This window comes from Bacillus sp. N1(2025) (assembly GCF_053470005.1).
On record NZ_JBLTJB010000004.1, the window covers coordinates 56,712 to 111,980 of the forward strand.

Consider the following 55,269-nt stretch of genomic DNA (forward strand, 5'->3'; position numbering starts at 1 on the left):
AGGTATTTTGACGCTTGCCGGCGGCTTGACCGTTGCGGAAATCGGCACTCAGATTCCGAAAACGGGCGGACTTTATACATATCTCGAAGAAGTGTACGGCGAATTTTGGGGCTTTTTGTGCGGATGGGTTCAAATTATCATTTACGGCCCCGCCATTATCGGAGCAATCGGCTTGTATTTCGGCTCTTTGATGGCGCACTTGTTCAATTGGGATTCCGGCTGGTCTAAATTGATCGGGATTTCAGCCGTTTTGTTTTTAAGCATCATTAATATTATCGGAACGAAATATGGCGGCATCGTCCAGGGAATTACGACTGTCGGCAAATTGATTCCGATTATCTGCATGATCGTGTTCGGCCTTTGGAAAGGCGATCAGCATATTTTTACAGCCGTTACAAGCAGCATGTCGGACATGAATTTCGGCGCTGCCATACTGGCCACCTTGTTTGCTTATGACGGCTGGATTCTGCTTGCGGCACTCGGCGGCGAGATGAAAAATCCGGAAAAGCTGCTCCCGAGAGCGATGACGGGCGGACTGCTGGTCGTCACCGCCATTTATCTTTTCATTAACTTTGCGCTGCTGCACATTCTTCCTGCGACCGACATCGTCAAACTCGGTGAAAATGCGACCGGCACCGCTGCCGGAATGCTGTTTGGCGACATCGGAGGAAAATTGATCAGCGTCGGAATCATCGTCAGCATCTTCGGCTGTTTAAACGGAAAGATTCTCGCTTTTCCGCGTGTCTCGTTTGCGATGGCGGAACGGAAACAGCTGCCGTTTGCCGGACAGATTTCGCGGGTGCATCCGACGTTCCGCACCCCGTGGATTGCCGTATCATTTCAGATCGCGCTGGCCATTATTTTTATGATCGCCAGCAATCCCGATAAGCTGTCTGAAATCTCTATTTTCATGATTTATATTTTTTACGTCATGGCCTTTTTCGCCGTGTTTATCCTCAGAAAAAAAAGCGGCGGAAAACCGCGCGCCTACAGCGTGCCTTTGTATCCGATCATTCCTGTTTTGGCCATCGCGGGTTCACTGTTTGTGCTGATCAGCACGGTCATTACAGATACACTGAGCTGCGCGCTGTCCCTCTTGATCGGCCTCGCCGGGCTGCCGCTTTATTTTTGGCTGAAAAACGGCAGAAAAAACTGATAAAAACGGTTCCTTTTACGGGAGCCGTTTTTTTTCTGGCAAAATCACGTGCAAAAGTTGACAGCAAATTCACATCTTTTGTTATACTTTTTAAGCAAGATGTCTGAATTCGAAGTATGTTACGTTTTTTTGGCGAAGTGGGTAACATAAGAAAAACAGGATGAGACACGTTTTTACGAAAAAATCAAGAGGCGTTTTTTTCGACTTTATCTGTTTTTTTTCGACAAAAGGCTATATAATAATTTGATGTGTGCATTGTCTCATTCAAACAATGGAGGGTTTTTAATGATAAAAAGAAAAAAAGATAAGTTCTCACTCCTTTTAACAGAAATCGCAAAAAACATAGACGAAACCGCAGAATACTTTGTCAACTTTAAAGTGACGAACCAGACGACTTTAAAGGAATTTGCCGATACGTTAAAAGAGTTTGAAACAAAAGGAGATAATCATGTTCATGTCATGATTAAAGAGCTGAACAAAGCTTTTATCACTCCCATTGAACGTGAAGACATCCTTGAGCTGACAAACAGCCTCGATGACGTGCTTGACGGAATCGAACATTTTTCAGCAATGATGGAGATTTTCTCGATCACTTCTTCCGATGAGCATATCGATAAGTTCAGCGGATACATCAGAGAGTGCGCGAAGGAAATTTTAATCACGATTGAGCTGCTTGCAGAAAACCGATTGAAGGACATTCACCCTCACGCCATTAAAATTAAGGAATACGAGCACAGCTGTGATAACCTGCACCGTAAATCATTAAAAAATCTGTTCGGCACAGAAACCGATCCGATTAAAGTGATTCAGTACCGCGAGATTTACGAAACGCTTGAGGAAATTGCCGACTCTTGCCAAAGCGTTGCCAATAACCTTGAAACCATTATTATGAAAAACGCGTAACGAGGGGTTATAATGGATACTCTATTACTTTTAACGATATTAATTGTCATATGCGCTTTGGTATTTGACTTCATTAACGGATTTCACGATACCGCAAACGCAATCGCCACCTCAGTTTCGACAAAAGCTCTGAAGCCGCGGCACGCAATCGTCATGGCCGCCATCATGAACTTTCTCGGAGCGATGACATTTACCGGTGTGGCGAAAACCATTACAAAGGACATTGTGAATCCTTATACATTAGACAACGGGTCAGTTGTCATTCTGGCGGCTCTACTCGCCGCAATCGCCTGGAACTTGATCACATGGTATTTCGGCATTCCGAGCAGCTCTTCACATGCGATTATCGGAGCGATCGCCGGTGCGGCCATTGCAGCGTCAGGTTTTGCGACGCTTAATTATAAAGGGTTCATTAAAATTATCGAAGCACTTATTTTATCACCGATCATCGCCTTTGTTCTCGGCTTTATCGTATATTCGATCGTGAAGCTGATTTTTAAAGACAGCAATCTGGCGAAAACAAATAAACGCTTCCGCAGAGTGCAGATTTTGACGGCTGCCATTCAGTCCTATACACACGGAACGAACGACGCGCAAAAAGCGATGGGTATCATTACGATGGCGCTTATGACTGCCAATTTACATAAAAGTGATGCCATTCCTTTTTGGGTGCAGCTCTCTTGTGCCCTGGCAATGGGTCTCGGCACATCCATCGGCGGCTGGAAAATCATTAAAACCGTCGGCGGGAAAATTATGAAAATCCGTCCGGTAAACGGCGTATCTGCCGACTTAACCGGCGCAGCCATTATTTTCGGGGCCACGTTTATTCATCTCCCTGTCAGCACGACACACGTCATTTCGTCTTCCATTCTCGGTGTGGGCGCTTCCCACCGCGTAAAAGGCGTAAACTGGGGAACGGCTAAACGGATGCTCATTACATGGGTCATCACCCTGCCGATTGCAGGTACACTCGGCGCCATCGCCTTTTTCATCTTAGATCTGTTTTTCTGATGACATCCGCTTCTTTACAGAAGCGGTTTTTTTGTGACAGGAAAATGATGTCATGACATAGAATGAACATAGCAGACCATTTTTCAAATTGTGAGGGATGCTCATGCTTTTGTTTTTTCAGATTATGGTGTGGACGATGGCGGCCGCACTCATTTTATATGTGTACGCATCCTGGCGGTATGAGGCAAAGGTAAAAGAAAAAATGTTTGCCATCCGTAAAACGTGGTATTTACTATTTGTACTGGGCTCCATGGTCTATTGGACATATGATCCCGAATCGCTCTTTGCCGCATGGAGACAATATTTGATTGTTGCCGTCTGCTTTGCCCTTATTGATGCGTTTATCTTTTTGAGCGCGTATATCAAAAAGCTCGCCGGCAATGAATTAGAGACGGATACGCGGGAAATTTTAGAAGAAAATAACGAAATGCTTCACTCCTATCTTGAAAAACTGAAAACCTATCAATATCTGTTGAAAAATGAACCGATCCATGTATATTATGGAAGTACAGAAGCTTATGCGGAAGGCATCAGCAGACTGCTGGCCGCTTATGCCGAAAAAATGAATGTCACGGCTTCCTTGTGCGACTATTCCGCACAATCGGATAAGGACCGCTTGACGGAGCATATGCCTGATGCGGCAGACGTTCAGTCCCGTCTTAACCGTAAAGACGTCTACTATGATCAAAAAGGCAGGCTTGTGCTTATTCCGTTTACAGTCCAAAACCGCCATTACGTGATCAAACTCACGTCGGAAAACCTGTTGACGGAATTCGATTATTTGCTTTTCACATCGCTAACGAGCATTTATGATTTAATGCTGCCAATAGAAGAGGAAGGTGACGGTTAAATGGAGCAGGCATTTCAAAACGGGCAGCCGGAACAAAGAGCGAAACCGTTCAAAATGTTTAAAAAACGTTCAATGACAAGTATCGCAAGTTACCAGGTCAGCCCTCATACCGCCAGAATTTTCAAAGAAAACGAGCGGCTGATTGACAAGTATAAACAAAAAAAAGCTTGATTACACTAAGGACAGGAGACACGGCTCTTGTCCTTATTCCTTTTTTCCTTATCTTTCATATAATAAAACTAACAAAGAGATGCGACAGGTGATGATGTGAAGAAAATTGTCAGGCGCGTAAAGTTTGTGGATTACGGACGCTTCGGGCTTTCCGCTTATTCGCTGAGGATGCGGGCGAGGAATCTCGGGCTATTGAACCGGTTAAAAAAGAAAAAAGGCTGAATCCCGCAATGTGAACGGGACTCAGCCTTTTTTGTTAAAGCTGCATCAGAATTTTCGCTTTTACAGCGGGACCGTAGACGCCGTCAGACGTCAGTCCGTTTACAGATTGGAAGCGGGCCACGGCATCTGCGGTTTTCGGACCGTAGATACCGTCAATGCCGTTATTGACAGCTCCTTTTTCAGGATAGAAATAAAGTGCGGCGAGCGCGTTTTGCACCTGGTATACCTTTTCACCGGACGTGTACGGCTCTGTCAGCTGAATCACCTCGTCCGGAAGAGAATACAGTGCTTCAACCGGCGGGCTGACGATCAGTACTTGTCCGACTTTAATCAGGTTCGGGTCAGCGATGTTATTCCATTTCTGCAGATCGGCCACGCTGACGCCGAATTTCCGCGCGATCGCTGACAGCGTATCTCCTTTTTGGACGGTATACGTCTGTCTTTCCCCAGAACCGATTCCCGCTTTAAACTCATCCCATGTATCCAACAGTCTTCTCGGACAAAGCTTTCCTGACCAATGCTTGTGCGCAACGACATTCGCAAGCGGGATGCCGTGCGACGTCATTAATGTGCGGATGAGCCATTGGGCGTTTGCCACGGCCTGTGAAAAGTTGCCGTCTGCGTTTTCACAAATTTCAATACCGATGGATTTACGGTTGCCGTCCCCGTTTCCGTCACCGGCATGCCAGCCGTTTTCGTTCAGCGGAAGATGCTGATAAATTTCCGTATCATCGACTGTGAAATGCCAGCTTGTCGGTGTATCGGGATTTTTCACATAGCTTGCGTGACTTTTGGCGTTAGCTCCGACTGCGGTATTGGCTGTATTGTGCACCGTAATGTAAATCGGTGTCATTGCATAGCCTGGGCGGTTATTGTTTCCTGCCGGGATAAAATCCTGTGTAATTTTTACCATATTCTCATCTCTCCTATTTCGATAAATTGTTTATTTTTAATAAAGCCTGCTGTTTTTTCCCTTTTGCTGTAACGTAATTGTTTTTAAACCAGGCGGCGGCAGTCGTTATGATTGTAAAAACGGCCGACCCGGCGGCATACAGCGTATCTGCAAGCTGGCTGACCTGGTCCTCCTGAATATTCAGCGGCGATTTGCCGAACATCAGCAAAGTTTGATTCAATAAAGCAAGCAAAAGAAGCACCGTCCTGACGACCGTGCCTTTGTCCGCGAATTTCATATCGGTTTCCCCCCTACTTTTGCAGCAGATTGTACATGATGGCGATGGCTCCGCCAATGACGCCCGTGCAGATTGCTGTCACGATCGCTCCTGTAATGGTCCGCTTAATCCATGTTGTGTTTTCGTCAATTTTATTCAGTTTTTCATTCAGCGTCATGATTTGCTGATCGTGCCGGTCGGATACCCGCTCTAATACGGCCACCCGCTGTTCAAGCACCTTTTGTTCACCTTTGATTCCTGCGAATTCTTTTTGCACCGCTTGTTCATCCAGAAGCACTTCCGCTCCCCCCTCTTACATTGTTCTCACCTCCCTTCGGAAGTTTCATTCTTACGAAAATGCCGTGCCTTTGACAGAAAGGCTCCCGCCGGAAATGCTTTTGATTTCCATGACGATTTCCTTAAAGCCGGCAATATCAAATGACCACACTTCGTCTGTGCCTGATGTACCGGCGGCTGATGTTCCGTCTTCAGACCTGATTCCTCTGATCGGCACATTTCTTCCCGAGATGGATCTCCCCCAAAACGCGATATGGCCCGACTCAGCCGTGCCGGTGATTTCGACGAGAAGTTTTTTCCAAGCGCCCGCTGAGAAGATGCTTCCCTCGCCCGCCTCTGCTGCATTTTCATGAAAAATCACGTCTGTATATGAAAACGCCATATCACCGCCCGTACCGACAGATTGGTATAAAACAAATTCGGACTGCTTTTGATTTCCATTTTCAAAACGGAACCGGTAATATCGTTTTGTCAGACTGACCCACCCCGAAGCGGTCAGCACTCCGCCTTTGACTGCGACAGAATGTGAAGCCGTCCACGAATTGTTATCCTCGCTCTCTTCGATAAAAAGAGTTCCGCTGCGGTCCGAATAAGCCCACCCCTGTGCTCTGTCTATTAAGACGGCTCCTAAACGGTCTTGTCCGAATTGGCTGTATACTTCAATCGCTTCTAGCGGCGTATTGGTAAGAAGCTCTCCCATTCCGGACAAATCAGCAACCGGTGTGACATAATCGTTTTTGTTACCGCGATAAGCTTTTACGGCGCCGGGCCTGCCAAGTTGATCGGCGGGAAATTCAAATGAATGCTTTTTCATCGGCCGTCCTCCTTTTCTGATTTATTAAAAATGACAAATAAAAAAAGCCGTTCGGCTTATGACACAGCATTTTTATAGTTTTCGTATGTTTCACCCGTTATTTCTTGAAATTCCTCAGGCGTGATATACTTCGCGGCCACACCTTCCGCCAGATCTTCGGCAGAACAGTCATCATAGCCCATAGCCTGTTTTACCATTTCTATTGAGGCCCACTTATAAAACAAAGCGTAAACCCAAAAGTTAAGTCTCTTCATTTTTTCATTCTCCTTTTATGTTTAATAATTCTAATTTTAAAGACGCTAATTGCCTGCCGAGTGACTGCTGCGCTTGTTCGGCTGCTTTTCTGGCCAATTTCTCATTCGCCAGCTGTCTCCCGAGGCCTGCAAGCTGGTTTGAATCGGGAGCCGTATCTTTTTTTAAGCTGTCTTTATATGCTTCGTCAGCCGTTTCCACCCATTCTTGTTTCTCTTCATCAAAAAATGGGCGCCACATGCCTTCGCCGTTTATTTCCGGCGGAAAGTCCGCAGCGTTAGCCGGCATCAAATAATCTCCTGTCTCAGAATCCGGATAAAGCTCAACCGGAGTGCCTGTATAAATGTTGTCATTGTCATACGGAAATATTAATTTCATATTCTCGCTCCTTTACGTGAGTGCCAAAACAAGGTCAATATAATAGCCGTTCACGTTATTTTCTATATTGGCCATAATTCCCGTCAGCTTCATATCTCCATTAGAATAAATAATAAACTTGCTGTAACCGGTGGTGCCGCTGGCTGCAACCATCGTTACAACGCCTTTGGCCGGCGCACAAGAGGATGGCACACTCCCAAATACCACTTCTCTGTCCGTAAGAACGTGTCCGTTCAGGTGAAGGGTGTTTCCCACTTTGCGGTATTGAAGCGGCCTGTCTCCTGATTTAGCGCCATTTTTATAAGGAACATTTATCCAAGGTACATTCTCAGTATCAAGTTCAGTAACGAGGCGACGCCAGCCCTGCCAGCCCAAGTTCAAATCCAAATAGTTCGTGAACATATTATTTTTATAATCGATGGCAATGACATACCCAAACGTTCCCTTTCCCTCACTGTCAAGAGAGGTAAAATGAAACATGCCGCGGGTCGAAGCGTTGCTCGGACTGTTTGCCGCTTTGCCGGTTGAATAAAAGGTGCCGAACGCCCTTCCGTTTGTAACGATTTTTTCAAGAAAGTTATCATCATCACCAATTGTAAGAAGATAGCCGCCATTATCGTTTGTGATTTTCGAAAGCTGTGCCCCGTTCCACATATTTTTATCCGCCTGTGTGACATGGATGTCTTTTTTATTGGCGTGAGCGTCTACTAGTTTTTGCACAGCTTCTGTGTTGTCCAATTCAACCCAATCACTCCAAACATTATTTGCCAAAGACTTGCGGAATGTTCTGTTGTCATTTGTCATGGCAAGAACATGACCATATGACTTTCCGACGCTGCAGGTCCAAAACCCGCGTCCGCCTGCAGGAGGGGTATTCGCCGCAGTTTTTTCATATGAGAAATAGGTCAATGAAGGATAATTTAACAATTCAGCATGAAGATCAGTTGTGACATTAAATAACGGCTGGCCGTCATCATTCGAAATTTTATTTAACTGCGCATTGTTCCATTTGTCCTTATCAGATTTTGTTACGTGAATATCTGTTTTATCAGCATGTGCGTTGACCTTTGACTGCGACCCTTCCACTGACTCCAACTCACGCCATGACGTCCAAGAATCCGAGCCTGAGACTTTATTACGCATAAACTTTCGTCGGCCTGACGACGTTGAGTCGCTGCTGCTATAGGACGTATATTCCTGATAAGCATACGTTCCGTAGTTGTGAACAAACAAATACCCGTTATTATTCACTGGCGCGTTTAATGCACTCGTGACACTGCTCATATAATATAAACCTGTATCCGTTACCGTATTAAAGTCAGCACCGCTTCGATACTTTGCCAGCCCATTATCTTCCGTTAATTTAAACAGCTGTCCTGCATTCCATTTATCCTTATCAGCTTTCGTCACATGCCGGTCCAGATCTTGATTGTGCCGGTCGAAATCTTTTTTTGCTGCCTGCTGGACGTTGTCTACATTTCCGAGACCGATTTGCGCCTTTGTCGTTTTGTGCGGGTTGTTCATGTCGTTTTTATGGGCCGCCAGATCCGTGTGGGCGTCTTTTATGCCTTTTTCCCAGCGGTTGACGTCATCTTCGTTAATCGGATCGTCCGGAAGCCAGTCTGTTTTTTCTTCGTAAGCCATCGTTACACCACCTCAAAGGTAAATCTTAAATCAAGCGTTCTGTTATTGCTGAGATCTAAATTTGTTTTTCGTTCTGTGATGACGCTTCCTGTTTCGTCAAGCATCTGCACGGTTTCAATGTGTTTGACGTCTTCTTCCCTGCGTGTGAGAACGGTGACTGCGGCATCTTTTACGGAAATATCCGCAATCGGAGTTTCTTTGCCGTTTAACAGCACTTTTGTGATCCTGTTTTTCAGATCGGCTGCGGCACGCTGTCTGTAAGCGGCTGATATCATGGTAAGACCACCTCGTTATTGTTGAGTGTGACGGAATAACCGACCTTCAGTTCACTGACTTTTCGGTATCTCCGATTGTTGAGAATGACCCGGTCTTTGATTTCCAGTGTTTCGTTTAATGCGGCTCTCAGTGTATACGCCAAATGAGCGGGTTTGATTTTTTCAAGCGTTTCAATCAGCTCGTTCATGTGCTGCAGGTCATCAAGCCCGATATCGGCATAAAAACGATACTGCCCCGGAAACATCCGAACGTAAGCTGACGGATGTTTTAAAAAACGGTTTAGCGCCTGCTCGATCGCTTGATGTGTGATGGGCGGAATATTCGACATCTTCGAAATCAGCCTGAGCCGTCTCATATCCTCCGTGTCACCTGATTCCCGCGGTATTTTTAATATTTTTTCCCAGCGGTCAAGCCCCCATGTCGCCGTCGTGATAAAGAGCTGATCTGTCAAATCGAAAATATCGTTATTCTGCCGCTCAAACTCAGGAGCTTCCGCCTCAAGCAGTTGTGCCATCTCTTTTAATCGGGTTAAAAACGGCGGGAGGTACGCCGTCATCTCATCGAGTCTGCTCAAGGATTGTCACCTCTTTGAGTTTAGGAATTTCCACGTCACTGAGCACGAGGTTTTCCGCCGCACCGTTCATTTTGATATCGGCGTAGTCACTGACGGATGCCGAGTTATAAACGATGTTGTTTATTTGTGATAAACGGACGGTGTTTTCTTCGAAGGCCATTTTCTTAAATAAATTCAGGACGCCTTTTTCAATCTCCGCTTTTACGTCATCGATCGAGCTGTTCAGCTCAGGCAGCACGGAAGCGGAGATTTCGATTTCCTTCCATACGGCGCTTTCCACCGTTACTGCCGCTCCGATCGGCGCCTGTCCTTCTCCCTGCTCTTCGTCCGGATCAATATAATCCTTTACTTTCTTGATCAGAATATCTGATGCCGGTTCCAAATTCGCATTTGTGATGACAACCTTCACCGTTCCGGCTCCGTTCCAAAGCGGGAAGATTTTCGCCCTGCCGACGCCGTCAACCTCTTCGGCCCATTGTTTATAATGCTGTTTATTTGCGCTGACTGCCTCCCGGCGGACACGGGTAAAATAGCGCGCCCTTAAGCTGTTGTCGTCTTCTTCCTCACGGCCGGGAATTAATATATCGCGCATGACTGCTTTCTCAAGCCCGGGTATCGTATCAAGCGGCAGCAGGTTCTGCCCTGAAATGCCGGCATTGCCCGCTTCACCGGCTGTTTCACATTCAAGCGTTCCATCCCCCGTATATTGAAAATACAGGTTATCAACGAAGAAACGGGAGCCTGGCGGAATGGTGATGCCCGCTGTGAATTCTCCGGCTCTGACCGCTTTTGTGGCAGGTGTTCGTTCAATTCCCGCTTCAGCAGCACGCCTGTCCAGAAATTCTCCCTGAGCCGTATCGGAAAACACGAGCTCCAGCACGGTATCAAGCCAAATATAAGACTTTGCGAGCTCAGCGGCCGCAGGCGCGAGCGCATTGTAAATGACGCTGCCTTCTCTCGTATCAATATCTGCCGTAATGCGCGCCAGCATTCTGTCCATAATGTCGTCAAACGTCTGAGCTTCAAACATCCTCACCCAGCACCTCCTCTATCTCAAGCATGCCCTCATCAGTTTCAACGGTAAAAGAGACGGTGAAGGCATCATCTTTTTTCTCAATCTCAAAATTGGTAACGGCCAAAATACGGTCATCATACAGCAAGGCTTCTTCTATCAGTCTTGGAATCTCCATTTTTTTATAAGCATCCGTCGTGTTCTGATCTGAAAGCACTTCCTGAAGTTCGTTTCCGATATCATGACTGAAAACCGAATATGAATACCGTTCTGTGTGAAGAGCGATATAGACGAATTGTCTGATTGCGTCCAGTCCGTTTATCAGTTCATTGGTAATCCGGTTGTTTTCAAAATCAATTCGGTAGGTTTGTGAAGTTTCAACGGCCTCACTCGCATCCTCCAAATCTTCAAATTCGATTTCCGGTGTCAGGGCCATTGCACCCGCTCCTTTTAGATTTGATCATGTAAAAAAGCCCTCTTCGGATGATGAAGCGGCTTTAATAGGCTGATATTCTGGTACATTTCCGTCCGGATGCCGGTTAAATTTTGTCCAGTACAAAGAAAGACTGTCCTCCTGTTAAAGCGGCGGTCATCACCCGATCTCCCGCTTGGAGCTGATCATCTTCTCCGGATCTCAGCCGCTTCGGCAAAATGAGTGCATCAGACGGAATCAAAAGTTTGTCGTGATCTTTCAGTTTCAGCTCGAGCGGCGAAACGGAGGTCACTTCGGCCGGCATCAGCTCTACCGGCGCTTCGGCGTCAACCGCTCCGACGGCTAAATGTTTAATGGCATCACTTAATCTCATCAGGATGTCCCCTCCGGAAGTGAATTTTTCTCCGTGACGTCAATCGTCATGGTATGTTTTGTTCCTTGGAATTCATGGCGGTCCGTATCTACATAATAGGTTTTCTTCAGCCCGATTTCCGGAATTGAGATATAGACCGGCAATCCGCTTTCCAACCCGGGAATACCGATCGCCTGTATATTTTTCAGCTCTTTCTTAACGCCTTTTTTCTCAGCCTGCTTCACTTTTGCGCGCTGTTTCAGCTGGGCTTCATTAATGTCGTCAGAAACCGTTTCGGTATACTGCAAAACGCCGAATGTTTTCATGCCCGCGCTGTCTGAGGCGGAAGCCTTCACGGTTTTATCGTCTTTTTGCAGCCGCATGACGACACGGGTTGCGGTGTCATCAATTGAGGTGTTGTATTGATACCCTGTGATATTAACTCCTGTTTCCAGCACCCATATGTCAGACGGCTCCGGCCATTCACGCAAGCCGAGCCTGCCTTTTTCTGAATAGAGCTGATAATTGCGCCCCGTCTGGCTTTTTGTCTGCTTTAAAGCTTTTAGCATCATATCGTAAAGGCTTGTATCATTTTTAAAAACGAGTGATTTAATGGTATGGCCTGTGTTGGCAATGGATGTGACGGGAATTTGAAAATCGCTGGCGATCCTTTTTAATATTTGATCGGCGCGCTTGTTGGAAAACACGTAAACGTCCTGGTTTTTCACAAGGTATTGAAGCATATCGTATGCGGTGAAGGCGACGGTATGCTCATCGGGCGTTCTTGCAAAAACAATGCCGCGGAACAGTTCTTTTCCGTTCCATTTGAACAAAACCGTATCCCCTTCTGTTACGCCGTAATACGTCTGGCTGCCCTGCTTTACGACAATCGTCGCTTCGATAGAGCGGGGCGCCTGATATCTGTGTCCTTCCAGCGTTACGCTTTCTGTGACAAGCTCGAGCCACTCCGTTTCTTTTATGACAAATAGTTCAATCATCTTTTCACCCGTTTCATTGCGGTATCTTCAGCTTCTGCCCCGGGAAGATCCAATGCCCCGGCTGCCGGATATTCCGTTTGCTGCGCTTAATCATGGCGGTTTTATTCGCGTTCCAGATTTTCCGCCACTCCGTGTGTTTTCCGTAAAACTTGCCGGCGATGTCCCAAAGCGTATCCCCTTTTTTGACGGTATATGTTTTGGGTGAAGCTTTGGACGGGCGCTTCGCTTTCGTTTTTTTCTTTTGTTTGATTTTTCTTGGCGAAGCGGTTTTATATTCTTTCAGTACGATATCAAAATTCCGGTCGCCGATTTCATTGTCACCTTCGCTGTAATTAAAGCTTTCAATGCTGCATGTGACATTGATTTTTGTCCCTGTAATCAAAAACTGAACGGGTTTTTTCGCTTTCATCCATGCTTCAATGGCTGAAATGGCTTTTTCCGGCGAAGGGATGCTTTGATATTCAACAATCGGGCTGTACCGTTTCGGAAAAAAAGAAGAGAACGAAATTTCTTTCGCTCCCGGTTCTTCGATAAACGTCACCTCTCCAAGTCCGGTGACTTTCACGGAATCATTCTGCACGCTGTTTGCGATATCAATCGCTTCAGGGAGAACGGGAAGCCGGAGCTTGTCCTTTCCCTGAGACAGCCAAAATTCGTAAACAGATTTAGTCAAAAGCAACGGCCCCCTTTGCTCCGGTATACATGTCTTTTTGCAGTTCATCAATCAGCGCCTGTTTGATTTTGGCGGCGAGGCTGTCGGCGTCCTGTCCGTTATGGAAATGCTGATCGCCGCTGAATTCGATTTTAATCTCTTTTGTTCCCGTTTTTTGAACGGTTTGTCCGCCGCCTTTAACGGCTGCGGAAACCGTGCCGGCTGAAAGCGCCGCCGGTTCCGTCTGTGACGGGTCGGACACTTCCATGCCGAGCGCTTGAGCCGCTTTTTGCAGCAGATAACGGCCGCGGATGCCCCGCTCTTCAGGGATGATCCACTCCCGTTTGTTCCCTTCCCCGACACGGGCGATCTGCTCCTTGGTAATCAGACCCCCATTGGCATAACCGACGTAAGGGCCTCCATGAGCCATACTTTTAATCCCGGGGACATTGCTGATCGAGCCGTATCGGCTTTTAATATAGCCGATAGCGGCAGCGGCGTTGTGAATTGGATTTCTGATATCATTCATGCCCGGCGCTTTGTGATCTTCAAAGGTGCTCGGAATCGTCTGCATAAGCCCCTGTGACGGGTGTCCGGCTTTGGCGTTGCTGTCCCATAGATTAATGGAATTAGGGTTGCCGCCTGACTCATGCTGTGCGATCGTCATTAATCCCGGAAGCCAGCTGATCGGCGTATTGGTTGCTTTCATTGCGGCCAAAAGCCACTCTTTGACGCTTCCTCCCGCTGCACCCATGCCGGAAAAGGCTGCTGCAAGCGAGCCTGCCTGTTTTTCGGCGTATTTTTTCACGTCAACTGAGCCGAGACCTTTGACGACGCCGACTGAAGCAAAGCGTCCGAGACTCATCATGACACGGGAAGGAGAGTGAATATCAAGCTCTTCCCTGAATGCGTCCTCGACTTTTTTGGCCATATCTTTGGCAGCCTGTTTGACTTCGCTTCCTTTTGCAGTCATCCCTGATACGAAGTGTCCGATCAGGCCTGACCCCCAGCCGTTCGCGGAATCTCTTGATTGCACAAACGGTTTATTGATATGTGTGCTTACGTATTGCGACGTTCCCGTATCTTTTGCATTCTGTCCGGCCGAATATCCTTTCACCGTTGCGGCGCCCCATGATGACGATTGATTAACCGCCGATTGATAAGGTGTTTTCACCTTTGTTTTTAAAAATGAATCGGTGCCCGTCAGCGAAGTATTCTGACCTTTCACATAGCCCGCAACGACTTGCTTTCCGTAACCGGATGAAGACGAAATGAGGGCATTGAACGGCGTTCCGATGTTTTTTTCCTTCCAGCCGTCCATATCCACCGCTTTTTTGCTGATTCCGCTGTCAAAGCCTTCAGTAAACTGTTTGCCGAGTGATGAAGCCGTCCCGCCAAGTCCGGATGCCTCTACAGACGCTGCGGCCGATACAGATGCAGAAGAAGAAACACCTCCCGCTCCCGCCGGCACAGCAGAAGACTGAGCCGAAGCCGCGCCCATATCATCGACAACACGCATACCGAGCCTAGACGCAGCTTGTGAAAGCAGCATCTTCCCGCGGCCGCGATTGTTGTCGACGGGGATGACAAATTCTTTACCGGCTTCACCGATCCAGGAAATGGTCGGCTTTGTAATGTAGCCGCCCGTGGCGTTTTTGTCCGTTTTTTTCTTTTTATCTCCGCCGCCTCCTGTGACAAAGTTCATTATGCCTGAAATCATTTTGCCGCCGGTTTTATCCCAAATCTTTTTCACCCAGTCGAATGCTGCAGAAAAAGCATCTGATATGGCCGTTCCCACTTTTACAAGAGGTTCTTTTATATGTTTCTCAAACCAGCCGCTTAACCCTTTCCATATATTCTTTACCGTATCTAAAGCAGACTGGAAAGCATCTGATATTCCTTTACCGACATTTTTCACCATGTCTTTCACCGGATTCCAGACAGTATCCATGAACCAGCCGGAAACCGTACTGAAAACGGATTTAATTTTATCCCAAGCTCCTGTGATTTTACTCCAAATGGACGTCGCCACTCCGACGACAGCCGATTTTACGGGCCCCCACACCGTGCTCATAAACCAGCCGGATACTGTGCTGAAGACACCTTGAATCGTCGTCCACGCATTCACGATATTTGACCAGATGCTGGTTGCCACTCCGACGACAGCCGATGAAACCGGCGTCCATACATTTTCCATGAACCAGGATGACACCGTGCTGAAAATCCCTTGAATCGTCGTCCACGCATTCACGATATTTGACCAAATGCTTGTCGCCACTCCGACGACAGCCGTTGAAACCGGCGTCCATACATTTTCCATGAACCAGGATGAAACGCTTCCCCAAGTATCTTGTATTGTTGTCCAAGCACTTTGCGCCGCTTTGGAAATATCATTCCACGTGTCTTTCAAAGCCCCTGAATCAAAGGCCTCTCCCAAGCTGGAACCGCCTAAACTGCCGGCGATGCCGCCTACCGCGCCGCCGATTAATGTGCCCACTCCGGGAACAACGCTGCCGATTGCCGCTCCGGCCGCAGCTCCGGCAAGACCGCCGCCTGCTGAGCCGACCTTCTCTCCTGCATTATCTTTATTGATGCCGGCTAAATCAGTAAGTGATAACAATTCACCTATGCCGGGAATTCCTTTAGCGGCACCTTTTAACCCTTTCAAACCGCCTTTTAGCGCCTTTGAATCTCCTAAGCCTTTCAAAAGCGTGCCGATGCCTTTACCTGCCCCTTTTGTTTTCGGCGTGTTTACGGATGCCTGTTTGCTTCCCTTTACGGAGGAACCTCTTTTCGAGGATTTATTTCGCCCTTCGACTTTACTGCTTTTGCCCCTCGTCACTCCGGTACAGCAGCAGCAGCCCCCCAAAGCCCCGCCGGTTTTTTTGGCTGACTTTCCTGAAGATTTTGGCGCTGTTACCGTGCGCTGCGGACCCTTTGTCAGATCAGGACGCTTCGGGCTGTTGGTGCCGCCGGCAGAAAGGCCGCCCTTACTCTTTTCTTTTTTCGTGCCGCCGCCTAATAATCCGCCGATATTGAGTTTGCCTAATTTTTCAGCGATTCCTGAAAATATTTTTTCTATTAATTCCCCGGCTTTTTCGATGATTTTGTCCGGGCTGAATTTCTCAAATTTCTTTGCAATCTTGCTGACAATTTTATCAACAAATGCCTCGGCTTTTTCGATGATCGCATCAGGACTGAATTTGCCGAACTTTTTATCAATGCCTCCGAACAGTGAGGATGTAAACTGCTCCACTTTTTCCAAAATCTTATCCGGATTGAGAAAATCGAATTTCTCAGAAATTCGGTCAATCGTGTCATTTACAAATTGTTCGGCGCGGTCGATTAGCTTATCAGGACTGAATTTACCGACAACGTCGTCGACTTTCTTCATAAACGAATCAGTAAAATGATCCAGCTCTTTCAATATGGTCTCCGGACTGAATTTGCTGACAACGTCATCAACCTTTTTCATAAATGAATCAGTGAATTTATCCAGTTCTTTCAATATGGCTTCCGGACTGAATTTACTCACGACCCCGTCTACCTTTTTCATAAACGAATCAGCGAATTTGTCCAGCTCTGCTAAGATTGTTGCCGGACTGAATTTGCTTGCGATTTCGTCCACTTTCCCCATGAATGAAGTCGTGAACTTGTCCAGTTCGGCTAATATCGTTGCCGGGCTGAATTTGCTTGCGATTTCATCTACTTTCCCCATGAATGAGGTCGTGAACTTGTCCAGTTCGGCTAATATCGTTGCCGGGCTGAATTTGCTTGCGATTTCGTCCACTTTCCCCATGAATGACGTTGTGAACTTATCCAGCTCTGCTAATATCGTTGCCGGGCTGAATTTGCTCGCGATTTCGTCCACTTTTCCCATGAATGACGTTGTGAACTTATCCAGTTCGGCTAATATCGTTGCCGGGCTGAATTTGCTCGCGATTTCGTCCACTTTCCCCATGAATGAGGTCGTGAACTTATCCAGTTCGGTTAATATCGTTGCCGGGCTGAATTTGCTCGCGATTTCGTCTACTTTCCCCATGAATGAGGTTGTGAACTTATCCAGCTCTGCTAAAATCGTCTCAGGGCTGAATTTGCTTGCGATTTCATCCACTTTCCCCATGAATGAGGTCGTGAACTTATCCAGTTCGGCTAATATCGTCTCAGGGCTGAATTTGCTCGCGATTTCATCCGCTTTTCCCATGAATGAGGTTGTGAACTTGTCCAGTTCAGCTAATATCGTTGCCGGGCTGAATTTGCTTGCGATTTCGTCTACTTTTCCCATGAAGGAGGTCGTGAACTTGTCCAGCTCTGCTAAAATCGTCTCAGGGCTGAATTTGCTTGCGATTTCGTCCACTTTTCCCATGAATGACGTTGTGAACTTGTCCAGTTCGGTTAATATCGTCTCAGGGCTGAATTTGCTCGCGATTTCGTCTACTTTCCCCATGAATGACGTTGTGAACTTGTCCAGTTCGGCTAAAATCGTCTCAGGGCTGAATTTGCTCGCGATTTCGTCCGCTTTCCCCATGAATGAGGTCGTGAACTTGTCCAGCTCTGCTAAAATCGTCTCAGGGCTGAATTTGCTTGCGATTTCATCCGCTTTCTTCATAAAGTTTGCAGCGAATTTATCCAGTTCCGCTATGATTGTTTCCGGATAAAATTTGGATGCGATGTCATTGACTTTTTTCATGAAGGTGTCTGCAATGGAGTCAAGTATTGAAAAATCGTTTTTCGGCGAAGCAGGAGCAGCAGAAGCAGAAGCTTTTCCGACGTCCGGCATATTCTTTTGCATTGCAGCCAGCTGTGCTGTCACCTTTTCGTTTAACGATAATTGAATGACATTGTTTTTTCCCGTCAGCGAATCAATGCCCGCTGAAATTCGGCCGACTGTTTTCATGACGTGATCTATGACGCGTATAGTGACAGAGTACCCGTTCTTTAACGCAGATTGCATATAGCGTTTGATGCGTTCCATGGCAGGGGTCACTTCGTCTGACGCATACAGTGAAACGGTAAATCCTTTAAAACCGGCAGCCAGATCCCGCAATCTCTCTAATGCCGCTGTCGCGCTGTCTTTTGCTCCTATTTTAATGGTTAAAGACGCAGGCAGACCCGCTAATTGGGCTTGCACCTTTTGAATGACGGCACTGGCTCCGTCTTCAGCTGAAATAGAGATCATTTGTGCGCCCAGCTTTCTTTTCATAGAGCGCTGAATGCGGTCAATTGTTCTTAAAACAGATTTACTCTCTTTGCGTATATCAATTTCACTTTGGCGTTTTGTCATTTTCCTGTATTTCTCAAGCGCTCTGAAGCCATTTTGGATTTTCCTTATTTTCTTTGAAACCCGATCTTCCAATTCAAAACGGGCGGTCAGCTTTGCCATGATGTCGCTCCCCCTTTCTTCGCTTGTTTTTCAAGAATGTCCAGCTTGTAACCGATTAAACCGTACAACAGCGCCTTAAAATGTCTCGGTGCTTCATATAACTCTTTCAGTTCTGATGGAGAATAATGAAGCTCATGCATCGCGTAATAGAGATACACGGCTTCCTTATTCCCATCTTTTATCAGTTTTTTGCTTCTTGCTCCAGATCTTCTAATTCATCTTCAAAACCGTTGATCTCAATCGCTTTATTCAGCCAATTTGCATACTCACCGCCGACTGAAAGAACGCGTTTTGCCACCTCGACCGGATCTGCCGTTTTGTAAGCGTCGCGGAGCTCCTTAGAACGGAAATCAGGGTAAATCGTAGATTCAACCGCGATCCGCGCATAAAAGCGCTGGCTGTCTAAGTCTTTTACGCGGCCTCTGCCCTTCACATTTTTATATGTCGTGCTTTCCTTCTCCAGTTCGTCAATGCGCTCAGTCGTAATGGCTTTAAAAATAAAAGGCACGATGTTTCCTTTTTTATCGACAAAACGCTTTGAAAGCGGAACCCGAATCTCCTCAGCCTCGACTGTTTTACCCGGCATAAAGAATGACAGATCATATACTTGTTCGTTTTTTTCGCTCATGATGAAAACTCCCTTACTTTTTTTATAAAAAACAGGCCTGTAAAAAGGCCTGTTTCACTCATACCGATCTTAATTAAAACGTTTCAGAAAGCTTTTCCGGCACATCGAAATCTTCAAAGGTAAACGGCACTTCTTCTTCGAGTGCTTCTGAGTCTACGTCCAGTCCGGCGATTTTTGCAGAATCAAAGTTGACGTCATACAGAGTGACGCGTTCTGTTCCGCGGCCCGATGATTTGTCATCAAGAACGGCTTGCAGCGTAAAATACGGGTCGCTGCCTTTTTTGACGTAATCCATCATAAGGACGGCGAATTTGGATGTGACCTTATAGAATGTTGCCGTGCCCGTTCCGTTGGCGCCTGTTGTTTTATGTCCCGTCATGCGGCGGCCCATGATGTTTACTTCTGATTTGTTTTTTTCCACGTTTGCTTCAAACGTTTTAATATGCGCCATCTCTTCTCCGTCGAGAAATAAACGGCCTTCTTTTCCTGAAATCGTGTTTTGCGCTTTTAATGCCATCTTAGTTTACCTCCACGTTAAAGTAGAATTTTTCTGCCGCATCCACAGGCTGTACGGCGAGATCGATTAAAAAGCCGTCGCGGTCTTCATTCAGCCCGATTGTAATGTCTTTGTCTGAATCAAAATTTGCGATGCCGCCCGCATCCTGAAGCGTAGTCAAATATTGAATGATCATCGTTTTGACGAATTGAAGGCCGTCATTTGTCGCAGGAAGATCGCTGCCCGTGCCTTTTTTCGATTTAATTAAGGCTTTCAGTTCTCTTGTCAAATCGTTATTCACCGCATCAAGCACACGGACGATTTTGTTTTTCGCGAACTTTTTGTTTTTCTCTGCCGTAAATGTCACCAATGAGTTGATATCTTTTTCAACGCTGACTGACTTATCACGGGCATCATAAGAGAAAAGGAATTCACCTTTGGAAAGACGTTCGATCACTTCATCATGAGTCAGGCGGTGCAGCACATCGACGGCGCCTTCGTATTCAACGAATGTTAAGGATTGATTAAATGCGGCGCTGGCACTTGCGCCTGCCACCCAGGCGGTCGCATCTTCAGCTTTAATCTCGGTTCCGTCTTCCAGCAGCACACCTTCAGTAACATTGATAATGCCTTCATAATCCCCGCTGTAATGGGCGGTCACCCCTTGCACTTTCTGTCCCTGCGCATCGCGAAGGCGTTTAATGAATGCGGCAAATGTCGCTTTCAGCTGATCGTTTTCCGCTACAGGAAGAGCGATGACATCGAAATTCTCCGTTTCAGCCGCAGCTAAAAAATCCGTATAGTCTGAGTTGACCGGTGCTTTATCAGTTCCGCCCGCAAGACGGATGCCTGCCTGCGGGTTTAACGTTTCCCCGGATTCTTCTTCAGTGCCTGTCAGCGGGATGGAAGCCGACAGTTCGCCCGTTCCCGTGAATGTGACATAGCCGTTTGCTTTTAATTCTTCGGCTTTTTTCACCGTTTGTTTGTCAACTTCCGCTTCATCCATGTAAGTGGTCACATCGAAAGCGGTCTGATCAAGGACGTTTTCACTGATGCGTATGATGATGTCATTTCCTTTTGACCCGCCGTACAAAGCGGTTGCTTTAACACCTTGCGAAAGATCGGCGCTCGCTCTGATTCCCTCTGTCAGACGGTACATCAAAACGGTTTTTGCTTTCTTTTTCGCCTCACGAAGCAGAATCAGTGACGGATCTTCAATACTGAGCCCCACTTTTTTATTCAAATCTTCAATGCTTGAAATGGAAACGAATGTTTTCGCTTCCCCCCAGCCGGATGCGACGGGGAGGGCGACAATCCCGCGTTCACCGATCGATACCCGCTCCTGGGCGGTTGTTTTAAAGTTAAAATAGATTCCGGCACGTTCTTTTTCTTTTCCTTGCGTAAATGTTCCGCCGTTCATTATTGCATGACCTCCTTGGTTAAAAATGCTTCAATGTAAGACTTGGCTTGCGCTTTTGTCATTTGTTTTTGCTTCACGCCGAATAAAGCCCCCTGGAGAATCTCAGGTTTTACGCCGAAAAGCTCCTTCGCGTGCTTTGTTAAATCCGCCGTGTCATAAAGAACCGCTCGTTCCGCCGCTGCGGCGTTTTTCTTTTTATGTTGTCTCACTTTTGTTTCACCCCGCTGTTAATGTCCACATCCCGCAGTGCGGGAGATGTTTGTTTCTGATAGTAGTAGCGGCTCGTCCAGCGGATTGTGATCACTGCCTCGCCTTTGTCTCCGACTCTTGTTTCGATACGGCTGATGCGGACGAAATCACCGGTATCCTCCCCTGATTCCGTTAGCAGCGGAATCAGCTGTCTTGATTCTCTCACCGCATCGGCGATCCGGTCGGCTGCATAGAGCGCCTGCACCGAGTCGGCATGGAACAGCTTCACATTCAGACTGTACGTTTTCCTGTAAGTGGAGACTGTGTCATTTTCGTCAAAAACAAATGGGGGCGGAATGTATAGTGACGGCACCTGAAATTGTTCAGGCAGTTCATTTTCATATACGGGCACGCCGCACTGCTGATACAAAAAAGCGGCGATTGAACCGGTTTCGCGATTCATCCGATATCTCCCCCCAACGTGTTAAGCCACTGATTGAAACGCTTGTCCAGCGATTCGGCGAAGAGTGTTTCATACAAAAGAAGGGCTTTGTCCCAAAACCCATTCCCGCTGATCCACTGTTTTTTGAGCGCCATTCCCGTTGAAGCTGACGGATCATAGATGAACCGGGAGCCTTGAAAATACCCGGGCACCCATCTGACATTTTCATCTGAGACGGTCCAATGTCCGTCATTTATGAATAAGGCGTACTCTGCATTGGTGCCGATTTCAAGGGTCAGTCCCCCGTTTTCAATGATCCATATATGATCCTGCGCTCCTTTTCGGAAAGAAGACAGCAGGCTTTCTGTATCAATCCCTCCCGAATGAATAAGCTCCTCCCGTACCAAGTCGAGAAAATCCTCTCCTGACTGTTCCAGCCATTCGCCTGCCTGACGGGCAAATTCTCCGGATGATGCCTTTTGCAGCGACCGATTCCATTGTTCAAGGTTTTTTATGCTCATAGTCTGTCATCTCTCACAGCGATAACCTCCCAATGGTGCTGTCTTGCTTTCTTCGGCATTTCCAGAATATACGCCTGTCCTTCCCAAATGATTTTGTCATTGACACGCACAACGGCCTCTTTCGGAAAATGAACGAGAAACCGCTGATATACCTTATGATCAGGATCAAGCTGAATAAGCTGCTGCTGTTTTTCAACAAACAGACACGGCACGTCTTCAGCATCGGGAACTTCCCGATAAGAAAAGACAGGCTGGAGCTTTTCGGCGGGAATCCCGAAGCGTCCGGCCTTCGGAACTGACACCGTCTCATGATAAATATCGCATCTGTCAGTGAGCAGCCGTTCGTAGCTCATAACGGTCTCACCTTTGCGTTTGCAGAAACCGGGGAATAACCCGGCGCGATATATTCACAGAGAAGATGGCGCACAGCCGGTTTTCTGATCCCGCCTTCACCTGCCACCGTATAGGAATAGTCACCTATCTTTTCAGATTGATAGGCGGAAGCGGCTGCTTCATTCTGGTTGATCAGCGCAAAATATTGAGAAAGCTTTAATAACGCAAGCTTAATCTTTTCGGGAAGCGGTGAGTAAATAGGGTCAGTGAACGAATGCCCCGCCATTCTGGCCGCTTCCGCCTCCGCCTCCAGAATGTCCTGTATAAGAAGCGGCTCCGGCCTGTTTTTGACTTGATCATAAACTGAATATGAAACAACGTCAGACGGCTGAATTAACATAACTGCCACCCCCGTCTTATTCTTTAACGTTTACGATTTTGGCACTTGCATCTTCTTCTTCAAATTTGCTGTCAAGTTTAGCCGTCAGTACGATAATAAATTTGCGGCTGCGAATATCTTTATCTACTTCGATTCGGATATTCCGTGAAAAACCGAGAATGATATTTTTCGGGTGAGTCAAAATGATGTCAGACGCATCGTACTGGGAGTCACCTTCTCCGACCGAGTACGGCTGCAGATTGGACACTCCTTTGACCGGAACGCCGAATGCTGAAGACAAACCGCCCTGCACCGCAAGATCCCCCAGATTGGTCTGACGGTCAGCCACACGGTCTTTCCATTCAATCTCCATGCCTTGAGATGTGTAAAATCTGAATTCCTGAGGCAGGCGCAAATATTTTGCCGGAATGGCTTTTAAGCCCTTTTTAAATGTGGCTCTGGACAGCTCTTCCCCGTTTCCGTCAATGACGTGAGATACAGTCTGCTTACGGATTCCGTCAAGCTGTGCCAAGTACGGATCAGAAGAAGATGTATCGCCGTTTACGACAAGCTCCTCAATATCGACTGCCGCCCGCTCCGCCAAAATCTGCATGATCGTCTGCTGCAGGCCATCTTTTTCAATATTGTTTTCAAGCGTGTCATAGGTGATATTAATTTCCGCAATGACTTCTTTCGTATTTAGCTGCACCGTACTTGTTGCCGGGACGGTCAGCTGATCGTCAGTTAAGGCTTTTCCTTCCTCAGCGGCACGCAGAATCCGCTGGCCGAAACCGATTTTTTCAAATTTCTGCGAGTCATTTTCCATTTGAATCACACGCGATTCGCTGAAAATGGTCGGCGTGTTCTGCACCATGCGGATAAATGCTGAAGCTTGTGCGGGGTTCATTAAACCGCCGCTTTTTAAAGCGGAAAGTGACATTTCCGCCTTTCTGATGATATCTTGATTTCTCACTCTACAGTTCCTCCTTCTGACTGGGCTTAAAGCAGTCCGCTCCAAATGGATTTTTTAACAGACTCTTGGCCGCCCGTCTCTTCTTCCGGCTGCTTTGATGCGCCTCTTACTTTTTCAAGCGCTTCAATGCGTTTAATAATCGGCGCAAGCATGTCCTCAACAAGCGTTTTCAGCTTTTCTTCATCAGACGGCGCAGCCGCCCCGTCTTTGTCTTCCGTGTTTTGGTCCAAGCTGTCAAGCCGCTTTAAAAGCGGGTGCAGCGCGTGTTCAATCGATTCTCTTACGTCTTCTTTTCTCATCTTGTTCAAGTCCTCTCCCTTGCGGTTTCTTGATTTGCGGTCACGGTCGAGAAATTGCTTGACCGCGCCGAATAAGCCGGCTTGCTTTTCTGCCGGCTCTTCGTAAACGTCAGCGGTTCCCGCCATGCTGTAGCCCGTAATGATACCGGCTTTAATCTGATCCCATACTTCATCGGAAGCTTTGGTGACAAGCACCCAAGATCCTTTCCGGATCACAGCATTCCCGATTTCAAAGTCATCCGGGGCAACGTACGACTCCACCACCTCGCCGGTCCCGCCTTCAAAATTATGATTTGTATCGATGTTGCGGGCGTCCGCCAAAAAACCGTGAGCGGCCTTTTCAATTTCTTCAGCCGTCATATAATCGCCATGGGCATCCGGGACATCCGGCTCGTAAACGATGCCGTAAACAAGCTTCTGCTCATCCGATTCGCTTTTTGTAAACACCTGCACCTTTTTTTCAAATGACGGAAGGCCTCCGGCTGATTTTGTAAAAAAGAATTCCGTTTGGTTCGCCGCCTTATCGACATAGCTCACAAAACTGATGACGGCATTTCTCAATTCTCTCGGCACGAGATGTTTTCACCCCCTTTCAGGATTGCTCCTTTTTCCCTTTCAGCACCGGCCGGCTGTAGTACTCTTCAGGCCATTCCTCAAGCGTCTTCCCGAGCACTCTTCCGGCCAGATCACGGAGGTCATTAGGAGAGACCGCACCGGCGGAAATAAATGGCGTAAGCACCTTCGCAATTTCAAGCGGATCGCGAAAATCAGGCCCTTTTAATGTGAGCTGTACATCGTGGAGACCCAGTTCAGGCAAAAATAACGTGTTGAGCTTATTAATCAGCGTTTTCCGCTCCGGCTGAAACACCTGCTCCTCCGTTATTTTCCGTGCCGTATCGGCGGTGGCTTTGTTGTATTCCTGCGCCTCGCCCGTGTAAAGCGGCGGGAGACGGAAAGCGGAACGGAGTTTATTTCTGCTTTTGTCGTCATATTCAAGAAACAGCGCATCATCCTGCAGAATTTCCGCAAGTGATTTAATTTCCACAGACACGGGCGTAATGTCTTCGCCTCCGTGAAGGTCTTTTTCCTTCGCAATGCCTTCCGCCTCAATCAGCAGAAACTTGTGGGCGTTTTCCACCCCTTCCAGGTCATTCATATAATCCTGGAGCTCTTTGTACGAGGTTTCTGACAGCATGCCGTTTTCAACCGTAATGGCGGCCGGCACGTGACGGCCCTGCTTGAAATACATAAAATTCAGTTCTTCCGCTTTCCGGGCGCCGTACAGGTTGACGATATTGCCGACCCAGCGCGGAATTCCGTAAGTGCCGCTGCCGATTTTTAAGTGAATGGCTTCATTTGCCCGATATTCTTCAGACAGGGTCTTTACGTATTCGCCGGTTCTCATGTCCATCATGCGGGGATCGCCGTATTCTTTAAAAAACACTTTCCGACCGTTCAGCATCTGAACATATTTACGAAACCGTTTTTGCCTTTTAATCGTTTTGGATGCGCCGTTTTCTTCATATGAAAATGTAACTTCAACGGGATCAGTCACACCGCAGACGCGCATATGTTTCACATCCAGATATTCAATCCCCGCCGGTTTTCCCGCCCCGTCCCGAAGCACTTCGAGAAAACCGTTGCCCGTTTTTTCACGGTCTTCTATCGCATATCCGAGGATCGTCTCGGCCGATTCATCAAAATGAAGACATTTGTAAAAGCTCTCCAGCTTCATCCAGTTTTTTTCGGCCCGCGCCTTTTTTGTCGGAGAGCAATCTGAGCTATTTACATCAAAGGTATATTCCACATCAAACCCAAAACCCGTAATATTGACCCGATACGCGTCAATGCACTGCTGAAGAATCGTCGAATATTCGGCGATTGTTTTCAGTTCAATGAGATTATAGGGCGGTGAAATGATGTCTTCGCCGTACAGATCGGCAAATTGATCTTCATTCATCTGCCTTGCCTGCGGCGCGGCCATTTTTGATTTAAAGACGGTGGCTCTAACGTTTTGATAGTTCGGCAACACCTACCTCCTCCTTTCCCGATTCGGACGTCTCCGTTTTTGTGATGCATCTTTCAGATCCGCCGCGTCATAGTCATCCAGCGCATACCAAATGGCTGAAAGTGTGTGGGGATCAATTGAAAACTCATCTTCCGACAGAACGCCGTTTTTGTTTTTTGCGTACGTTAAGTTCTGCAATTCGCGGATCGTATGTTGACAGCTGTCTGAGCAATAGATATGTTTGAACCGTTTCAGCTTTTTTGTATACTGAAGTCTTGAGCCCGGAAACTTTTTGGCCGCAACCATGCAAAAGCCCTGCCTGCGAAAATATTGGATGCTTTTCGGCTCAGCCGAATCCGCTTTGATCAGCTCTTTTTGATCCGCCAATTCCTGAAGCTCCTCAGCTGTCTGATCATCGGTCATTTTGTTTTTGTAATACTCCCAGAAAATATAAAGCTCTTTTTGATCCGGATCGACGGCAAGCCGGATGACCGCATTGTATGACTCTTCAAAACCGAAATCCATGCCCGTCCGAAACAGGGGGCGTCTGATGGAAGCAATCCGCTCCGTTACTTCGTTGTGCTCCATGACCTGAAACTGCGGAAACACGCGAATGCCGTTAACGCCGAACTGTCCTTTGCGGGCGATCCGGTATAAATCGGGATCGTAATGCCGTAAGCTGTCCAGCTGCTTAATATAGCTTTTCGGCAAAAACAGATTATCGCAGGCTGTGGAATGGTGGTAATACGTATCTCCCTTAACGACGGTGCCTTTTTCATACAGCGTCTGATCATCCAATACGAGCCGTTTTTTTTGGTCATCACGGAAAAAATGCCGGTACGTCCAATTGGAGGTGCCGACGGGATTTGTGGTGCATATCATATGAAGCGAAAGCTCGGGATGGCGCAGACGGCCGATCAGCTCCTTAAAGCCTTCATACTTCACTTCAGAGCATTCTTCAATCCAAATCAGTGAAATATGATGAATGGATTTCAATTTGGCCGGGTTGTCCATCCCTTTAAACATAATCCGGCTTCCGTTTGAAAATCTCAGCTGCATCGGTGAAGACACGGCCTTTACGGCATGTCCCAGCTCAAGCTCCCCGATAATATCTTCAAACAAGGCAAAAGTAGAATCTCTGTGCGTATCGAAAACTTCCCGCACGACAAGCGCCGTCCGCTTTTCACGAAGCAGCTTCAAGATGATTTTCAGCGCGGTATGATAGCTTTTTGACGAGCCGTAGCCTCCGACGAGAAATTGGTACGTTTCATTCCAATTGAACAAATAATCTTCAAAGCGCGGGTTGACCGCTTTTTCAATCATGACCGTTCCTCTTTCCGCGTAATGACAATGTCAATCGGCTTTTGGCTGTCTTCTGTTTTTTCCATCTTCTGCTGTGCTAGCTTTAATTTTTCATTTTCGATTTTTTGTTTAAATTGATCGGGGAAAAGGTCAAAGTACAAGGACAGCTTTTCAAGAGCCTTCATCTTGTCGGCAAGCTTTATTGCAATGCCCTCTTTTCCGAGTTTTGCTTCTGTGACGATGGTTCCGTCCAGAAGGTGCGAATCTTTAACGTCAACGTAGCTGATTTCCTGCATAATCGGATTATCATTTTCGTCAAAGAGCGGCCCTGATTTTCCGAAGGCCTGAACCTCTTTTTTTCCGAAGGTTACATAATCGGTAATGTCGGCGAAAGCGATTTTCACATAGACTTGAAGAACGTCCATCGCTTCGACAAACACTTTATTGACCATTTCCTTTTTCATGCGGCTGATTTCTTTGGCGACTTTTCCGTTTTTTAACAGCCTGCTTCCCGTCACATGCGCGCTTTCCGGTGAATACCCGGCTTTTATCGCAGATTGGGTGGCGTTAAAGCTTTTCACATAATAAAGACAAAACAGCCGCTGGCGTTCGTTTAACTCATCACCTTCGCCCGGGTTGTTTTTTCCGCCGCTTTCCGCGTTCTTATGGAGCGCCTCGTCCCAGCGCCCTTCTTTTTTCCATCTGCCGATCGTTCTTGCGGATACGCCTGATTTGCCGGCAAGGGCGCGATTTGTGATGCGGCCTTGATGAGACTGATAGATTGTAAATGCCTGTTCTCTTTTTGCGTTTTTCATGCTACGGCATCACCGCCACCTCCGACATGATTGTCTATAATAAAAAGCGGCTTCTAATCGGGCCGCTTTTTGTGATCGTCTGTTCACTTCTAGGTGGCAAACGTATGACAACTTATGAAGCAGGCGATTGATTTCTTTGTTCTTGCTGTTTTTGAATTTTTAGAAGCGCCCGTTTGACCGTCGTCTGTACGGTTGATTTCTTTACATTCAGCAAGGCGGCGATCCGTTCATATGAAAAGCATTCCGCTTTGTGGAGCAGCAGCATTTCTTTTTCTCTATCCGTTAAAACGGCTAATGCGTCCCGCAGTCTGATTCTGTCTTCTTCAGTCACATTCCCGGAAGGTTCAAACATCAGCGCCTGTGAATAGGTTTCTATAATTCTCGGATCTTTAATCAGCATTCTCTGATAAGCGTCTCTGCGGTCTATCGCTCTTCTTATGCCGGGCTGCCGGCCTTTTTCAAGCCATTCGATGACATATTCCACATCTGTAATGATCGTTCTGATGATTTTTTTATCTTTCAGTTCTTCTGAAGTAAGCACCGTTTCATCGGTTTCCTCCAGCTGCTTGTACCACTTTTTCGTCTCTTTCAGCGTGCGTTTATATTCAAATAGTAAGTCTTCCATGTAGATCCTCCTCTTTTTCGGAACAAAAAAGGACACCAACCAATGCGCAGCATGTGCGCGATTGATCAGTGTCCGCAGGCTTTCCGTCTTGGACGTATTCTGTTTTTAATTCAATTTAAAGCCGATTTCATATTCGATCCGGGCCAGATCCCCTTTTCGCGTTTCGACAAGCGTTTTGCCGTGCTCCGGCGCTTCGGCGAGCCATGCTTCCTTCTTCAGTCCGTCTACAATAATCACCCGAACCTTGCCTTCTTCCAGCTGGCTTTTTAATGTTGTATGTTCAATGTCAGTCAGTTTTTTAGGATTCATGTTTTACGTCCTCCGTCTTTTTCAGGATGTTTACTTCATGTATGAGGCTTTCGAGCTGATTTATAAACGCTTCTTTTTCTTCAGAACTTTCTCCCCGGAGCAGGCGGAGAGCCGTTTCGGCCGCCTCAAAAAGTTCCGGGGCTTTCGCCATCAATGCCGCGTTGATCTGCTGAGAGTATGAACTTAAGTTGAAAACGGCCGCGATGAGCCTTCCGTTTGAATAAGGGAACTTCTCTTTATCCGCTTCGCTGTAAGCGGAATAAATGTAAATGGGTTTTTCTTCTCCGCTGTGTACGGCCCGCCATGGAGCGGGGCTGTGTTTTTCTTGCAATGGTTATCCTCACTTTCCATCAGCCTCATGCCATGCTTCAATTTGCTTTTCTATCCGTTTCGCCCCGAACAGCAGGCAAAAAAGCCATTTAATATATTTACACACGTGCATCAAGCCTCGCTTTTGCGTCTTGAACCATTCGCTCGAGACGTTTAATGACCGGCGTTAAATCAGTGCCTGTTTTGCAGTTCGGGCAAGGGTGAAAGACAGCGCCGAAACCCGTTTCCGTCACAATGACCTTCTTCGGCCCGCACAGCTTACACATTATCTCGCCCCCTCTAATCTGTGGTTTACGTCAAATGAATTGCCATTAATGATGACTAAATAATCGCTGCACATCTCATAAATTCTTGTGCCCAAGGCTTCATCAACCTGCACCAGTCCGTCACAGGCCAGCTCGCTCGAGATAAGAACCGGCTTATGATTTAAATAGCGGTAATTCACGACGGCGTACATTTGTTCAATCTGCCAATCGGTCGCCCGGGGTTTTCCGTTCAGCGGTTTGAACAGATCGTCAATAAAAAGCACATCCGCCTGTTTCATACGGCCAAGCTTTGCATCAAGCAGATCAAAATCATTTTTTAAATCCGTAAAGCCCTCCACAAAAGGAAAATACAGCACCGGTGTCTGCTTCTGTCTCATGACATAATTGCTGAGAGCGGTCAAAAGATGGGTTTTTCCCGATCCCGGACGCCCTAAAAGGGCAATGCTGTTTTTCCGGCAGTTTTTAATCTTGTCGAAGTTTTCAACATATTCAAGGGCGCACTCATATGCGTCGACGACTGCCTGAGGCTTGCCCCGCGTGATAAATCCTTTGAAATCCAGCTTCCGAAAGGCGCCTGTAATCTCACTTGCGCTGAGGATGCGCTCTGCTTTTCGTTCGGCGGCGCAGCGGCACTTAACCCACACATCCATTCCCAGCTGGTTTTTGAGATAACCGCCCTGATCTTTACAGAGCGGACAGTCAAAGCGGCTTTCGTCTGATTCTTCCGGTCTGTCCGCCAGTAATGGACGTTTTCCGTTTTTCAGGTCGGCCAGTATCTGCTCGATCGTTCGTTTTGTCATGTATCGTATTCCTCTCTTTTTTTGTTGTGATTGTCCTTCCCGCAATTCGTGCATTCAAGCGGTCTTCCATATACTTGGCGCAATAGCTGAAAGCCTTGATCGTTTCAGCTGAAGAGGTGCGCCGCTGTTCAAAAGCGGTAAAGCATTCGCCGAGCCATTTGATTGCTTCTTGTGCTGACGCACCGAGGGAAACAATACGGGCGATGGCCTGATAATCCCGGGGCGAGGGGTATACGCTCCGCCCCTCCTGTGCAGACCTTAATCTGATAAAATGGGCGGCAATGTCGTTAATCGCTTCTTCAGCAGTATGATTTTTTGTTATATCTATTTCTCTCCGGACATTTTTGTCCCGGTGATCCGCCGATATTGTCCGGTCTGTGACTTCCGGACGGGTCAATGTCTTTTTCGGCGTGAATCTTTTCGAGTGCTTTACGGAGACGATGAGTCCGTAAGGGGCGCGGACGGTTTTGATATATTCATGCTGTTCCAAGCTCTCGAGCCACCGTCTGACGGTTTTTTCGCTGACGGCAAATACGTCGGCCATTTCTTTTGCTTTTACGGGTTTATGACCGAGGACGATCCCCCACTTTACGCCGTCTTTTACGTGTTCCTTTGTCGTTGAGCTGATGAACCATAAAAACAGCCATATGGCGGACCCTATTTTTTCATAATGTTCTGAATTCAATAATCCGGAATAGATGAAAAACGGGTAGCTTTTACGATTCATAAGGGATGTCTCCATTTTTCTTCAGACTTATATAGCGTTCATACTGCAATCGGTTATCAAATCGGAATACCGGAAGTCCGCAAGCGGTAAAAGATATCGAACCGCCTGCTTTCCCTAAACATCTCTGGTCAGCCGGATTGCTGCTGAAACGGATGATTATCGGCTGCATCTCTCACCCTCCTGATCAATTTCTTATCGTATTTTGATACATTTTGTATCTTTATGATGTTGATTATATACGATACATTTCGTATCATCAAGACCTTTTTGATACTTTTTTTATCATCTCTTTATTTTGATACATTTTGTATCTATAATCATAAGTAACTTAGGGTGTTGAAAAAAGAGAGGTCATTCGGATGATAGGCGGAAGATTAAAGAGTCTCAGAGGAAAGAAAACGCAGGAAGAAGTCGCAAATCATATCGGTGTCTCGCGCGCCAGATATTCTCATTATGAAAACGGCCGATCTGAACCCGATTACGACACGCTGCAAAAGCTTGCGGATTATTTCAAAGTGTCGACTGATTATTTGTTAACCGGAAAAGAACCTTCAGATGAAGACATGTTTGCCGATCCCGACCTGCAGATTGCATATCGGGACATGCAGGACTTTTCGCCGGAAAGCAAGCAGCAGGCCATTGAATTCATTAATTATTTAAAAGAAAAAGAGAAAAACCGCAGGCCGAAACATAAATAATCCGCTCTTTTCCTTTAAATTGCTTAACGTTCAGCCGATATAAAAGATGAATGTTTATTTTTAAAAGAAAAGGGAATTGATTCAAAGTCCGATCAGGGCTTTTCTTTCTCGCTTAAAAAAGAACATATGTTCGAAAGGGTGTATTCAATTGGGCGATTTTTTAACACATCTTGAGGAATACGTCAAAAACTTATATTGCCGCATGGGAATGACCGCCCCTCTCCATATTGATATGCAGATGATTGCCAAGGAGCTTGACATTTGGATTCATTTTGAAGATACGCACAGTATGATGCTGAAGCGGGACGGCATGTACAGCATCGTCCTGAATCAAAAAAAGTCACCCGAAGAGCAATGGCAGGATTTTGCGCACGAACTGTGCCATGTGCTGAAGCATACCGGCAACCATTTTCATATGAACAAGCTGTTCAGGGAACTGCAGGAATTTCAGGCCAACCATTTTATGTACCACTTCTGTGTGCCGACCTTTATGCTGTTAAACATGGAGCTTCCCCAGCGGAGAAGCCATGCCGTTATTTTAATCGCAGCCGCTTTCCGGGTGACGGCATCATTTGCGGAAAAAAGGCTGGAGCTGTTTGAACGGCGTAAAGCAGGTATTCAATTTCAGAAGCGGCTCGCTTGTCTGTTATCCGACAAGCGGCCGAATGGGTATTATGAAAGCGGACAGACACACTTGCATGCCGCTGAAGAAAAAACGCCGTATTTTATTGAAAATTAGCGATTCTCCGTCGGCAGAGTGTCAGCATTTTAAATCGCAGGAAAGGTTTTTGCATCATGACGCTGTTCTCACCGTGCTGCCCGCCAAGCACTTCTTGCGCCGCATAGCTCCAGTGAATGTAAAAACGGGCCCCCCTGTTCATTTATCATAAAAACCGGCCTTCACGGCTTCTACATACCGAAAAAACAGATCGGTTGGCGTATATTTTTCTCCCCGGCAGCCAAAATTGCTGAACAGCGCGTGTCTCTGCGCCGTGCTCACTTCCAATTGCAGCCCCATTTTCCTTTTTGTCCGATTGACAATGTTGCCGGGATTTACACCTGCCAGCCGATCGTTCTTCTCTGTCAGCTCGGCATCAAACCCCGCTTCACGCAGCAGATCACAAATCAGTCTTGCTTTTTCCAGATCCGCGCCCCCGACGAGTGTATTTGCCTTTTTCAGATCATGATACCCGTGAAAAGCCAATCCGTAATGATGGGCGGTCACTTTTTCTAAAGCCAGGGGTTCGTCAAAGCGTGTGCTTGTCAAGTGGAGAGAACGGTTATTGCACCGCTTCGTCCCTTCAAATAAGTAAATTGAGCTTTGGTCAGAAAATGCCCGCACCAGCTCACTGACACCCGGTTCAATTCTCCCGCCGTGGGGAGCGAGGACGATACATTTACTTCCCTCTTTTTCTTCATAAATAATTCTGTATTCCGATTCAGCAGCTGAAAGGGCTGCGAAATTGTCATATCTATCTTTCATGTGTAACATGCTCTCCTTTTCCAGTCAGCACCAGTTTACTCTACTCATCTGGGAATGGAAACCTTTTTATAGTATGATTTGATAGAATACGTATCAGGGGGGATATATCATGGGGTTCATCAATGGATTGCTGGGCAATGCGTCGACAATATCGACGGCTGAAGCAAAAGAAGAACTGGCCCGTATTCTGCTGGAAGGTGAGAATGTCAACGCCGCGTTTAAGCTCGTACGAGATATCATTGTCTTTACGGATAAGCGTCTTATTCTTGTTGATAAACAGGGACTCACGGGGAAGAAAACGGAGATTCAATCCATTCCGTACAAGAGCATTTCCAGATTCAGCGTAGAAACCGCCGGCCGCTTTGACCTTGATTCAGAGCTGAAAATTTGGATTTCAGGAGCGGAACTTCCCGCTGTCTCAAAGCAGTTTAAAAAAGATGAAAGCATTTATGATATTCAAAAGGCCCTTGCCGCAGTTTGTATGTAAGAAGAAACGGAAGCCCGGGGAGCTTCCGTTTTATTGATTACAGTTTTTCTTCAATTTTGGCCTTCGTTTTCGGGCCGTAAATTCCGTCTGCCGTTAATCCGCTGACGGATTGAAAACGTTTTACGGCATTTGCCGTTTTCGGACCGTAAACGCCGTCCGCCCCATGATTTTTTGCTCCTTTATCGGGATAAAAATAAAGAGCGGATAAAGCGTTTTGCACTTGTTTTACGTTTGTCCCTTTCGTCAGCGGTTTCGTCACTTTGATCACACCGGATGGAAGCGGATAGGAAGGCACAGCCTGACTTTTTGAAGAAGAACCCGTCTGAGCGAGCTTGATCACTTGTCCGACTGTAATGTGATTCGGATCGGTGATATGGTTGATGCTTTGCAGTGATTTTACGCTGACACCGTGCGATGCGGCGATTTCCGATAAGGTGTCGCCTTTTTTCACATGGTATTCAGACACCGGGGCGGAAGCTTTTTTCACCGACGTACTCCCATTTAATTTCTTTTCAATCTTCGCCTTCACTTCATCCCAGCGGCCTTCAGACAAAATGCGGTGCGGGCAGTACTTTCCGTTCCAGTCCTGATGCTTTCTGATTCTGTCAATCCCCCAGCCCCGTTCTTTCAAAAGCTGCGCCGCGAACGCAATCGCCAGTTCTTCTGCGGCTCTGTACCGTTCGCCCCCTGACTTGCTGTAACAGATTTCTATAGCAATCGACTTTCGGTTTCCGGTACCGTTCGTGCCGTCTCCCGAATGCCAGGCATTCCGGTCCAACGGAATTCCCTGGATCACTTCTTTGTCATCAACCGCAAAATGATAGCTCGTTGATTCGCTGTTTCCCGTCATATAGCTGATTTCATTAGCGGCGGATGCGTCGTTTGCCGTGTTATGAATGGTAATATACTCCGGCGTCATCGGATTCGGACATTTTAACGCATATTTATCAGCCGATACGAGCCGTTTTTTCACTTCAATCCCCACTCTTCATCTCTCCTTATGCCTTTTTCATCAATAGGTGGCATTCGTAGGACAGATAACTTGAGCATATAGACCCTGCATTCGTATAAAAATGGAATGGATACGCATGCAAAAAATAAGACCCTTCCAAAGAAGGGTCTTTATGTTATGTTTGGTTGCGCGCGGCAATATGGAATGTGCCGTCCGCTTGGTTTTCCAAATGGCTTTCATGGCCGATCACCTGTGTAAAGCTGAACCCGACAGCAACAAGCAGCAATCCTGACAACAGTTTAGATTTCATATAGACAATCTCCTCTCTGGATTTGTTTTTGGGCGTGCACCATTTTTTCATAAAACGTGAGCGCTTTTTCAGGCTGTCCGTGTTTCATGTAAAATTTGGCAGCATCATGCGCCAATTCTTCCACATACGGATACAGCATGTGTTCTTCCAGAAAATCAAACGTGTGCCTGACGGATGCGTTATCCATTTCCTTGCCGTATAACGCATGTAAAAATTGGAACAGATTTACAAACAATTCATCATTGTATTCGCGGGCGATACTGAGCCCGAGGCGATATTGCTTCTCTGCTTCGGCTGTAGTGTTCTGTTTATAAAGAACCTGTGTTAATGAGTAAATAGAATGCGGAAGATTATCGAACTTTTCTGACCTGCAAATGGAAACGGATGTCTCAAAATATTCGGCTGCTTTAGAGAGGTCTCCCATTTTTTCGTAACAGTTTCCGAGATTATATAAGGCTGAACTGATAAGACGGGGATTGCCTTCTTGTTTTGCAAGATCTAAAGCAAGTTCTAAGTGGGGCAATGCTCTTTCTGGATACTGCATGTCATCATAATTCCCTGCAATAACGAATTCACATTGGATTCTGCGGACGTTGTACGTCTCATACGATTGGTACGTTTCAAGGGCTTGAACGGCATAACTCATGGAGACGTAGGTTTGTTTCAGGTTGTAAAATATCTCGGCCATTTTAAAAGCAAACTCAGCTTTCTCGATGTCATCAGAAACGAGTGCAAGGTTTTTTTCAGCCCGTTTGTAATACATCATGGCGTTTAGGAACATTTTCTGTTTAAATTCGTACATTCCTCGAAAAAAATTAAAGTAGTAATCAAGCAGTCCTGTCAGTTTATACTGGTTGCCTTCAATGTCTTCCAATAATTCTGAAAACTCAGGCTGAGAAGGGTCCTCCTTTAAGGGCTTGATGTAATCCAGCATGACACGGTGTCTGAATTCCATTAATGAATAATACAGCAGCAGATCCTGATCTTCTTCCATATCCTCGATCTCTCTCTCTACTTCACGCTTGACGCGCTCCGCCTCAAGGACGTGAAACTGCCGGATATGGGTATACCATTCATTAATTTTGAGCCCGACAAAAGAGGACGGAATAGTCTGCTTCATCCTCAATAAATCCCCCCTTTTGGAATGACCGAGATATGTCATATTTTATCATATTTGCTAGAAAAAGAAGAACGCAAAAAGACCGCAATTGTCGAATTTCGGATATCCGCAACGATTTATCTCCGTCACAAGCTTATTGCTTGTTTCTTCCGTGCCGTTGATATAGCATATCCTTGCAGCTTTTATTCTGTATTAAATGGGGGTTTTCACATGACAGCACAAAATCAATTGGTCAGCCACTTTCTGTCACATCGAAACGTGACGATTGAACTGGCGGAAAAAATCAGCCGCGAGCATTACGACTACAAACCGGCAGAGACATCAATGTCCGCTCAGGAACTTGTAAAACACATCGTTTATTCTTTTCTTATGTTTGCAAACGTCATTAACGACGGAAACGGATCAGCCATCCAGAACAAACCGAAAGAAGAAGCGGAAACAGACCTCGTCAAACTGGCGGAAGCATGTACTGAAAAAACGACAGACATCCTGTCACAGCTGACTGAAGAGCAGCTGAACCGCGAAATTGACCTGACCGCCTCTTTCGGCAGAAAAGTGACCGGCGCTGCTCTCCTTCAGCTTGCCATGGAGCATGAAATTCATCATAAAGGCAACCTTTTCGTGTATGTCAGAGAAATGGGCCACACGGAACTTCCGTTTTATCAGCAAAAATCATAATCCGGCCATCCGCCGGTCTGCGACATAACAGCAGGCTGGCGGATTTTTTTGTACTGTATAAAATTTTCCGAAAATTTAATTGATTACCGCCTCTTAATCATATATAATCTGATAAAAATAGTAGGATTATTCAGGAGGCACACAGATGACTGTAAGCATTGTGTTTATGGGTTTCTTTGTCGGAACGCTTGTCGGATTGACGGGTGTGGGAGGAGCGGCGCTTTTGACTCCTTTACTGATCGTTTTGGGGATCAACCCCTCAATCGCCGTCGGCACTGACCTTTTATATAACTCCATCACCAAACTGTTCGGTGTCGTTTCTCATTGGAAGCAGCGCACCGTTCAATTTAAACTTGTCGGCTACTTGGCGCTCGGGAGCATTTCCAGCGCAACAGCCGCCATCGGTGTTCTTCACTTGTTTCCCGCTTTTCACCAGCATCAGGAGCAGATTATCAAACAGGCGCTCGGCTACGTGCTGACCCTTGTCGCCATTTCCATTATCGCCCGCCTTTTTTTCGATAAAAAACTGCGGCCGAACCGCTGGCAGCAAAAAACGCTTGAAGAAAAGCGGACACTCATGATATTGATCGGCGTCATTTTCGGCTTCATCGTCGGCCTGACATCTATTGGGTCCGGCTCGTTATTTGCGATCGCCATGCTATACCTGTTCAGAATGAAAACGGCAGAAGTGGTGGGAACGGATATCGCACATGCCTTTCTGCTCGTAACTGCTGCCGGTCTGTTAAACGCAAGCTTCGGAAGCGTCGATTACCTGCTTGTATTGAATCTGTTGATCGGCTCTGTGCCGGGTGTGCTTCTCGGCAGCTTCTTTTCGCCGAAATTCTCACCGCGCCCGCTGCAATTTGTGATGGCGGCGATTATTTTAATCAGCGGAATAAAATTAATATAAAAAAGGCGGTCTGTTGTCAGATCGCCTTTTCCCTTATAACGTCACACCGGACTTAAAGATTGCAAGCTCCCGAAAATCGTTTTTTTCGTTATTGACGCATTCTCCGCTTGCAACTTTAATAATGTATTGAATAAAATCTCTTACAATGTGATCTTCTGTTGTTTGGTCTTCCGCCAATCTGCCCGCGTTGTAATCAATCCAATGAGGCTTTGATTGAAATAAATCGGTATTTGTTGATACTTTCACAGTAGGGACAAATGTGCCGAACGGCGTGCCTCTTCCGGTTGTAAACAAAACGATGTGACAGCCCGCCGCGGCGAGCGCTGAAGAAGCGATTAAATCATTGCCGGGCGCACTGAGCAGTGTCAATCCCTTTGTTTTCAGGGTTTCACCGTATGTCAGCACATCAGAAACCGGTGCAAGACCGGCTTTTTGGGTGCAGCCGAGCGACTTGTCTTCGAGCGTTGAAATGCCGCCTTCCTTATTCCCTGGTGACGGGTTTTCATAAATCGGCTGCTCGTGCTTCATAAAATATTGCTTGAAATCATTGATCAATCGGACTGTTTTATGAAACACTTCTTCGCTCGCCGCACGCTGCATGAGAATCGTCTCAGCGCCGAACATCTCAGGCACCTCCGTTAAGACCGTGCTCCCTCCCTGTGCAATCAAGTAATCTGAAAATCTCCCTAATAAAGGGTTTGCGGTGATGCCGGAAAAACCGTCCGACCCGCCGCATTTCAATCCGATGCTCAATTCTGACAGCGGAATCTCCTCACGTTTATCTCCCTTTGCCGCAAGGTGTATCTCTTTAAGTAGCGCAGTCCCTGCTTCAATTTCATCTGTGACAGCCTGTGATTCGAGAAATTTCACCCGATCTCCGTTCACTTCAGAAAGCGTTTCCTTAATCGCCGCCAGCTCATTATTTTCACAGCCGAGCCCTAAAACCAGCACACCGCCCGCATTTGGATGACGGATGGCGTTTATCAGCATTTGTTTCGTATTCTCATGATCATCGCCAAGCTGGGAGCAGCCGTATTGGTGCTTTAAAACCAGCACATTGTCAAAGGGCGCAATGTCTTTCGCCTCTTTTACGAAGCGCTGCAGGATTTTCTCAGCAACGCCGTTTACACAGCCGACTGTAGGTACGACCCACAGTTCATTCCGGACGCCGGATGTACCGTTTTCTCTTTTGTAGCCTTTAAATGTCCGGTTCTCATTTGTAAAAGGATTGTCCTCGAAGCGCGGTGAATACGTGTATTCTTGCACATCAGATAAATTCGTTTGCAGATTATGGGTATGAATATGCTCGCCGGCCGAAATCCGCCTTGTCGCACGCCCGATCGAAAAACCGTATTTAATAATGCTGCCGTTTTCTTCAATGGTTTGCAGCGCGATTTTATGCCCCCGCTTTACAGGGTCCTTCACTTCAATCGTCAGTCCGTCTGTATGCAGCCGCTCCCCTTTGTTAAAATGGCGCATGGCGAGAAGCACGTTATCGTTTTTATGGATTTTTATGACCTCTTTCATTTTACTTCCCCCTTTTTGCCGCAGCATTCATGTAACGCATGCTTCATACCCCGCTTATGAATGACAGACAGAAAAAAAGCCGTTCGTTCAGTCAGCCCCGGAAGATGATTCAGATTCCTCCCCCACAATCGCTCTTCTCCTAATATGGCAGATGCCGCTTGAAACATATCATCTTTGCAACGGGACCGCGCCATTTGGAAACGGTTAAGAACCTCCTCGCCGTCAGCCGGTTTGTTCGGTCCGTTCCAGTATGAATAGATCATGGCGCTGAACGAAAATACCAGCTTCTCAGGTAGCCGGCCCTCCTGTTCGATATAAGCCTTCAGCGTCGGCAGGTTTCTTGTTTTGAATTTCGCGGCGGCGTTAAGGGTAATGCTTTGCAGATAATGTTGGATATAAGGGTTTTTAAACCGCTGTAACACATCTGCCGCGTATTGGGTGACACCCTCCATTTGCAGCACAGGGAGGATTTCTTCATTGATCAGCTCTTCGATGAATCTGCCCGTCACCTCGTGCTCAGCCGCTTCCCGGACGGTTTGCAGTCCGTATAGTAAAGCCACTGGCGCCAATGCCGTGTGAGCGCCGTTTAAGATTCTCACCTTTTTTGTCCTGTAAGGCGTAAGGTCAGACGTGATCAGTGCGTTCAGCCCGGCCTCAGCAAAAGGAAGCTCATTCTGAAGCTGTTCCGGCCCTTCTATCACCCACAAATAATAATGCTCACCGACCACAAGCAGACGGTCTTCGTATCCGAGAAAATCGGTAAGTTCTTCCGCGGTATCAACAGGAAATCCGGGAACAATCCGATCCACGAGAGTATTGCAGAAGATGTTCGCGTCATGAATCCATTGAGTAAAATCAGGCTCCAGCTCCCACAGCCCGGCATATTGAAGCACGGCAGCCTTCAGTTTCCGTCCGTTTTCTTCGACCAGTTCACATGGAAGCACAATGCACCCTTTCTCGGTGTCACCCGCAAATGCCTTATAGCGAAAATAAAGGAACGCCGCTAATTTCCCGGGGAATGTTTTTTGAGGTCTATCCTCAAGCCGGTCGCCTGTCTCAAACGTAATTCCCGCTTCCGTCGTATTGGAAATGATAAAACGAAGCTCCTCTTGTGCTGCCAGCCGTTTAAAGGAATCATAGTCAGAAAAAAGATCAACGCCGCGGCTGATAGATTTGACGATCATGTGTTCTTCAGCCGGTTTTCCGTCCTTTATCCCCCGCAAAAAAAGCGTAAACAAACCGTCCTGCTCGTTTAAACGTTTGATTTTCTCAGAGCCTCTCGGCTGTACGGCGACAACGCTTCCGTTAAAATCCGTCAATTGATTCAATTGATCGATCTGCCAGTCTGCGAAGGCCCGCAAAAAGTTGCCTTCGCCGAACTGAAGGACTTTTTCAGGATATTGAATGTATTCACCGCACATCTTTTTATTCAGCTGACGCAAGCTGTCCGCCTCCTTCTGTATTTATGCACACGTTAACATTTCTCCGCGTGAAAACCCGGATAATCAGACGGGCCGTTATGTGAGTTTTTTAATTGAATCTCTTATCATCACCTCGGTGTTTTCGTATATTTTTTCCGCCCCCGTATCCGGGTCGGCGATTAGCGCCAAAATCTTCTCTGCGCCGAGTATGCTGATTTTTTCAACCGGGCGTTTTACTGTCGAAAGCCTCGGCGTCATGTATTGGGAAATGCCGATGTCATCAAATCCGATAACGGATATATCTTCCGGAACGTTCAGGCCTTTGGCGAAAATGGCATTCATCGCCCCGATCGCCATATCATCGTTTGAACAAAAAACAGCCGTAGGCGGTGATTGAAGCGCCAAGAGTTTTTCCATCGCCTGACTGCCGCTTTCCATATCATAGCGGCCTTTTACACTGTATTCATGCTTAATCGGAATAGAATGATCAATTAAAGATGTCAAATAGCCTTCTTTCCGCTGAGAAGTTGACCTGAATCCTTCCTTTCCCTCAATGATCGCGATATCTCTGTGTCCGTTTGCGATCAGGCAGTCGACCGCCTGTCTGGAGCCTTCTTTATCGTTTGACAGGATATTCGTGATGCTCCGGTCATCAATGTCCCGGTTCAGCACGACGAGCGGGATGTTTTTCTCGCGAATATGATAAATAAATGAATTATCACTGTCGCTTTGGCTCATTAAAATGATTCCGTCATACCTCATGGGCGTAATGGTTTCAAAGCTTTTCAGGTCGTCAATCGCGCGGACGAACAAATTGTATTCCTCACTGATTGTGCGGTTTACACCTTTGATGGTATCGGAAAAAAAGCTGTGTGAGGTTCCGTTTGTGATGCTTGTAAAAAACAGTCCGATCGTATGGGACTTTTGCATGGCAAGGCTTTTTGCATTTACATTCGGTGTGTAATTCAGCTGTGAAGCGAGCGCTAATATTTTCTGTTTTGTATGCTCTTTAATGTAGGGGCTGCCGTTAAGTGCCCGGGATACGGTGGTGTGGGATACGTTGGCGAGTTTTGCGATATCTTTTATGGTTACCATCGTTTTTCCTTTCTTTCTGTATGCTGTCATTTATTTCTATTGTACCATTAACGGACAGTCCATAAAATCACTAAAGTTGAGGTTTTGCATGATGTAAGTCCTGAACGAGCTCGGCATGCTGCCGGTCCGTCAGCTTATACATCAAACCGATAATCAGCATGGCGCACGCTAAAGCGAAAGCCGGGTACAGCAGCAGAAGCCCTTTAATCCCGATTAACGTACCTTTTGTCTGAGATGCATTCGGGATATAGCCGATAACGCTCAGCCCGATGCCTGAAAGAAAACCTGATAAAGATTGGGCGAGTTTTCTGGAGAAGTTGAAAAGCGAATATGTCGTCGCCTCCTTCCGTTCACCCGTCTTCCATTCTCCGTAATCAATAATGTCCGACACAAGCGCCCACGTAATGCCGTTTGGTATGCTGATCCCGATAAAAGCAATGCTCGCTAACGCCGTAAAGATATATACATTTGACGGGAGACAAAAATTCAGCGCATCAGCCGCGGCGCTGACGGCAAAACCGATCATCACCGTTTGCTTTTTTCCGAAGCGTTTGACGAGTTTCGGCATAAACAAAACACCTAAAAATGAAGAACCGATGATGATAAAACTCATGTAGGACATCAACTCCGCATTGTTGAGATTGTACTGGGCGAAGTAAACAAGCATAGCGGATTTAATGTTATATGCCGATATTGAGAAAATCGTCATGAAAACGACGGTCAGAAGCGGTTTGTTGCCGATAAAGCATTTGAAAACCGACATGACGGACAGCTTTTCTTTCGGCGCTTCACGGACGATAATTCTTTCTTTGCAGTTTCGGTAGCAGATCATAAATCCCGCGATTCCGACTACGGCCATCATTCCCATGACTGCCGGGTAGCCGATGTGAACGTTATCAAAATGAACGAGAATCGGGATGACGATGACACTTGTAATGAGCAGCGCGCCGAGGGAGCCGATCTGGCGGAATGCAGAAAGCGCCGTTCTGTCCTCCGCATCCTGTGTAATGGCCGCGCCGAGGGAGCCGTACGGAATATTGACGAAAGAATAAGCGACCCCCCACAGCATGTAAGAAGCATAGGCGTACACAAGCTTCCAGGTGACGCTCACATCCGGTGACACAAAAATCAATACGGTCATGACCGCAAGAATAATACTTCCGAATAATAAGTACGGCCTGAATTTCCCCCGGGGTCCGATCTTTTTTCTGTAGTCAATGGCCGAGCCGACAATCGGATCAGTCACAGCCGCAAACAGCTTGCTGACCAAAAAAATACTGCCGGCGAACGCTGCCGGAATGCCTGCGACATCTGTGAAAAACTTCAGCAAATAGATCTGCCCGAGATCAAACATAAATCCGTTCCCAAAATCTCCAAATCCATAGGATACTTTTTCTTTCAGACTCAGCTTATGCTCCTTCACTTTTGCGGCAGGTGCTGTCACGACAGGCACATTACTCATAGGCCACCTCTTTCATTCCATTTTTTAAAAGCGGAAATATTCCTCAGCATTCCGGTAACAAATCCCCTCGACAATCTTTCCTAAAAGCTCCATATCGTAAGGCGCTTCGCCTTGTTCCGCCCAGCCGCCGATCAGCGTGCAGACAAGCCGCCTGAAGTATTCATGGCGGGGATAGGACAGGAAACTTCTTGAATCCGTCAGCATCCCGATAAAACGGCTGAACAGGCCCATGTTTGATAACGTTTTCATTTGCTGGAGCATTCCATCTTTCGTGTCATTGAACCACCAGGCTGTGCCGAATTGAATTTTCCCCGGTGTTTTCCCATCCTGAAAGCTGTTGATCATGCTGGCGATAATATAGTTGTCATTCGGATTCAAAGAATACAAAATCGTTTTAGGCAACTGCCGCTTTTTTTCGGCGGAATCTAACAGCCGGGCAAGCGGTTTTGCGATACGTTCATCATTAATTGAGTCATATCCCGTATCAGGACCGAGGCTGCTGAACTTATTTGTATTGGTATTTCTTAACGCGTTAATATGGAACTGCATCGCCCAGTCCAGTTCGGCGTAAAGACCGCAAAGATATTGCAGCGTCCGTGTTTTGAATTTCTTTTCATCTTCAAAAGACACATGCTCTCCGCTTAATCCGGCTGCAAAAATCCGGGCCGCTTCCTCTTCGGTCGTCTCGGCATAAACCATTTGATCTAACGCATGATCCGACACTCTTCCCCCGGCATTGTGAAAACAGCGGACGCGGGATTCTAACGCATCTAAATACGATTGGTAGGTGGTGACAGCTATTCCGGAAGCGCTCTCCAGTGAACGGACCCAATCGGCAAAACCCGGGCTGCTGATGTCCAGTCCTTTGTCAGGCCGAAATCCGGGCAGTACTTGAACCGGAAAATCACTTTCTTTCAACAGTTCGTGGTATGTCAGCGCATCGGCAGGATCGTCGGTTGTGCAAATGACTTTGACATTTGATTTCAGAATGAGATCTCTTGCGCCAAACCCGTCTCCCTGCAGGAGCTCATTCGTTTTTTTCCAAATGGCCGCGGCCGTTTTTTCATTCAATACGTCATAAATGCCGAACCAGCGCTGCAGCTCTAAATGCGTCCAGCTGTACAGCGGATTGCCTATCGCCATCGGCACCGTTTTTGCCCAGGCGAAAAACTTCTCTTCATCTGAAGCGTTTCCGGTAATGCAGCGCTCTTCAATGCCGTTGGCCCTCATAATCCGCCACTTGTAGTGGTCACCGTAAAGCCATGCCTCCGTAATGGTTGCGAAGGTTTTATTTTCATAGATTTCCTTTGGGCTTAAGTGACAGTGATAATCAATGATCGGCATGTTTTCAGCGTATTCCCGGTACAGCTTTACGGCCGTTTTACTATCCAGTAAAAAATCATCACCCATAAAAGCTTTCACACTTTCATCCTCCCTCTTAAAAATGTTAACGTTAACAAAATGGTTCTTTTTTATTTTAGCTTCCTCTTTCTCACATATCAATCATTTTTATTTTATTTTTCAGAAAATTGTATCCGTTAACATTTTCATACAAAAAAAGACACTGCCGAGAAAGTCCGGCAATGTCTTCTGTGTGATCTTAAGGATTAGTAAGCGAGGCTGAATAATCCTTTGATATGTGTTAAATAACGTACGTTACTTGCTTCTTTCATTAAAGATGCCGGAAGACCTTTCAGCGGAGTAGAGTTCGCTCCGATGATGGCAACCGCGTCTTTACGTCCGAGGCTTGCAAGCGTACCAGAGTTTACAGGCTTGAATGTTTCAAGCGTTTTTCCTTCTAAGTAAGCGAACAGGTTGTAACCGACAAGTTCACCCATCTGCCAAGCGATTTGCGCTGTCGGCGGGTACGGACGGCCGTCCGGCGCAAAGTATACAGCGCTGTCTCCGACAACGAATACATCTTCGTGAGAAGTAGATTGTAAGAAATCGTTAACCGTCGCACGACCGCGGTTCACTTCGAGGCCGGATTCGCCGACTAACGGGTTGCCTTGTACGCCGCCTGTCCATACAAATGTGTTGGCAACGACTTTTGAACCGTCTTTCAGATCAATAACGTTTCCTTCAACATTTGTAACAGGAAGACCTGTTAAGAACTCAACGCCGCGTTTTTCAAGACTTTTTGTCGCGCGTTCGATAAGGTCATCAGGAAGAACAGGAAGAATTTTCGGACCTGCTTCTACTAATTTCAGTTTGATTTCTTTCGGATCTACGCCGTATTTTTTCGTAAGGTTCGGCATGATGTCAGCAAGCTCACCGACAAGCTCGACGCCTGTTAAGCCGCCGCCGCCGATAAGGATCGTTGCATCAGCTTCGTTTTTCGTTTTAGCGTATTCACGCACACGGTCTTCCACGTGTTTGTATACTTTGTTCGCATCAGCAGCAGATTTCAGCACCATGCTGTTTTCTTCGAGTCCAGGAATGCCGAAATAAGCCGTAACAGAACCAAGTCCGACAACAAGCGCGTCATAAGTCAGCTTAGAACCGTCAGAAAGGGCAACTTCTTTCTTATCAACTGAGAAAGAATTGACTTCTGCGATTTTAATGTCGACGTCTTTTCCTTTCAGAAGTTTTTCAAGCGGCATAGCAACAGCCTGTTCAGACACGTTGCCGGCTGCAAGGCGGTGCAGTTCCGTAATGATTTGGTGAGTCGGGTATTTGTTCACAACGGTTACGCGTGCTTCATCTTTACTGTAATGTTTGCGAACGGTTAAAGCAGAAAGAACTCCGCCGTAACCAGCGCCTAAAATGACAATATGTTTTGACATCGTATATCCTCCGTCCTTTATATCAATTTGAATCTGAGATTATTTTTGTTTTTCGTTCATGATTTCAAGATAGCTGTTAGCAAAACGGAACAGCTTTTGAGCTTGAGGGTCTTTCAGCATGCGCAGCAGGCCGAAAAGTCCGATCGTTTCATTGCTTGCATCCGCGCGGTCTTTTGCTTCGATCGCAGTAGCCGCCACTTCTTTCGCTGTTTCTTTCACCGGCTCAAGAATTTCTGTAAGCGCACCCACTGTATCGCTCTTCAATACTTCGTCTGTCGCTACAGACTGTGCAAAATCATAAGACTTCGTTAAAATATTTACTAACTCAGTCAGTTTTGGAAGCTGATCCACTAAAACAGTCAGTGATTCTTGAACTTCAGGTTTTAGCAGCTGATCAATAAGATCGCGTTGGCCTTGGCTGACAGATGCATTTGTTTGATCGATTGTTTCTGGCATATCCGATTCTCCTTTACTATAAGCAGTATGCTGATTTTTTTGGAAAGGGTAGCCTTTCCCCCTTCATGCAGAAAAGCATGAAAAAGCAAGATTGTGAATTCATGCACAATCATTTACAAAAATAAATGTTTACTACCCAGTTTTTCACTTTGCCATATCCAGTATTATTTTTATATCAACAAAAACAATTGAATAAGTCAAAATTTCTTTTTCCTCTCTGAAAATAGCAAACATAAAAAACCCCAATTTGATTTACTCTTATATAATAACACTTTTTGAACAAAATTTGAACGTGAATTGTTTCGTTTATGAAATTATTTATATGGCGGGGGTGTAATAACGTTTCTTTTAGGCTATTTTTTTACAGACCATCCGCTTTTCCCCTGTCATTTTTCCCACAATTTTAATAGCGGGCCCGTTTTTCCCGTAAAGGGGTCGCATTCCGGGAGCGGGACACGGCTGATTTCTTCTGAAGTTCTATCATTTTTCTCCGTTTTTGTATCGTACTGCCGGCCGCCCGGATAAGCCCCGATCACGGTAAAATCAGAACTGCCCGACAGTTTTTTATGTCCGGTGCCGGCCGGAATGACCGCTGCGTCTCCCATTTGAAGAACGGCGTCCGCTCCTTGTTCCCCGCCGAACCTCAAAACCGCGTTTCCTTTTACCGCGACAAGAACTTCGTGCGTGGTGCTGTGAAAATGGTGATACGGAAATACTCCGCCCGTCCAGCTGTTCGACCAATCGTGCCGGCGGAGGACGGACTCTGCTTTCTGTACCGTTTCTTCATTAAATACCGCGTTATAAATAACAAGCGGAAGATTCGGGTTATTCGGAATGCGGCCGTCATCTTCAAAATAAAGCACTTGAATATCCTCTTTCTGCATTGTTTTCACCTCCGTATATGTCTGTTTCCCATTCATCATTTGTTAAAACGCTATTTTCTCATATTCCATTGCGAAGCCTGCCGGTGAATAGTATAGTATAAAAAAATATGTGTCAAAATGAGGGATTTAATGAAAGCCATCGTGATCGGAATATTGGCATCTCTGTTTTTTGCAGTCACCTTTATTTTAAACAGGGCGATGGAGCTTTCCGGCGGAAGCTGGATGTGGAGCTCTTCCCTGCGTTTTCTTTTTATGGTTCCGTTTTTATTTTTGATCGTTTATGTGAAAGGAAAATGGGCGCCGCTCTGGCATGAAATCCGAAAAAAACCGTTTTTTTGGCTGAAGTGGAGTTTTACCGGGTTCGTGCTTTTTTATGCCCCGATTACGTTTGCGGCGGCATATGGGCCGGGCTGGCTGATCGCCGGCACGTGGCAGATTACAATTGTCGCGGGTGTGCTTCTGTCGCCGTTTTTCTACGAAACAAAAAATTCACCGGCGGGCCCGGTTTCCGCCAGACAAAAGATCCCGCTGATTTCGCTGGTTACTTCCGTCATCATCCTGATCGGAGCCGGTCTGATTCAGCTTCAGCATGCGGGTTCTCTGTCCGGCCGCACGATACTATTCAGCGTTGTGCCGGTCGTCATCGCCGCTTTTTCCTATCCGCTCGGCAACCGCAAAATGCTGGAACAATACGGCGGAAAACTCGATACTTTTCAGCGGGTGCTCGGCATGACGCTCGCAAGCCTTCCGTTTTGGCTTTTGATCGCCGCTTTCGGCTGGCATAGAGACGGGCTTCCGTCAATGGGACAGACATTCCAATCCTTTATCGTCGCACTCAGCTCTGGCGTTATCGCAACAGTATTATTTTTCCGCGCCACCGATATGGTGAGAAATGAGCCGCAGAAGCTCGCTGCTGTTGAAGCGACGCAGTCCGGAGAGGTTCTTTTTGCACTGATCGGCGAAATCGTCTTTTTATCCGCGGCGTTTCCGTCACTTCTTTCATTTGCCGGACTGTTCATTATTATTGCGGGAATGGTCATGCATACATTCGCTTCCCGGCAGACAGACCAGAAAACGGCTGAGCAAACGTCAGCCAATCTCACCGGTTCCTGATTTTTTTACGAAAGGTGTCCTCCTGTATGAAAGAAGAAATTCCGGCAATATCTTTTCTGTCAGCCGGCAAACGCTTTGAACAAAACAATACGTCCTTTGATGTCCTGAGCCGTGTAACCGGACATATTCAAAAAGGTTCTATCACGGCGTTGATAGGCCCTTCCGGCGCGGGAAAAAGCACATTGCTGTCACTTTGCAATCTGATGAATACACCTGATGAAGGGGAAGTGCTTGTATTCGGAAAAGAAATAAGGCGCTGGGATATCAGGGAGCTCAGAAAAACCGCGGGCCTTGCATTTCAATCAGCTCCCGTCCTCGAGGGCACGGTGCGGGACAACCTTCTGCTCGCAGAAAAACTCCACGGGGCACAGCACTATACCCCTGAAGAGCTCGCAGATTTTACAGACCTTCCGCGCGGGCTTCTGGATCGAAATGCAAAAGAATTATCCGGAGGGCAGCGGCAGAAGCTCTCATTAGCGCGAACTCTCGCCGGACTGCCGTCCATCCTGCTGCTGGATGAAATCACCTCGGCGCTGGACCCGTCATCCGTTCTCATCATTGAGAAACTGATTACGAAACTCCATCGGCAAAAACAGCTGACGGTCCTGTGGATCACCCATAACCTTGAACAAGCCGAACGGTTATCCGATACGGTATGGTTTATGGCTGAGGGTCGGCTTTTAGAGACCGCGGAAACGAAAACGTTCTTTAAGGAACCGAAACACGAAAAGGCCCGGGCGCTTTTACAAGGGAGCGGGTGCTGATATGAATGATCTTTCTCTGTTATTGACAAGTATATTTGTCATTATCGCTTTATTCCTGTCTAAATCTTTTAAAGCCGGCGTCGAAAAGGATATGATCGTCGCAACCGTCAGGGCCGTCATTCAGCTGCTTATCATCGGCTATGTGCTGTCGCTGATTTTTCGCGGTGATCACCCGATATTTATCATATTAATGGTGCTTCTCATGCTCACGGCCGCTTCGCACAATGTCGCCAAACGGAAAAAAATGCGGATCGGCTCATTTTGGCGCGTTTTTCTGACACTGGCGATCGCGGAAACCGTGACGCAGGGACTTTTACTGACCCTTCACATCATTCCGTTCACTTCAAGATATGTCATTCCGATAAGCGGCATGGTCATCGGAAACTCCATGGTGCTCTCAAGCCTGTTTTTAAGCAGGCTCAGTTCGGAAGCAGACCTGCGGAAAGAAGAAATCCAGCTGATTCTCTCTCTCGGAGGAACGCCTAAGCAGGCCGTCCGGCAGATATTGACGTCCAGTATGAAGCTCAGTATGATCCCGACGCTTGAAAGCCAGAAAACATTGGGTCTCGTTCAGCTTCCCGGCATGATGACGGGGCAGATTTTAGCGGGGGCTGATCCGATACAGGCGGTGCGCTTTCAGCTGCTGATCGTTTTTACAACGATGGCCTCCGCTCTTCTTACATGTATCATACTCAGCGCCTTGACATATCCTTCCCTTTTCACGGAACACTGGCAATTAAAAAAATTCAGCAGGGAAGCGTAGGCTTTTTTCCCTGCTGAATGATGGTTTATGACAAGGTCAGAGATTCATAGTAACGGGATAATTCAATAATCATCGCTCCCATCCGCTCAATGTCCGGAGCAAGGACCCTCTTTACCCCTTCATCCCGGATCGCTTCAGCCGTCACTTTGCCGACTGCGGCGGCAAGCACTTGTTTTTCGAATGCCTGCTGCAATTCTTTTGTGAACCCTTTTTCTTTTGCATAATCAAAGAGAGAGCGCACTTGAATGGCTGTTGTAAAACATACGGCATCGACCTCTCCGTTTAACAGCTCTCCCAGCAGTTTATTAACCGTCTCCCTTTCAGGCGGAATATGCTGATACGGCAGAACAGGGAATACCTCCGCTCCGTTTTTCTCAAGGAACTCCGTTAAGACCGGCGCTTTTTCGCCATGAAGCTGTATCATGACTTTTTTATCTTTAAAGTCAAATCGTTCCAAGGAGCGGATCAGCCCTCTTGTTGTACCGTCTTCATCTGAGGCATGCGGCGTGATGCCGAGCTTTTTTAAGGCTGCATATGTTTTATAGCCTCTGCAGCCGATTTTCGCTTCATGAACGGCCGCTAAAAATTCTTCTTTCAGACCGATTTTTTCCGATACCGACAATAACGTTTCCGTACCGATGCCTGTGGTGAATATCACCCAGTCGGCTTTTTGCCCGGCAAATGTTCTTACGTCGGGTTCAATTTGATCCTCCGCCAGGTATACGGTTCCTTGGAGGGAACGGACGACTGCCGTTCCGCCCTGCTTTTCTATTAATTTTGTGATCTCTTCTGTTTTCCGCGAACCGCCGATGGCAATCCGTTTCCCGTTCAATCCTTTTCCCATCGCTGTTTTCTTCTTCCCTTCAGATGCCGGGCGCCCTATGGCAGGCCGTCATTTATTTCTATTATTGTTACGCAATCAGCCGGGAAAATCAAGCTATGCTCCCGTTGAATCCCCCGTGCAGTTGCTGTATCATTAACCGGGCAGAACGATTTGATTCGCGGAGGGACTTTCAATCATGGAAACAAAAAAAGAGTTCGAGACAAAAGGATACGATACTTCGGTCATTTATGAGTTCAATGAATATCCTGATGTTCACAGCGGCCGATGTGACAATTGCGACTACACGCTGTTTAAAAGTTCAGTGAAGGGCGGAAAATTTTTGAGGGAATGCCGGAGATGCGGCATGAAGAAAAACATATAACAAAACAGGCAGCCGTCTTCCGGTGCGCTGCCTGTTTCTCAATCAATTTTCGACGGCCGCCGTTTTCAAAAATTCTTCAATGGCGCAAACAGCCTGTTTGGGGCCGCCGGTTTCTTCTATTTTCTGCTGCATGCTTTTCACGCGGCTGAGGATGTTCTTATCGCCGTATACGTTCTGAACGTCTTTTTGCAAACGGGCCGCAGTGACTTCTTTCGGCGGCAGATGCACGCCAAGCCCCAATTCATCCACACGCTTTGCGGTGACCTCTTGTTCGTGCATTTGCGGAACGACAACGAGCGGGACACCCGCATTCATCGCCTCCATTGTACTGTTCATCCCGCCGTGAGATACGAACAGCTTTGCTTTCTCCAGCACATCAAGCTGAGGAACGTGCTGGCGGATGATAAAGTGATCGGGGACATCCGAAAAACTTTCCGGATCAATTGTTGTGCCGACTGACATAATAACCCGCCAGTCCGAGTCCCGAAACGCGTCAATACACATCCGGTAAAATTCAGGCCAGGCGTTAAACGCCGTTCCCAGTGAGATGAGCATAAGCGGACGGTCATCGGCTGCATCAATTTCCAGACTTCCCGTATTTGTGCGTTCTCCAAGAGACGGACCCACAAAACAGAATCGTTCATCAAAGGTTTCCTGTTTCGGCTGAAAGGCCCTTGGCATAAAGACAATATTCAGTTTTTCAGGCATAAAAAATTCTTCCATTGTCATCCGTTTCAATTGTTCATTTTCAATCTGCTCCTGATATTCTTCTATCGCCTGTTTGGCCGCTTCCAGTGTTTCTTCGTCTCTTCCTAATTGAAAATACTCATTCATTGCATAGCTCGGGCAGAACTTTACGGCCGGGATGCCGCCATTATCCGCAAACAATTTTCCGGCAAGAGCTAAAAAATCAAACAGGACGATGTCAGGAAGGTCGTCTTTGTACAGCTCTTCCAACTGCGGAAGCACTTCAACCGCTTCTTCCAGAAACATCACAAACGCGTCATTTTTATTTACCCGTTCTTTTATCGTCTCCGGGTCCGCCTTTATGCTTGTGCGGTATAAAACGGGAATGGCGCCCGTTTTGGCAACGGAAGCTTCAAATTCCTCAGTCGTAGCGAATGTCACTTTATACCCGCGATTGACAAGTTCCTCGGCTACAGGCAGCGTGGGATTGACATGACCGTGAGCGGCCACATTAATAATGGCGATGTGTGTTTTTCTCATCTTTTTTCTTCTCCCTCACTTTCGTTTATCTCCGCTTCTAAAGACTCCAGCCCGTACATGACACTGTTTCGGATCGGCTCAATCCCGACGGGCTCAAGGTGTGAAAAGGTTTTTACAATTCCTTTCAGCGCGGCTTCCGCTTCAAGTCTGGCAAGCGGTGCGCCTAAGCAGAAGTGTACGCCGAATCCGAAGGAAAGGTGCGGATTCGATTGGCGATGAATATCAAATACGCCCGCCTTCTCAAATTTGTTTTCATCACGGTTGGCAGATGCAACGTAGCAGAGAACGATCTCCCCGCTTTTCAAGCGGCGTCCGCGCAGTTCAGTGTCGTGCCGGACCGTCCTTCTGACAAACGGAGCGGGAGCGCGAAAACGCAGCGTTTCTTCCACCGTTTGCGCGATGAGAAAAGGGTCCTGTCTCAGCTCTTCATAAAGGCCGGGCGTTTCTAATATGCTGTAAACCGCATTTGAAATGAGATTAGTCGTTGTTTCATTTCCCGCCACTAAAAGCAGGTTGCAAAACGGGATCAGATCTTCTGCCGTGAGCTTCTCTCCCTCTTCTTCCTCTTTTATCAAAATAGAAATAATGTCTTGGCCGGGCTTTTTTCGTTTACTTTCTATTATTTCCGCAAAAAACGCCGCCAGCTCCGCCTCACATTGGTCACGTTCCTGCTGATTTTTCTCCGCCGCTTCAGGACTCGCATCTTTCGGCATGCTGACGAGAATGTCCGACCATTTTTTAAACTGATCCATACGTTCGGACGGAACGCCTAATAATTCTGAGATCACTATGACCGGCAAAGGGTAAGAGAGATCTTTAACGATATCAATCCGCCCTTTGTTCTTTGCCTGTTTCAGGAGATGATCGGTAATGTCTTTAATTCGCGGCTCCCATTCCTTCAAGACGCGGGGAGTGAAAGCGCGATTGACGGCAGATCTGATTTGGGTATGCTTCGGCGGGTCCATATTCAGCATGGACTTTGCAATCGAGCTTTTCACATCAGTCATGAGGCTTGAGAACGTCTCTTTATCACTGATGACTTTTTTGACATCATCGTATAAAAACACACTCCAAACCTGCGTTTCTTCATCAAAGTGTATAGGGCTTTCCCGTCTCATTTTTTCGTACCAAGGAAAAGGGTTGTATACGTCCAGGCCGTTTTTTCCTTTCATCAGGGTTCTTTGGATGGCTTGTCTCGTGCTCCTCAGCTTACTCATGTTTCATCACTCCTGATTGTTTCATATTTGAATAGTTGACGTACCTTGAATTTTATCCTAGCACATATTTTCAATTTTTTTCTATTCATAACCTGAACTATTAACATAACACAACAAAAGTCATAAATCCGGAGGTGAAATTTCTCCCAAGAAAACAGCAGAAGCGCACAAAAAACCCGAGCCTTCGGCCAGGCTCGGGAGATATGTTCACTCATTCGTCTGCGGTTTCTGGTGCTGCTTTTGGTCTTCAGGAGGCTGCGTATTTCTTTCCATATCGTCCGTATCAGCGCCCATGCCTTTCAGGAAAGAAAACAGCAGAGTGACGGCCTTGTTGATTTCCGGGTCTTTTAAAGCGCGGACGATATCAAAATACCCCGTCTTCCTGCCGCTGTCTTTTTCCTCGACGGCCTTTGTGACGCCCGCATTGATTTTAACGATAAACGGCTCAAGCTGTTTTACATCGAGCATGCCGAGAACGCCGCTTAACAGCAGGAGATTTTTCAGCATATTGGCCGTTTCCGGAGTATTCGCCTTCTTCACGAGGATATCCATCACTTTGTCTCCCTGGCCGAAGAGCCCGCGCAGAAGCGCCAAAACGCCGCGCTCGTTCATGTGCTGAAGAATGTGCAGAGATTCCAAAATCGCGTCTTTATTTCGTAAAAGAGCCGTCTCGATCTCTTCTAAGTCCTTTTTTCGTTTGTCTTCTTCTGTGACGGTCTGTTTTCGGATGCCGCTGATTGCTTTAGCCATTTTGCTGTTTCCCCCTTTTTACGGCGTCTCCCGGAAATACATAATCTTTACGCGTCCATTTCCGCTCAACCCGGACACCGATCTGCGGCTGCGGGTTTCCGTAACGGAAATTGATTTTCGGAAGCGGATTAACGCCTTCTTTTTTCAAAATCTCCATCTTCGCTGATGTTTCTTTATAAGCCGGTGTATCGGTATCCTTATCCGCATAGCTGCTTGTCAAAAGGTTAATGGCGGCGTCTTTTGAATCGTTCATCGGGAGATAGACTTGTTTGCCTTTTACCCTGTCTGTGATGACGCATTTGACTTTCACATTTCCGTACGGTGATGTCAGACGGACAAGCGTTCCGTCTTCCAGCCCTCTTTCTTCGGCGAGTTCGGGCGAGACCTCAAGGAACACACTCGGTGTTTTTTCGGATATTCCTTTTGATCGGTAAGTCAGATTTCCTTCGTGAAAATGCTCGAGCAGCCGCCCGTTATTCACATGGATATCATATTCTTCACCAAATTCTTTCGGCTCGGTCCACTGAACGGGATATAAAATCGCTTTGCCGT

At 46.8% G+C, this 55,269-nt stretch carries 68 protein-coding genes (2 of these 68 running past the window's edge); 15 read left to right on the top strand and 53 right to left on the bottom strand.

Features of this window, described 5'->3' with window-relative positions:
• The 6 genes from ACNFN4_RS10500 to ACNFN4_RS10525 all read left to right on the top strand — a co-directional run.
• Positions 1-1,156, top strand: the 3' portion of a protein-coding gene (locus ACNFN4_RS10500) for an APC family permease (RefSeq protein WP_061862107.1). The gene continues 161 nt to the left of window position 1, outside the view; 1,156 of the gene's 1,317 nt are visible here — the last part of the coding sequence; the start codon falls outside the window, past its left edge; its stop codon occupies positions 1,154-1,156.
• Between the two features lie 285 nt (positions 1,157-1,441).
• Positions 1,442-2,059, top strand: coding sequence for a DUF47 domain-containing protein (locus ACNFN4_RS10505; RefSeq protein ID WP_003154804.1), 618 nt, complete (start codon positions 1,442-1,444; stop codon positions 2,057-2,059).
• A gap of 12 nt (positions 2,060-2,071) precedes the next feature.
• Entirely contained in the window at positions 2,072-3,070 is a 999-nt protein-coding gene (locus ACNFN4_RS10510; RefSeq protein ID WP_003154805.1) for an inorganic phosphate transporter, read from the top strand.
• Positions 3,071-3,173: 103 nt separating this feature from the next.
• Complete coding sequence (locus ACNFN4_RS10515) at positions 3,174-3,920, top strand: type II toxin-antitoxin system SpoIISA family toxin (protein WP_007407256.1); 747 nt, start codon at positions 3,174-3,176, stop codon at positions 3,918-3,920.
• Positions 3,921-4,091: a type II toxin-antitoxin system SpoIISB family antitoxin gene (locus ACNFN4_RS10520; protein WP_003154807.1), complete on the top strand. Its 171-nt coding sequence runs from the start codon at positions 3,921-3,923 to the stop codon at positions 4,089-4,091.
• 96 nt (positions 4,092-4,187) lie between these two features.
• Positions 4,188-4,313, top strand: a complete 126-nt coding sequence (locus ACNFN4_RS10525) for a hypothetical protein (protein ID WP_003154809.1) — start codon at positions 4,188-4,190, stop codon at positions 4,311-4,313.
• A 34-nt stretch (positions 4,314-4,347) separates the two neighbouring features.
• Here the strand turns inward: ACNFN4_RS10525 and ACNFN4_RS10530 are convergent, their stop codons facing one another.
• From ACNFN4_RS10530 to ACNFN4_RS10705, 36 genes are all read right to left on the bottom strand, one after another.
• Positions 4,348-5,226 (bottom strand): N-acetylmuramoyl-L-alanine amidase, encoded by an 879-nt coding sequence (locus ACNFN4_RS10530; protein ID WP_007407257.1) that lies wholly within the window; start codon positions 5,224-5,226, stop codon positions 4,348-4,350.
• Between the two features lie 13 nt (positions 5,227-5,239).
• Complete coding sequence (locus ACNFN4_RS10535) at positions 5,240-5,503, bottom strand: phage holin (RefSeq protein WP_003154813.1); 264 nt, start codon at positions 5,501-5,503, stop codon at positions 5,240-5,242.
• Positions 5,504-5,516: 13 nt separating this feature from the next.
• Positions 5,517-5,780 (bottom strand): hemolysin XhlA family protein, encoded by a 264-nt coding sequence (locus ACNFN4_RS10540; RefSeq protein ID WP_021493821.1) that lies wholly within the window; start codon positions 5,778-5,780, stop codon positions 5,517-5,519.
• A gap of 51 nt (positions 5,781-5,831) precedes the next feature.
• Entirely contained in the window at positions 5,832-6,593 is a 762-nt protein-coding gene (locus tag ACNFN4_RS10545; protein WP_160216823.1) for a phage portal protein, read from the bottom strand.
• Between the two features lie 56 nt (positions 6,594-6,649).
• Positions 6,650-6,847: an XkdX family protein gene (locus tag ACNFN4_RS10550; protein ID WP_007610833.1), complete on the bottom strand. Its 198-nt coding sequence runs from the start codon at positions 6,845-6,847 to the stop codon at positions 6,650-6,652.
• A 4-nt stretch (positions 6,848-6,851) separates the two neighbouring features.
• Positions 6,852-7,223 (bottom strand): XkdW family protein, encoded by a 372-nt coding sequence (locus ACNFN4_RS10555; protein WP_448200153.1) that lies wholly within the window; start codon positions 7,221-7,223, stop codon positions 6,852-6,854.
• A 12-nt stretch (positions 7,224-7,235) separates the two neighbouring features.
• A complete protein-coding gene (locus ACNFN4_RS10560) occupies positions 7,236-8,867 on the bottom strand; it encodes a pyocin knob domain-containing protein (RefSeq protein WP_448200154.1) in 1,632 nt (543 codons plus the stop codon).
• A 2-nt stretch (positions 8,868-8,869) separates the two neighbouring features.
• Positions 8,870-9,142, bottom strand: a complete 273-nt coding sequence (locus ACNFN4_RS10565; protein WP_003154822.1) for a hypothetical protein — start codon at positions 9,140-9,142, stop codon at positions 8,870-8,872.
• Entirely contained in the window at positions 9,139-9,717 is a 579-nt protein-coding gene (locus tag ACNFN4_RS10570; protein ID WP_007407262.1) for a YmfQ family protein, read from the bottom strand. The genes ACNFN4_RS10565 and ACNFN4_RS10570 overlap by 4 nt, the downstream gene beginning before the upstream one ends.
• Complete coding sequence (locus ACNFN4_RS10575) at positions 9,701-10,747, bottom strand: baseplate J/gp47 family protein (RefSeq protein ID WP_094295694.1); 1,047 nt, start codon at positions 10,745-10,747, stop codon at positions 9,701-9,703. Before ACNFN4_RS10575 ends, ACNFN4_RS10570 begins: the two co-directional genes overlap by 17 nt.
• Entirely contained in the window at positions 10,740-11,165 is a 426-nt protein-coding gene (locus ACNFN4_RS10580) for a DUF2634 domain-containing protein (protein ID WP_020955689.1), read from the bottom strand. Before ACNFN4_RS10580 ends, ACNFN4_RS10575 begins: the two co-directional genes overlap by 8 nt.
• A gap of 103 nt (positions 11,166-11,268) precedes the next feature.
• Complete coding sequence (locus tag ACNFN4_RS10585) at positions 11,269-11,535, bottom strand: DUF2577 family protein (RefSeq protein ID WP_022553480.1); 267 nt, start codon at positions 11,533-11,535, stop codon at positions 11,269-11,271.
• Positions 11,535-12,512, bottom strand: a complete 978-nt coding sequence (locus ACNFN4_RS10590) for an XkdQ/YqbQ family protein (protein WP_448200155.1) — start codon at positions 12,510-12,512, stop codon at positions 11,535-11,537. Before ACNFN4_RS10590 ends, ACNFN4_RS10585 begins: the two co-directional genes overlap by 1 nt.
• Positions 12,513-12,525: 13 nt before the next feature.
• A complete protein-coding gene (locus tag ACNFN4_RS10595; RefSeq protein WP_022553482.1) occupies positions 12,526-13,185 on the bottom strand; it encodes a LysM peptidoglycan-binding domain-containing protein in 660 nt (219 codons plus the stop codon).
• Positions 13,178-18,547: a transglycosylase SLT domain-containing protein gene (locus ACNFN4_RS10600; RefSeq protein WP_448200156.1), complete on the bottom strand. Its 5,370-nt coding sequence runs from the start codon at positions 18,545-18,547 to the stop codon at positions 13,178-13,180. The genes ACNFN4_RS10595 and ACNFN4_RS10600 overlap by 8 nt, the downstream gene beginning before the upstream one ends.
• The gene (locus ACNFN4_RS10605) at positions 18,535-18,687 is read right to left on the bottom strand and encodes a hypothetical protein (protein ID WP_015239684.1); all 153 of its coding nucleotides are present in this window, start codon (positions 18,685-18,687) and stop codon (positions 18,535-18,537) included. Before ACNFN4_RS10605 ends, ACNFN4_RS10600 begins: the two co-directional genes overlap by 13 nt.
• Before the next feature lie 41 nt (positions 18,688-18,728).
• Positions 18,729-19,175, bottom strand: a complete 447-nt coding sequence (locus ACNFN4_RS10610) for a phage tail assembly chaperone (RefSeq protein WP_003154836.1) — start codon at positions 19,173-19,175, stop codon at positions 18,729-18,731.
• 73 nt (positions 19,176-19,248) lie between these two features.
• Positions 19,249-19,692 (bottom strand): phage tail tube protein, encoded by a 444-nt coding sequence (locus ACNFN4_RS10615; RefSeq protein ID WP_003154837.1) that lies wholly within the window; start codon positions 19,690-19,692, stop codon positions 19,249-19,251.
• Between the two features lies 1 nt (position 19,693).
• Positions 19,694-21,091: a phage tail sheath family protein gene (locus tag ACNFN4_RS10620; RefSeq protein ID WP_007610810.1), complete on the bottom strand. Its 1,398-nt coding sequence runs from the start codon at positions 21,089-21,091 to the stop codon at positions 19,694-19,696.
• Positions 21,091-21,300, bottom strand: coding sequence for a hypothetical protein (locus ACNFN4_RS10625; RefSeq protein ID WP_022553484.1), 210 nt, complete (start codon positions 21,298-21,300; stop codon positions 21,091-21,093). The genes ACNFN4_RS10620 and ACNFN4_RS10625 overlap by 1 nt, the downstream gene beginning before the upstream one ends.
• Entirely contained in the window at positions 21,297-21,743 is a 447-nt protein-coding gene (locus ACNFN4_RS10630; RefSeq protein WP_022553485.1) for a hypothetical protein, read from the bottom strand. Before ACNFN4_RS10630 ends, ACNFN4_RS10625 begins: the two co-directional genes overlap by 4 nt.
• Positions 21,740-22,243, bottom strand: coding sequence for an HK97 gp10 family phage protein (locus ACNFN4_RS10635; protein WP_448200157.1), 504 nt, complete (start codon positions 22,241-22,243; stop codon positions 21,740-21,742). The genes ACNFN4_RS10630 and ACNFN4_RS10635 overlap by 4 nt, the downstream gene beginning before the upstream one ends.
• Positions 22,240-22,596 carry a DUF3599 family protein gene (locus ACNFN4_RS10640; protein ID WP_022553487.1) on the bottom strand — a complete coding sequence of 119 codons (357 nt, stop codon included), beginning with the start codon at positions 22,594-22,596 and terminating at the stop codon, positions 22,240-22,242. The genes ACNFN4_RS10635 and ACNFN4_RS10640 overlap by 4 nt, the downstream gene beginning before the upstream one ends.
• On the bottom strand, positions 22,593-22,976 hold the full coding sequence (gene yqbG / locus ACNFN4_RS10645) for a protein YqbG (protein ID WP_021494026.1): 384 nt from the start codon (positions 22,974-22,976) through the stop codon (positions 22,593-22,595). Before yqbG ends, ACNFN4_RS10640 begins: the two co-directional genes overlap by 4 nt.
• Positions 22,977-22,992: 16 nt before the next feature.
• Entirely contained in the window at positions 22,993-23,928 is a 936-nt protein-coding gene (locus ACNFN4_RS10650) for a phage major capsid protein (protein WP_007407274.1), read from the bottom strand.
• Positions 23,929-23,954: 26 nt separating this feature from the next.
• Entirely contained in the window at positions 23,955-24,800 is an 846-nt protein-coding gene (locus ACNFN4_RS10655; protein WP_003154849.1) for an XkdF-like putative serine protease domain-containing protein, read from the bottom strand.
• 19 nt (positions 24,801-24,819) lie between these two features.
• Positions 24,820-26,211 carry a phage portal protein gene (locus ACNFN4_RS10660; protein WP_095061438.1) on the bottom strand — a complete coding sequence of 464 codons (1,392 nt, stop codon included), beginning with the start codon at positions 26,209-26,211 and terminating at the stop codon, positions 24,820-24,822.
• 48 nt (positions 26,212-26,259) lie between these two features.
• Positions 26,260-27,558 (bottom strand): PBSX family phage terminase large subunit, encoded by a 1,299-nt coding sequence (locus ACNFN4_RS10665; RefSeq protein WP_199022481.1) that lies wholly within the window; start codon positions 27,556-27,558, stop codon positions 26,260-26,262.
• Positions 27,555-28,352, bottom strand: a complete 798-nt coding sequence (locus ACNFN4_RS10670; protein ID WP_022553491.1) for a terminase small subunit — start codon at positions 28,350-28,352, stop codon at positions 27,555-27,557. Before ACNFN4_RS10670 ends, ACNFN4_RS10665 begins: the two co-directional genes overlap by 4 nt.
• Positions 28,353-28,464: 112 nt before the next feature.
• Positions 28,465-28,977, bottom strand: a complete 513-nt coding sequence (locus ACNFN4_RS10675; protein WP_021494031.1) for a sigma-70 family RNA polymerase sigma factor — start codon at positions 28,975-28,977, stop codon at positions 28,465-28,467.
• A gap of 105 nt (positions 28,978-29,082) precedes the next feature.
• Positions 29,083-29,286: an XtrA/YqaO family protein gene (locus ACNFN4_RS10680; protein WP_007610788.1), complete on the bottom strand. Its 204-nt coding sequence runs from the start codon at positions 29,284-29,286 to the stop codon at positions 29,083-29,085.
• A complete protein-coding gene (locus tag ACNFN4_RS10685; protein WP_014417522.1) occupies positions 29,276-29,617 on the bottom strand; it encodes a hypothetical protein in 342 nt (113 codons plus the stop codon). Before ACNFN4_RS10685 ends, ACNFN4_RS10680 begins: the two co-directional genes overlap by 11 nt.
• 97 nt (positions 29,618-29,714) lie before the next feature.
• Positions 29,715-29,882 carry a hypothetical protein gene (locus ACNFN4_RS10690; protein ID WP_003154863.1) on the bottom strand — a complete coding sequence of 56 codons (168 nt, stop codon included), beginning with the start codon at positions 29,880-29,882 and terminating at the stop codon, positions 29,715-29,717.
• Positions 29,882-30,682 (bottom strand): ATP-binding protein, encoded by an 801-nt coding sequence (locus ACNFN4_RS10695; protein WP_014417520.1) that lies wholly within the window; start codon positions 30,680-30,682, stop codon positions 29,882-29,884. The genes ACNFN4_RS10690 and ACNFN4_RS10695 overlap by 1 nt, the downstream gene beginning before the upstream one ends.
• Positions 30,582-31,409: a phage portal protein gene (locus ACNFN4_RS10700; protein WP_014417519.1), complete on the bottom strand. Its 828-nt coding sequence runs from the start codon at positions 31,407-31,409 to the stop codon at positions 30,582-30,584. Before ACNFN4_RS10700 ends, ACNFN4_RS10695 begins: the two co-directional genes overlap by 101 nt.
• Positions 31,399-31,578 carry a hypothetical protein gene (locus ACNFN4_RS10705; protein WP_448200158.1) on the bottom strand — a complete coding sequence of 60 codons (180 nt, stop codon included), beginning with the start codon at positions 31,576-31,578 and terminating at the stop codon, positions 31,399-31,401. Before ACNFN4_RS10705 ends, ACNFN4_RS10700 begins: the two co-directional genes overlap by 11 nt.
• A 190-nt stretch (positions 31,579-31,768) precedes the next feature.
• Here ACNFN4_RS10705 and xre point away from each other — a divergent pair, with 190 nt between their 5' ends.
• Together xre and ACNFN4_RS10715 are read left to right on the top strand one after the other, a co-directional pair.
• Positions 31,769-32,107, top strand: a complete 339-nt coding sequence (gene xre, locus ACNFN4_RS10710; protein WP_003154871.1) for an HTH-type transcriptional regulator Xre — start codon at positions 31,769-31,771, stop codon at positions 32,105-32,107.
• 148 nt (positions 32,108-32,255) lie between these two features.
• Positions 32,256-32,846, top strand: coding sequence for an ImmA/IrrE family metallo-endopeptidase (locus tag ACNFN4_RS10715; protein ID WP_021494032.1), 591 nt, complete (start codon positions 32,256-32,258; stop codon positions 32,844-32,846).
• 138 nt (positions 32,847-32,984) lie between these two features.
• Here ACNFN4_RS10715 and ACNFN4_RS10720 read toward each other — a convergent pair whose 3' ends face one another.
• Positions 32,985-33,590 carry a poly-gamma-glutamate hydrolase family protein gene (locus ACNFN4_RS10720; RefSeq protein ID WP_017417601.1) on the bottom strand — a complete coding sequence of 202 codons (606 nt, stop codon included), beginning with the start codon at positions 33,588-33,590 and terminating at the stop codon, positions 32,985-32,987.
• 109 nt (positions 33,591-33,699) lie between these two features.
• Between ACNFN4_RS10720 and ACNFN4_RS10725 the strand changes: the two genes are divergently transcribed.
• Positions 33,700-34,077, top strand: coding sequence for a PH domain-containing protein (locus tag ACNFN4_RS10725; protein ID WP_017417600.1), 378 nt, complete (start codon positions 33,700-33,702; stop codon positions 34,075-34,077).
• Between the two features lie 37 nt (positions 34,078-34,114).
• Here the strand turns inward: ACNFN4_RS10725 and ACNFN4_RS10730 are convergent, their stop codons facing one another.
• The 3 genes from ACNFN4_RS10730 to ACNFN4_RS10740 form a co-directional block, all read right to left on the bottom strand.
• Complete coding sequence (locus ACNFN4_RS10730) at positions 34,115-35,062, bottom strand: N-acetylmuramoyl-L-alanine amidase (RefSeq protein ID WP_448200159.1); 948 nt, start codon at positions 35,060-35,062, stop codon at positions 34,115-34,117.
• A gap of 142 nt (positions 35,063-35,204) precedes the next feature.
• Entirely contained in the window at positions 35,205-35,339 is a 135-nt protein-coding gene (locus ACNFN4_RS10735) for a PhrA family phosphatase inhibitor (RefSeq protein WP_003154881.1), read from the bottom strand.
• A complete protein-coding gene (locus ACNFN4_RS10740; RefSeq protein ID WP_087920760.1) occupies positions 35,329-36,465 on the bottom strand; it encodes a Rap family tetratricopeptide repeat protein in 1,137 nt (378 codons plus the stop codon). Before ACNFN4_RS10740 ends, ACNFN4_RS10735 begins: the two co-directional genes overlap by 11 nt.
• 204 nt (positions 36,466-36,669) lie before the next feature.
• Between ACNFN4_RS10740 and ACNFN4_RS10745 the strand changes: the two genes are divergently transcribed.
• Entirely contained in the window at positions 36,670-37,137 is a 468-nt protein-coding gene (locus ACNFN4_RS10745; RefSeq protein WP_021494037.1) for a DinB family protein, read from the top strand.
• Positions 37,138-37,282: 145 nt separating this feature from the next.
• Complete coding sequence (locus ACNFN4_RS10750) at positions 37,283-38,047, top strand: sulfite exporter TauE/SafE family protein (RefSeq protein WP_448200160.1); 765 nt, start codon at positions 37,283-37,285, stop codon at positions 38,045-38,047.
• A gap of 33 nt (positions 38,048-38,080) precedes the next feature.
• On the opposite strand, the gene ACNFN4_RS10755 is transcribed toward ACNFN4_RS10750, so the two are convergent.
• From ACNFN4_RS10755 to ACNFN4_RS10790, 8 genes are all read right to left on the bottom strand, one after another.
• Positions 38,081-39,574: a UxaA family hydrolase gene (locus ACNFN4_RS10755; RefSeq protein WP_022553499.1), complete on the bottom strand. Its 1,494-nt coding sequence runs from the start codon at positions 39,572-39,574 to the stop codon at positions 38,081-38,083.
• On the bottom strand, positions 39,571-41,016 hold the full coding sequence (locus ACNFN4_RS10760; RefSeq protein WP_448200161.1) for a tagaturonate reductase: 1,446 nt from the start codon (positions 41,014-41,016) through the stop codon (positions 39,571-39,573). The genes ACNFN4_RS10755 and ACNFN4_RS10760 overlap by 4 nt, the downstream gene beginning before the upstream one ends.
• 75 nt (positions 41,017-41,091) lie before the next feature.
• The gene (locus tag ACNFN4_RS10765) at positions 41,092-42,090 is read right to left on the bottom strand and encodes a LacI family DNA-binding transcriptional regulator (RefSeq protein WP_448200162.1); all 999 of its coding nucleotides are present in this window, start codon (positions 42,088-42,090) and stop codon (positions 41,092-41,094) included.
• Between the two features lie 70 nt (positions 42,091-42,160).
• The gene (locus ACNFN4_RS10770; RefSeq protein ID WP_095271570.1) at positions 42,161-43,552 is read right to left on the bottom strand and encodes an MFS transporter; all 1,392 of its coding nucleotides are present in this window, start codon (positions 43,550-43,552) and stop codon (positions 42,161-42,163) included.
• 24 nt (positions 43,553-43,576) lie between these two features.
• Positions 43,577-44,974, bottom strand: a complete 1,398-nt coding sequence (gene uxaC / locus ACNFN4_RS10775; protein ID WP_448200163.1) for a glucuronate isomerase — start codon at positions 44,972-44,974, stop codon at positions 43,577-43,579.
• A 185-nt stretch (positions 44,975-45,159) separates the two neighbouring features.
• Positions 45,160-46,338 (bottom strand): NAD(P)/FAD-dependent oxidoreductase, encoded by a 1,179-nt coding sequence (locus ACNFN4_RS10780; RefSeq protein ID WP_014417508.1) that lies wholly within the window; start codon positions 46,336-46,338, stop codon positions 45,160-45,162.
• Between the two features lie 39 nt (positions 46,339-46,377).
• Positions 46,378-46,794 (bottom strand): DUF1641 domain-containing protein, encoded by a 417-nt coding sequence (locus ACNFN4_RS10785; protein WP_003154908.1) that lies wholly within the window; start codon positions 46,792-46,794, stop codon positions 46,378-46,380.
• Positions 46,795-47,180: 386 nt separating this feature from the next.
• On the bottom strand, positions 47,181-47,678 hold the full coding sequence (locus ACNFN4_RS10790; protein ID WP_007407302.1) for a cupin domain-containing protein: 498 nt from the start codon (positions 47,676-47,678) through the stop codon (positions 47,181-47,183).
• Positions 47,679-47,807: 129 nt separating this feature from the next.
• Between ACNFN4_RS10790 and ACNFN4_RS10795 the strand changes: the two genes are divergently transcribed.
• Genes ACNFN4_RS10795 through ACNFN4_RS10805 form a run of 3 tightly spaced genes read left to right on the top strand, consistent with a single transcriptional unit; the run spans position 47,808 to position 50,318 of the window.
• Positions 47,808-48,791, top strand: coding sequence for a DMT family transporter (locus ACNFN4_RS10795; protein ID WP_007407303.1), 984 nt, complete (start codon positions 47,808-47,810; stop codon positions 48,789-48,791).
• A gap of 26 nt (positions 48,792-48,817) precedes the next feature.
• A complete protein-coding gene (locus ACNFN4_RS10800) occupies positions 48,818-49,555 on the top strand; it encodes an ABC transporter ATP-binding protein (protein WP_047935630.1) in 738 nt (245 codons plus the stop codon).
• A gap of 1 nt (position 49,556) precedes the next feature.
• Positions 49,557-50,318, top strand: coding sequence for an ABC transporter permease (locus ACNFN4_RS10805; RefSeq protein WP_003154915.1), 762 nt, complete (start codon positions 49,557-49,559; stop codon positions 50,316-50,318).
• A 25-nt stretch (positions 50,319-50,343) separates the two neighbouring features.
• Here ACNFN4_RS10805 and ACNFN4_RS10810 read toward each other — a convergent pair whose 3' ends face one another.
• The gene (locus tag ACNFN4_RS10810; RefSeq protein WP_448200164.1) at positions 50,344-51,162 is read right to left on the bottom strand and encodes a uroporphyrinogen-III synthase; all 819 of its coding nucleotides are present in this window, start codon (positions 51,160-51,162) and stop codon (positions 50,344-50,346) included.
• A 175-nt stretch (positions 51,163-51,337) separates the two neighbouring features.
• Between ACNFN4_RS10810 and ACNFN4_RS10815 the strand changes: the two genes are divergently transcribed.
• Positions 51,338-51,523, top strand: a complete 186-nt coding sequence (locus tag ACNFN4_RS10815; protein WP_003154919.1) for a hypothetical protein — start codon at positions 51,338-51,340, stop codon at positions 51,521-51,523.
• A gap of 42 nt (positions 51,524-51,565) precedes the next feature.
• On the opposite strand, the gene ACNFN4_RS10820 is transcribed toward ACNFN4_RS10815, so the two are convergent.
• From ACNFN4_RS10820 to fdhF, 4 genes are all read right to left on the bottom strand, one after another.
• Entirely contained in the window at positions 51,566-52,750 is a 1,185-nt protein-coding gene (locus ACNFN4_RS10820) for a macrolide family glycosyltransferase (protein ID WP_014417501.1), read from the bottom strand.
• Entirely contained in the window at positions 52,747-53,967 is a 1,221-nt protein-coding gene (locus ACNFN4_RS10825) for a cytochrome P450 (protein ID WP_448200165.1), read from the bottom strand. Before ACNFN4_RS10825 ends, ACNFN4_RS10820 begins: the two co-directional genes overlap by 4 nt.
• Positions 53,968-54,174: 207 nt before the next feature.
• Positions 54,175-54,717: a DUF1641 domain-containing protein gene (locus ACNFN4_RS10830; RefSeq protein ID WP_012117344.1), complete on the bottom strand. Its 543-nt coding sequence runs from the start codon at positions 54,715-54,717 to the stop codon at positions 54,175-54,177.
• Positions 54,710-55,269, bottom strand: the end of a protein-coding gene (gene fdhF, locus ACNFN4_RS10835) for a formate dehydrogenase subunit alpha (RefSeq protein WP_448200166.1). It continues 2,398 nt past the right edge of the window; only the last 560 of its 2,958 coding nucleotides appear in the window; its start codon lies beyond the right edge, outside the window; the stop codon is at positions 54,710-54,712. The genes ACNFN4_RS10830 and fdhF overlap by 8 nt, the downstream gene beginning before the upstream one ends.

Coding starts and splice junctions, on each gene's coding strand:
- ACNFN4_RS10670 (WP_022553491.1), bottom strand. CDS start 28,352: ATGAAAAACGCAAAAAGAGAACAGGCATTTACAATCTATCAGTCTCAT.
- ACNFN4_RS10620 (WP_007610810.1), bottom strand. CDS start 21,091: ATGAACGGCGGAACATTTACGCAAGGAAAAGAAAAAGAACGTGCCGGA.
- ACNFN4_RS10800 (WP_047935630.1), top strand. CDS start 48,818: ATGAAAGAAGAAATTCCGGCAATATCTTTTCTGTCAGCCGGCAAACGC.
- xre (WP_003154871.1), top strand. CDS start 31,769: ATGATAGGCGGAAGATTAAAGAGTCTCAGAGGAAAGAAAACGCAGGAA.
- ACNFN4_RS10695 (WP_014417520.1), bottom strand. CDS start 30,682: ATGACAAAACGAACGATCGAGCAGATACTGGCCGACCTGAAAAACGGA.
- ACNFN4_RS10790 (WP_007407302.1), bottom strand. CDS start 47,678: ATGCAGAAAGAGGATATTCAAGTGCTTTATTTTGAAGATGACGGCCGC.
- ACNFN4_RS10535 (WP_003154813.1), bottom strand. CDS start 5,503: ATGAAATTCGCGGACAAAGGCACGGTCGTCAGGACGGTGCTTCTTTTG.
- ACNFN4_RS10545 (WP_160216823.1), bottom strand. CDS start 6,593: ATGAAAAAGCATTCATTTGAATTTCCCGCCGATCAACTTGGCAGGCCC.
- ACNFN4_RS10600 (WP_448200156.1), bottom strand. CDS start 18,547: ATGGCAAAGCTGACCGCCCGTTTTGAATTGGAAGATCGGGTTTCAAAG.
- ACNFN4_RS10725 (WP_017417600.1), top strand. CDS start 33,700: ATGGGGTTCATCAATGGATTGCTGGGCAATGCGTCGACAATATCGACG.
- ACNFN4_RS10830 (WP_012117344.1), bottom strand. CDS start 54,717: ATGGCTAAAGCAATCAGCGGCATCCGAAAACAGACCGTCACAGAAGAA.
- ACNFN4_RS10720 (WP_017417601.1), bottom strand. CDS start 33,590: ATGAAAGATAGATATGACAATTTCGCAGCCCTTTCAGCTGCTGAATCG.
- ACNFN4_RS10750 (WP_448200160.1), top strand. CDS start 37,283: ATGACTGTAAGCATTGTGTTTATGGGTTTCTTTGTCGGAACGCTTGTC.
- ACNFN4_RS10805 (WP_003154915.1), top strand. CDS start 49,557: ATGAATGATCTTTCTCTGTTATTGACAAGTATATTTGTCATTATCGCT.
- ACNFN4_RS10820 (WP_014417501.1), bottom strand. CDS start 52,750: ATGAGAAAAACACACATCGCCATTATTAATGTGGCCGCTCACGGTCAT.
- ACNFN4_RS10575 (WP_094295694.1), bottom strand. CDS start 10,747: ATGTTTGAAGCTCAGACGTTTGACGACATTATGGACAGAATGCTGGCG.
- ACNFN4_RS10515 (WP_007407256.1), top strand. CDS start 3,174: ATGCTTTTGTTTTTTCAGATTATGGTGTGGACGATGGCGGCCGCACTC.
- ACNFN4_RS10765 (WP_448200162.1), bottom strand. CDS start 42,090: ATGGTAACCATAAAAGATATCGCAAAACTCGCCAACGTATCCCACACC.
- ACNFN4_RS10630 (WP_022553485.1), bottom strand. CDS start 21,743: ATGAATCGCGAAACCGGTTCAATCGCCGCTTTTTTGTATCAGCAGTGC.
- ACNFN4_RS10520 (WP_003154807.1), top strand. CDS start 3,921: ATGGAGCAGGCATTTCAAAACGGGCAGCCGGAACAAAGAGCGAAACCG.
- ACNFN4_RS10785 (WP_003154908.1), bottom strand. CDS start 46,794: ATGCCAGAAACAATCGATCAAACAAATGCATCTGTCAGCCAAGGCCAA.
- ACNFN4_RS10680 (WP_007610788.1), bottom strand. CDS start 29,286: ATGAATCCTAAAAAACTGACTGACATTGAACATACAACATTAAAAAGC.
- ACNFN4_RS10770 (WP_095271570.1), bottom strand. CDS start 43,552: ATGAGTAATGTGCCTGTCGTGACAGCACCTGCCGCAAAAGTGAAGGAG.
- ACNFN4_RS10825 (WP_448200165.1), bottom strand. CDS start 53,967: ATGAGTAAGCTGAGGAGCACGAGACAAGCCATCCAAAGAACCCTGATG.
- ACNFN4_RS10580 (WP_020955689.1), bottom strand. CDS start 11,165: ATGGCCCTGACACCGGAAATCGAATTTGAAGATTTGGAGGATGCGAGT.
- ACNFN4_RS10510 (WP_003154805.1), top strand. CDS start 2,072: ATGGATACTCTATTACTTTTAACGATATTAATTGTCATATGCGCTTTG.
- ACNFN4_RS10605 (WP_015239684.1), bottom strand. CDS start 18,687: ATGCATGAGCTTCATTATTCTCCATCAGAACTGAAAGAGTTATATGAA.
- ACNFN4_RS10610 (WP_003154836.1), bottom strand. CDS start 19,175: ATGAGCGAAAAAAACGAACAAGTATATGATCTGTCATTCTTTATGCCG.
- ACNFN4_RS10560 (WP_448200154.1), bottom strand. CDS start 8,867: ATGGCTTACGAAGAAAAAACAGACTGGCTTCCGGACGATCCGATTAAC.
- ACNFN4_RS10505 (WP_003154804.1), top strand. CDS start 1,442: ATGATAAAAAGAAAAAAAGATAAGTTCTCACTCCTTTTAACAGAAATC.
- yqbG (WP_021494026.1), bottom strand. CDS start 22,976: ATGTTAATTCAGCCGTCTGACGTTGTTTCATATTCAGTTTATGATCAA.
- ACNFN4_RS10555 (WP_448200153.1), bottom strand. CDS start 7,223: ATGAAATTAATATTTCCGTATGACAATGACAACATTTATACAGGCACT.
- ACNFN4_RS10615 (WP_003154837.1), bottom strand. CDS start 19,692: ATGGCATTAAAAGCGCAAAACACGATTTCAGGAAAAGAAGGCCGTTTA.
- ACNFN4_RS10660 (WP_095061438.1), bottom strand. CDS start 26,211: ATGGCCGCGCCGCAGGCAAGGCAGATGAATGAAGATCAATTTGCCGAT.
- ACNFN4_RS10530 (WP_007407257.1), bottom strand. CDS start 5,226: ATGGTAAAAATTACACAGGATTTTATCCCGGCAGGAAACAATAACCGC.
- ACNFN4_RS10550 (WP_007610833.1), bottom strand. CDS start 6,847: ATGAAGAGACTTAACTTTTGGGTTTACGCTTTGTTTTATAAGTGGGCC.
- ACNFN4_RS10815 (WP_003154919.1), top strand. CDS start 51,338: ATGGAAACAAAAAAAGAGTTCGAGACAAAAGGATACGATACTTCGGTC.
- ACNFN4_RS10585 (WP_022553480.1), bottom strand. CDS start 11,535: ATGAGATTAAGTGATGCCATTAAACATTTAGCCGTCGGAGCGGTTGAC.
- ACNFN4_RS10700 (WP_014417519.1), bottom strand. CDS start 31,409: ATGAATCGTAAAAGCTACCCGTTTTTCATCTATTCCGGATTATTGAAT.
- ACNFN4_RS10705 (WP_448200158.1), bottom strand. CDS start 31,578: ATGCAGCCGATAATCATCCGTTTCAGCAGCAATCCGGCTGACCAGAGA.
- ACNFN4_RS10780 (WP_014417508.1), bottom strand. CDS start 46,338: ATGTCAAAACATATTGTCATTTTAGGCGCTGGTTACGGCGGAGTTCTT.
- ACNFN4_RS10640 (WP_022553487.1), bottom strand. CDS start 22,596: ATGAGCTACGAACGGCTGCTCACTGACAGATGCGATATTTATCATGAG.
- ACNFN4_RS10675 (WP_021494031.1), bottom strand. CDS start 28,977: ATGGAAGACTTACTATTTGAATATAAACGCACGCTGAAAGAGACGAAA.
- ACNFN4_RS10745 (WP_021494037.1), top strand. CDS start 36,670: ATGACAGCACAAAATCAATTGGTCAGCCACTTTCTGTCACATCGAAAC.
- ACNFN4_RS10735 (WP_003154881.1), bottom strand. CDS start 35,339: ATGAAATCTAAACTGTTGTCAGGATTGCTGCTTGTTGCTGTCGGGTTC.
- ACNFN4_RS10635 (WP_448200157.1), bottom strand. CDS start 22,243: ATGAGCATAAAAAACCTTGAACAATGGAATCGGTCGCTGCAAAAGGCA.
- ACNFN4_RS10590 (WP_448200155.1), bottom strand. CDS start 12,512: ATGATTGAACTATTTGTCATAAAAGAAACGGAGTGGCTCGAGCTTGTC.
- ACNFN4_RS10810 (WP_448200164.1), bottom strand. CDS start 51,162: ATGGGAAAAGGATTGAACGGGAAACGGATTGCCATCGGCGGTTCGCGG.
- ACNFN4_RS10565 (WP_003154822.1), bottom strand. CDS start 9,142: ATGATATCAGCCGCTTACAGACAGCGTGCCGCAGCCGATCTGAAAAAC.
- ACNFN4_RS10665 (WP_199022481.1), bottom strand. CDS start 27,558: ATGATTGAAAAAGCGGTCAACCCGCGCTTTGAAGATTATTTGTTCAAT.
- ACNFN4_RS10795 (WP_007407303.1), top strand. CDS start 47,808: ATGAAAGCCATCGTGATCGGAATATTGGCATCTCTGTTTTTTGCAGTC.
- ACNFN4_RS10690 (WP_003154863.1), bottom strand. CDS start 29,882: ATGTGTAAGCTGTGCGGGCCGAAGAAGGTCATTGTGACGGAAACGGGT.
- ACNFN4_RS10755 (WP_022553499.1), bottom strand. CDS start 39,574: ATGAAAGAGGTCATAAAAATCCATAAAAACGATAACGTGCTTCTCGCC.